Below are 57671 nucleotides of genomic sequence, written 5' to 3'. Positions count from 1 at the left end.
GCCCACTTTTCGGAAATGCGGACCTTCCAGAGCATGAACACGAAGCGCAAAACGGTCAAAAGGAGCATCAGGGCAATCCATTCCGTAAGCCCGACAACCGGCTCGCCCGACAGAATCCGCATAAAGGCGCGGATTCCCCAAAGCAGGGCCGCATCCGATGCACTCGCCAAAAGAGCAACGGGAATAAACCGGAACAGACCGCCGAAAATGGATTTTTTGAGCCGCTTTTGCAATATCACGATAAAAAATTAAAAAAAAAACACTGGGAGCCCTTGACTAAAACACATATTTTCCTATATTTGGCCCTACGCAAGACGCCCCTATCGTCTAGTGGCCTAGGACTCGGGATTTTCATTCCCGCAACAGCGGTTCAAACCCGCTTGGGGGTATAAAAAAGAACCTACCGAAAGGTGGGTTCTTTTTTTGTACCATGCCCAATACGTACAAATGTACGTTTGCAAGCGATTCTGTATATATTTATGGCATGACGAGCCTTGGTTATTCAGCGTAGAAATATATATGCTAAAAATACTGCTGTACATATTGGGTATTTTATTTTTATTGACGGCTTGTACTAGTGAGCAAATCCGGTTTATAAACAAATCTTTTGGGTATTTCAAAGTTATGAGAGTAATTCCGATTGATTTGTCCAATACGGAAAAGCATGTATTTCACATAAAGGAACATGATAGCAGAAGGACGGTTAATATAAATTTGTGCTTTGACTTCATTTCGAATGCGGGAAACCTGAAAGTTGTTGAAGGCTTGAAGATTAAAGCTCGAATTTCTATGGGTAGATTTTCTCATGAGATAATGACGGACAGTGCGGTATGGGCGGAGAATGGGGCCTGTTGGTTTTATAATGATAGCCATGGACTGCAACTTCTTAATAGTGATTTACCTGCCGACATTGATTTCGACAACCCTTTAACTATTGAGTTCCAGATAATGGAAAGCGACTGCGTTAAATGGACATTTTACAGCAATCCACATGATTTGGATGAATGGGGACGATTGCCTCCACCTGTTAAAATTAACGTTGTGAAAGGCGATACCGTTGCGCTACGTAAAATTGCAAACCCACGTCTTGTTGTTGTAACTGGCAATTATTCTGTGGGTGAGAAATAGAATCCCTAATTATATAGACGTTCCAAACGAAATTTTTGTCCACCTATTTTTTGCAAAATTAATTTGTCTTGACTTGTGCTTCTTGCCGGTTTATATTGTCGGTGTTTGAAATATTCATCGACAATATCGACAGGGGAATGTACAATGGCCAAGCGCAAGCCGCTTAAGGACTGTATAGTAAAACCGGGTGAGAAAAGCCCGTTTGCAAATTTACTGGTGGATCTCGCTTTCAAGAAGGCCTTCGACCCGGACAAACCTTCAAGCCGTGAAAACCTTGTGAACCTGCTGAACGACCTGCTGGAACCTCAGCTCAAGCGGCCCATCAAGAACGTGTGGACTCGCAACGTGGCGAAAAACCTGAGCGGGAGCAGGGAATCCCGCACGGCGATTTTTGACTTGCATTGCGAAGACGACATGGGCAACCTCATTGAGATAGAGGTGCAAATTCGCAGGCAAGACCACTTCCTGAAAAGGCTAGCTTTCTACGCCAGCGAGATAATCGCGAATCAGGCAGAACCCGGCGATGATTGGAATTACGATATAAAACCCACGTACGTGATTGCATTCGCGCGACATAAGGTGTTTGATGACAACCGGATTGTGCACCGTGCTGCCGTTACCGATCTTGAAACGGGTGCACAATTTGTGGATGCCTACAATTTTACGACTGTTGAACTTTCGAAGGTTCCCTTCTTTATCAAAAAGAAATCCGACGACTTGAGCAAGTGGCTGTTTTTCTTTCGTTTTCTGAACCGGCTTAAGGAACTGCCCGCCGAGTTGGACGAGAAAAAGTTCGAACACTTGACAGAAAGTTCAAAAGTATCTAACTTCAGCAAGGAAGAATTCGAGGTATACCAAAAAATGTATCACGAAAAATGGGACCACAATGTTATGGTCGACGGCGTCTTTGAGGAATTCGCGAAAGAAATTGACGCGAAGGTTGCCGAAAGCGTTTCTGAAAAAACTCGCGAAATGGCGAAGGCCATGCGTGATTACGGGGATCCTGCCGAAAAAATTGCCGCTATATCCGGTCTCTCCATAGAAGAAATCGCCAGACTATAGTCCCCAATACGTACAAACGTACGTTTGCAAGCGATTGTGTATATATTTATGGCATGATGGGCATTAGTCATTCTCTACAGAGATTCGTATGGCAAAGTTGAGTTCCCTTTTGGCGATAATCTTGTGTCTTGTCGGGTGTTACCATTATAGGCATGGCTACAAAGTTAAGACTGGCTGGACTTCTTATCATGTCCTCTGGGAACATCCTGTAAATCTTGATTCTGACGAGGAACAGGTTATAGATGTTCCTTTTATTAAGTATGGTGATTATTTTTCGCTCTGTTTTGACAAGAATTGGAAAAAATCGGCAACTTTACCCGATAGCGCATACTATCTTCCGAACGATTTCATGAATATCTCTTTTCACATTGATGATACCGTTCTTGTTGGAGAAGTGTCGCATGATGATGAAAGTTGTCCCAATGGGCACCATTTGTTGTGGATTAATGTTCCAGAAGACTTCAATCGTGAACAAGGGGGGCAACTCCACATTCGAGTTCGCAAGAGACTTCATTTTAAGAATAATTCGACTGCAAGGATTGTCCTAGCAACAGGATATTCGTGGTAGTAAATCGAAGCGTATAACGGATCTCAGGATAGAGATGTCGACCCTCTTTTTCAGGTGAGAGAGGGATAAGACAACAATCTCACTTCGTTCTTTTGTCATCCCTCTCTCTCAGGAGAGAGAGGGATGGACTGCGCGGTCACTACGTTCCCGCGCAGCCTTATGAAAGTATAGCCTTTGTTTCAGGAGAGAGAGGGATAAGACAACAATCTCACTTCGTTCTTTAGTCTTCCCTCTCTCTGGAGAGAGAGGGATGGACTGCGCGGTCACTACGTTCCCGCGCAGCCCTTCGGGTTCTGGCCTTCGGCCAAAATCTCAGACGTCTGCGCTTCACTTCGTTCCGCAGACGTCTGTCGAACCCTCTTCGAGGGTTCGGAGTATCCCTTATGAAAAAATATGGAGCCCACAAGGGGCTCCATATTTTTTCAGGAGAGAGAGGGATTCGAACCCTCGGTCCTGTGACAGACTCCGGATTTCGAGACCGGCCCAATCGACCACTCTGGCATCTCTCCGAGGTTCGCACAATGTAGAAAAAAAACATCCCTTTGTCTATCCCCCTAACAAAAACCCTTTGATTCCGTTTTTTTATTTCTACATTTGGCCTCAAATCCAATAAAATCGGATCCAAAAAGACTTCAGGTTTATAAGCGCGAGTGCGCTTCGGGGCTTTTCTAGGTTCTTTTTCCCGAAACTTTCAGGAATTTTCGAACCTTTTGATAGTGCGGCATGGGCCGCAGATGAAGTTTACGGGTCCTGAAGGTGCATTATGACGAAGAATACCGAAGAACGTATTCCTGAAGAATCTATTGACCCCAAATCCAAAATCGCTCGCGAGGCCAACGCCTTTCTGGACGCAATTGCCGGCGGTGCCGACGAGGACGAGGCTGACGAAGCCGCCTTCCTCGCGCTGAACCCGAACGGTGTCGTCGTGGACGAAGAAGGCGACGTGCTCAAGAAAGGGGCAAAATCCGCCATCGAAGTCGGCGAAAAGGTCGAATTCGAAGAAGGCGAGGTCGAACAGCCCGAAATTACCGAAGCGACAGATGGTTCGGCAAGCTCACCATCCTTAAACGCCGAAGACGAAGAACCGGCTGAAGAATCCGATTCTGACGACGATCTGGGCGACGAAGCCCTCGTAACTTTCGAAGACCTCGGACTTGCGGACGAAGTTCTTGAAGCCATCAAGGCCCTGAACTACGAGACTCCCTCCCCCATCCAGGCGAAGGCGATCCCGGCACTTTTGCAGGGAGCAAACCTGCTCGGCACGGCACAGACCGGCACCGGAAAGACAGCAGCATTCTCGCTCCCGCTGCTTTCGAGGCTCAGTTTCAACGGGCACGAGACCTCGATGCTCGTACTCACCCCGACCCGCGAACTCGCTATCCAGGTGGCCGAAGCGATCCAGCAGTACGCGGTCAAGATGCCGAAGGTCCACGTGGTCCCCGTCTACGGTGGGCAGGATATCGCCGTGCAGCTCCGCGCCCTCAAGCGCCAGGCGAACATCGTGGTCGCCACCCCGGGCCGCCTCATTGACCATATCAAGCGCGGTTCCATCGTGCTTTCGGGCGTGAAGGCCATCGTGCTCGACGAAGCCGACGAAATGCTCGACATGGGATTCATGGAAGACGTGGAGACCATCCTCAAGGAAATCCCCAACGATGCCCAGCGCGCGCTTTTCAGCGCCACCATGCCCAAGGAAGTCAAGAAGATTATCGACCAGCACCTGGGCGAATACGAAGAAGCCCGCATCGAAGGCAAGACGACCACTGTCGAGAACATCCGACAGCGCTACCTGCTGGTGAAAAACGAGCACAAGCTCGAAGCGCTCGCCCGCGTGCTCGAAGGCGAAGACTTTGACGGCGTGCTGATTTTCGTGCGCACCAAGCAGAACACCACCGAACTTGCCGAAAAGCTCGAAAGCCGCGGCTTCAACGTGGCCCCGCTGAACGGCGACCTCGCCCAGTCCATGCGCGAACGCACCATCAACCGCCTCAAGATGGGCAAGCTTGATATCGTTGTCGCGACTGACGTGGCCGCCCGCGGTATCGACGTGGACCGCATCACGCACGTGGTGAACTACGATATTCCTTTCGACACTGAATCTTACGTGCACCGCATCGGACGCACGGGCCGCGCAGGCCGCAGCGGAAACGCCATTCTCTTCATCACGCCACGCGAAAAGAGAATGCTCAAGATTATCGAGAAGGCGACTCGCCAGCCTATCGAAGCGATGGAAACGCCCACGGCCGACGTCATCAGCGCCAAGCGCGTCAATGCGTTCAAGGAAAAGATCAAGAGCGTCCTCAGCTACGGTGAACTCGACAAGTTCAAGGAACTCGTGCAGAGCATGGTCAATGAAGGCTCGGCTCTTCAACCAGCTCAGGAACCTGAGTCTACAACCGAAGCAAGCAAGGTCACTGAGCCTGCCGAAGTGACCGAACAACGCACCACAGAGCCATTGACCGCCATCGACATCGCCGCCGCCGTCATCAAGGTGTGGCAAAAGAAGCAGCCGCTCTTCCCGGAACTCAAGCCGCTCGACACCCCGCGCGAACGCGGTGGCCGCGATAGAGGCGACAGGGGCGACAACTTCGGGCTCGACCGCGAAGAAAAGAGCCGTCTCCGCAAGGAACGTAAAGAAGGCACCAACGGTGTCGAAGAAGGCTACCTGCGCTATTACCTGGGCGTCGGCCGCAAAGATCACGTGACCCCCAAGGACATCGTGGGCGCCATCGCCGGCGAAGGCAACATCAGCAGTTCCAACATCGGGCGCATCAAGCTGTTCGACAAGTTCAGCACCGTGGAACTCCCCGAGACCATGCCGCAGGAAGTCCTCGACATTCTGTCGGGAATGACCATCCGCGGGAACGAAGCCCGCTTCCGCCTGATGACCGACGAGCCGCCCAGCGGCCCCGCGCCGGGCACAAGGCCCCGCGCCAGCCGCAGTTTCCACCGCGACGGTGAACGCCGTGGCCGTAAGTTCGACGGGGACAAGCCTTTCGAAAACCGCAAGGCCCGCCGCGAAAAGGCGTTCGGCGACCGCAAATTCCACAAGGACCACGACGAGCGCAGCTTCGGCGACAAGCCCTTCCGCAAGACGCGCCGCTTCGGCAGAGTGTAAGACAATTTCTATACTTACGGCATGTCCTTTTCGCTAACGACTCTTCTCGGTTTAATCCTGCTGCTCGCTCTTATCTTTTTCAAGATCAAGAGCAAGGCTCCCAAGAAAAACCCGAAGATGTACCATGGCGACGGCCGCCGCAAGACATTCCGCGATTTTGAGCACGAACGGCACCAAGGCAGCAACCTGCACGAATTCGGACGCCCTTACGAACTGGGCGGTTTCGGCGTGACGCAGGCGCCCACCCGCAGCGAAACCTTTTTCAAGCCCGACCCGAAATTCAACGACGAACGCATCGTAAACGACCCGCGAGGCATTTTCGGCGAAGCGGCGATGGCCGCCCTCGTGGCCCGCGTCTGCGACACCGACAAGCGCAAGTACGTACTGCTTCGCAACCTCTACGTGCCGGCACGCACCGGTTACACCGAAGTGGACGCATTGCTGTTACACCAGTCGGGAATCTACGTGCTCGAAAGCAAGAACCTCTCCGGCGAGATTTCCGGAGATTTTGAAAGCGAGCGCTGGAACCAGTACCTGAACGCAAATACCGAACACACGTTCTACAACCCGGTACGGCAAAACATCGGCCACATCCTTTCGCTGCAACGTTTCTTGAAAATCCGCCGCGAGCAAGCGCACTTTATCTCGATCATCGTATTCAGCGATCGCTGCACACTCCGCAAGGTTCCCAAGAACAACGAATTCTGGAGCATCGTCCATTGCAGCGAACTCCAAGAAACCCTGCTCAAGCGCATATCGGGCCGCAAGACGATTTACACTCCGAAGCAAATCGAAGACTTTTACTACAAACTCCAAGAATGCACAAATGTCAGCGAAGAAATCAAAGCAAAGCATCGCGAGTACGCCAATAAGAGAGGAGATCTACCCCCTAGATCCTAGCCCCTAGATCCTAGCCTCTAGATTCTAGCCCCTAATACCCTATGAAGCAAATTGTTAAAAAGACTGTTCTCGATAACGGAATTACAATTCTCACAGACTACATGCCTCACGCCTATTCCGCCGCCATCGGCGCATGGGTGCCGCGCGGAAGCCGCCACGAAGCAAAAGATGAATTTGGACTGAGCCACTTTTACGAGCACCTCGTGTTCAAGGGAACCGAGAACCGCTCCGCACTTGAAATCGCCCGAGCCATCGAAGACCACGGCGGAAATCTCGAAGCATACACCACCCGCCAAGAGACTGGCTTTTACGCACAAATTGAACGCAGCCACCTTCCCACCGCTGTTGACGTCATCGCCGACATGCTCATGCACCCGCGCATGGACAAGAAGGAAATGGAAAAGGAACGCCGCGTCATCATCGAGGAAATCCACAGCTACGACGACATTCCCGAAGAAATCGTGGGCGACGTATTCAACGCCATTCACTTCAAGGGCTGCGGCATCGCACATTCCATCACGGGCAATATCAAGCAGGTCAAGGCCCTCACGCACAAGCAGATGCTCAAGTACAGGGAACAGGTGATTAGCGAAATTCCGTTACTTATCTGCGCCTCGGGCAAGGTAGACCACGAAGAACTTGTTAAACTTTGTACTGAAAAATTCGCACAAAAGAAAACAATCAGTGCAGCACCGGCAGACACCTACAAGGCGCACAACAGCGTGAAGGTCGTGCAAAAGCAAGACATCGCACAGTCCAACCTCTTCTGGGGGTTGAGTTTTGACCGCAGCATGATGGACGACCGTGCCCGCTGCGCGCTCTCGCTTTTCAACGTGGCAATGGGAGCAGGCATGGCAAGCCGCCTGTTCCAGCGAATCCGCGAAGACAAGGGTCTCGCCTACTCCGTGTATTCCACCGCCGACATCTACTGCGACTGCGTGGACTGGGGAGTGTCGTTGGCCACCGATCCGCACCAGCTCAAGACTGCGCTTGACCTCTCGCTCGTGGAGACCCGCAACTTTTTGAAGCACGGATTCAAGAAGGGAGAATTCGAGCGCACCAAGGCGAACATCCTGGGCAGCATGTACCTCGGCGCCGACAGTCCCGAAAAGCGCGTCATCCGCATGGCCGAGCAGACGCTCCATCTCGGCGAATTCCGCACCATGGAACAATCCGAGAAGACCATCCTCTCCATGACCGAAGACGAAGTCGTCGCGACAACGAGCAACCTGTTCAAGGCCGCGAAGTTCTCCGCCGCCGTCATCGAGCCGGCCGGCCGCAAGAAGACAGAACTGTCCACGGACTTTTTCTAATCCCCTGTAAGGGAGATCCCCGCCCGGAGGCGGGGATGACAACAAAAAAGCACCCTGCAAAGCAGGGTGCAATTTCTCGCGTTTAAGATGCAGTTACAGCTAATCTGAACTTTCGTCCAAATTAGGCAGCCTTCACAACTTCCACGACCTTGGCGAAAGCCTCGGGGTCGGCGACGGCCATATCGGCGAGAACCTTGCGGTTCATCTTGATACCAGCCTTGGAGAGCTTGTAAATGAACTGGCTGTAGCTGATGCCGAATTCACGAACAGCGGCATTGAGGCGGACAATCCACAGAGAGCGGAAGTCACCCTTCTTGTCGCGGCGGTGAGCGTAGGCATACTGACCGGCGTGGGCAACGGCGTCAATGGCAAGGCGAAGGTTCGACTTGCGACGGCCATAGAAACCCTTGGCGGCCTTGAGGATTTTTTTGCGGCGTTCGCGGGAAGGAACTCTGGTTTTAGCGCGTGGCATTCTTACACTCCTTATGCTTGGACAAGCAGACGCTTGACGTGGAACATGTCGACCTTCTTGACGAGGGCACCCTTACGGAGGGTACGCTTACGCTTGGTGGTCATCTTGGCAAGAATGTGGCGCATACCAGCGCGCTTGAACTTGACGTGGCCGGAACCCGTCACGCGGAAGCGCTTCTTAGCACCGCTATGTGTTTTCATCTTAGGCATTTTTACCTCTTCGGTTATTAAGTTGAAGCCTCACCTGCTGCCTTTGGCTCGGTTACGGGCTTTGGTGCCTGGTCCTGCTTTTTAGCAGCACCTGCACCGCGTTTCGGACCGTAGATAGAAAGCATCGTGTTGCCTTCCACCCGCGAATCCATTTCCAAATCGCCATACGGAGCGAGGTCGATCTTGGCCTGTTCCATGAGGCGCTTGCCGTAGTCCATGTGCGCCATCTCGCGCCCACGGAACTGCATAATAAGCTTGACCTTCATGCCATCTTGCAGGAACTCCCCGGCCTGCTTGATGCGGTACTGGTAGTCGTTGGTCGCAGTCTTCGGGTGCATCTTGATTTCTTTGAGCTTCACCACGTGCTGCTTGGCCTTGGCGGCCTTGGCCTTCTTCAGCTGCTCGAACTTGTACTTGCCGTAGTTGATGATACGGCATACAGGAGGCTTGGCGTTGGGAGAGACTTCCACCAGGTCCAGTCCGGCGTCTTTCGCCATCTGCAGAGCCTTGCTGGTCTCCATGATGACAGCTTCGCCGTCTTCCTTCACGAGACGGATCGGGGAAATACGGATATCTTCGTTGATACGGGTCCCGTCACTCTGCCTGTTCGGCATGCGGCGGTCGCGGGGGTTTTGTATCGCCAAGTTGAGCTACCTCTGAAAAATGATTAACGTGGGCCAAAAGATAGCATTTTTTCGAAAAAACTCCAATAGCTTTCAAGGCACCCCTTTAAAATCGGGCATATTTTTGTATAATTGGTCATGCTCGCGGCGGTAGCTCAATGGTAGAGCCTTAGCCTTCCAAGCTAATGGTTGCCGGTTCGATCCCGGTCCGCCGCTCTTGGACCTCCCATTCGGGGGGTCCTTTTTTGTGCCGAAATTTCTAAATTTGGGGCTATGCTCTTCGAACAAGCCATCGCACACCAGATTCCGAACTACACCCGCGAAGCCGATTCCGCCCACGGCGAATCGCTCGCCATGCTCGACTACAAGGACGAGCTCCACGTCAAAGACCTCGCCATCCAGGAATTCTGGGACGTGAACCGCCTCGCGGGCAACCCGCAGAAAGTAATCGCAAGCCCGCTCTCCCGCGGGTACCGCACCACGAGCAAGCGCCGCGTGTTCATGGAGCCGGGCAACCTCCAGTTCGACCGCCAGGAATCGATGCTCGAACCCGAAGAGCACAACAAGATTTACGATTTCCTTTTTGAAAAATTGATTTCGCCTGCGTACAAGCCGCTCGCCTACGCGCTCAACTGGATTATCATCCGCGGCACGTACAAGTACCGCATCGTCATTTTCAACATCAAGAAGATTGACGCGAGCATCGTGCGCAAGCTCAAGTTGATTTCGGACGCGCTGAAGGATTCCCCCTTCCACGTGACGGCGGCGCATGCCTACGTGGACACCACCGAATCCGCGTACTACCTGGAAGCGAAGCGCCCGGCAGACGGTCTCAACTTCAAACAGCTCTACGGCCCGCGCGAACTGAGCCTCAACCTCGGGAAATTCAGCCTCAAGTACCCCGTCACGGGATTCAGCCAGATTAACGAGAGCCAGATCCACAACCTCATCAAGGCGGCAAGCCGCATGCTTTCGCTCACCAAGGAAGACCATTTCCTGGATTTGTACTGCGGTTACGGCCTCTTCAGTTTTGCACTCGGCGAAGCGGCCAAGTCCGTACTCGGCGTGGAATGGGAAGGCCTCTCCATCGAAAGCGCGAAGGCGTCGGCCAAGTACCTCAAGAAAAACTACCGCTTTGTCGCAGGCAAGATCGACGAGGACTTTGTCCAAACCAGGCTCCCGCGCCCCATCCCGAACGAACCGGAAAAAATCCTGCTGGACCCGCCGCGCAAGGGCTGCGAACCCGGCGTGATTCATGCGCTCGCCATGCGCAAACCCGTCCGCGTGGCCCACGTGTTCTGCGGCACCGACGAGATTCCCGCCTCGCTCAAGGAATGGGAACGCTACGGCTACCGCGTGCGCGAAGTGCAGCCGCTCGACCTGTTCCCAGGAACCCCGCACCTCGAAACCATCGTGATGCTGGAGAAAAAGTAGACAGTAGACAGTAGACGGTAGGTAGTTATTGTCTAGCGGGGGATCGGCAAGGTCTTCAGCAGGGAATCCAGCCGTTCAGTGAACTGCGCTGCTCCAAGGTAACTCACATGATACTCGTTGGCGGCCATTTCTTCTGTGTAATCATGTAAGCCATCTTTGTTCTCGTCAAAAATCAGAATTCCCATATCGGCAACAGCCTGTATCAATTCATGGGCAACATCCCATTTAGGCCCAAAAATATCAAAGGCCTCCGTTTCGCGGTATGCCGGGTTACGCGGAGTTATCGCAGCAACAAGGGCAAGGCCACAAGAATCAGCCATCCGTTTTATAGATTTGATAGCATCCAAACTGCTTTGGACATTCTGCATATCAGCATGCATCTCCGACACGTTCACGGATATATTGGGCGCTAACCAACCCGCTGGCGGCAACAGGAACGTATTTGGGAGATATTGCTGAGCAAACAAATCTTTTGGATATTCCTGATCCAAACTGAAATCGGCAATTTCCTGCTTTGTTTCTTTGGACAAATGATTCAAATCGTACATGAGTCCCGGCGAGTGGTTAATTAGCCAGCCAGCACTTTCTTCAAAAAATCTGAAAAGCAAGCCTGGCGTGAGTTCCAAAACAACAACCTTAAGGTTAGGGGCGTACGGCAAGAAATAGTTTTTCAGCAAATATTCCGCAAGATGAACATCGCTTAATGACGTTCCCATGTTCATAAGGAAGAAGGATTCCGTAGTCGTTTCAATAACGGCATTCAAAATCATGGAACTTCCAAACGCAACAGCCTCGACTTTATCACAGTACTTCCAAAACGACTTCATGTGCATCGCCAATTCTACCGAAGAGAATATCAGCGGATTCGACGCATCGTACTCGAAATAGGCTCCGGCACTGTCCTTGTCAACAACCGGCTTCGGATGGCTGGCGTTTTCTTGGCGCACCCACAGACACGGATGCCAAAGGTCGCCCCCCTGAACAAGGGGATGGACGCTATTGTCCTTCAAGTCCACTAACGCAATGTATTCATGGGCCTCGCTGATATTGGTCAGCGAAACGACAACCAGGTTGCTGGCAGAATCCTTCAATATGCCACCGGCCCATTCGCTATGATCAAAACGGAATCCTGCAAGGGTCGGAACAGCTTGGATTAGATTGCCCGTGCTATCAACAATCAACAGTTCTTCGTGTACCTTATAATCGGTTCCAACAAAGCTCCGGCCAACGCTTCCGCCAAAATCCAAGAACAACGTCCGTTTGGTTCCATCCTTCGACAAAGATACATTGCACGCCTGTTCTCTGTTATACCAAATATCATGATTCTCTACAATAAATGTTCCATTGAAAGTCGCTTCACGAGCACGGAGTCTCGGCGAGCCCGAAACAGCCAATTGGTCGTCATCTGAAACACCTCCATGATACGCCCCATCAAAAAGTTTTCTAGGGGTTCCAAATTTACGATTGACAAACGGGACCTCCCAAGTACTTTCCTGCAAGAACTGGTCGCCATCGTTATTATAGGGCGATGTCACATAGACAATGACCGTGTCTCCATTTGGCTTCACTCTCCACCTGGGGATAGCAGCACCTCCCGGCACATCCAACTTAACCAAGTTGTTCCCAAGATCATCCAAATCACGAACGTAAACAGACGATGGACCAGCCTCGCCTTCTGCAGCCGTACAGAATGCGACTCGATGCCCGTCGGGAGAAATTTCTGGATGGTAAACATCAATGGTATCTTGAATTTCAACCACCTTGGCCTCTTTCGAAGCATAACTTATATAGACAAGGTTACCCGTTTCCTCGTTTCTAAAGGCCAACTTGACTTTATAGGATTCCGTCAGATTCCTTATCTCGGCGTCATTAACCAAGGCGACTATCGGAGTCAGCGAAACATTACCACCTTCAGAAAGATACACTGCGTTAGGAATCGCACCATACACTAGGCGGAAGCCAACATAATCTGCCCTACTTGAATAAAAAATCGGATAATCATCCCCTCTTTTGTACAAGTGCATTTCGTTAGGGGCTTTACGGAAACTCCCGCCCTTGACAATTCCCGCAGCAGAATTGCTATTGAATACACCTCCAACAAAATTCTTCAAGGAATCACCGTTATACAAAGCACGGACATCATTTACCCACTCCAGCATGTTCCCCGCCATGTCGCAAAGGTACTGCGTATTTTCACCGGATGTACATACCTTGTGAGGCGCTAGGCCCGAATTCACAAAATTCCAACCAAGGTCAGGATTCCAGGCCTGTTCCGCAGCAAAGACCCATTCTGCCTCTGTCGGCAACCGAAAGCCGCCCGCTGCGGGCATAAATGCAAAGTCCTTCAAATCCATGCAATGTTTTCCGGCATCCAATTCTACCGCCGTATAAGCATAAGCAGAATCTAGCCCCATCTTTCTACTTAGAGCATTCGCATAAAGAACGGCATCAAAGAACGTCACATTCGAAACGGGCAAGGAATCCTGAGCACATTCCAACTGCAATCCAGAAACATCCTTCATTACACCGTTAAAATCGGCACAAATAACTTCATGGCGAGAAATGGAATAATCATAAGTAAATTCGACACGAGTCTGTGGGCGTTCATCTACTTTTGCAGTAGGTTCATTTGTCCCTAAAAAAATGCCCTTACCACTGGCACGGACATGAACCATACCAGGAATTTGATCGTTTTCCAATATTACATCAGAACTAGGAGATAATCCGCCAGAATTCTCATCGAAAAAACACGATGCCATCAAAAAAGCAGCAGAAAAAAGGAGGAAACTTTTCGGGAAAAATCTCATGAAATGTAATATAAAAATTTTTCCTCACCAACGATACAAATGTCGAAAATACGTGATTAGAGCGATTTGCCATTTATTATGAAGCCTGCGCTATACATCGGGCCTTAATAATTGTTAAATTTTGTTTATCAATTTTAGGTGTATGATGGATAATTCGATAATTTCTGACAAAGCGCAACTTCCGAGACTTTGGACAGCGACTTTCGTAAAGGTCGCTGCCGCGAATTTTTTACTGTTCTTCAGTTTTTACCAGCTGTTGCCGATCCTCCCGCTCTACATCATCGAAAAATTCCAAACAGACAACGCAACAGCAGGCATCGTCATCTCGCTCTACACCATCGGCGCACTTGCTTGCAGGCCCTTCGCCGGATTCCTAGTCGACACGCTCAGCCGCAAGCCGCTTTACTTCTGGACGTTCTTCGCTTTTACCGCATGCTTTGTCGGGTACAAGGCCGTAAGCATCATCGCTATCCTTGCCGCAGTACGTTTCGCGCACGGGCTCTTCTTCGGGATTTCCACCACGGCAAGTAACACGGTCGCCATTGACTCGCTACCCGCAAGCCGCCGTGGCGAAGGCATCGGTTACTTCGGCATCAGCGTGAACCTCGCGTTTGCGACAGGCCCCATGACAGGCATGTTCCTGTACGAAGCCTTCGGCGACACCATCGTATTCGTGATTTCGCTTGCCCTGTGTATCATCGGACTCATTCTGGTGCAGACATTGAAAATTGCCCCCAAGGAGAAAAAGCCACATCCACCGCTTTCGCTTGACCGATTCTTCCTCACCCGTGCCGTTCCGCAGTTCATCAACTTCATCTTCGTTGGATTCGCCTATGGTCCCGTCACGAACTACATTGCGCTTTACGCCAAGGAACTCGGCATCGGGGGTTCCGGCTGGTTCTATGCACTGATTGCCGCAGGACTGATTCTCAACCGCATCATGACCGGTAGGCTCATCGACAAAGGCTACCTGATCCATTTGGTCGGCACCGGAATGACCTTGAACATCGTCGCTTACGTCCTGCTCGCATTCTGCCACTCACCCGTAACCTTCTTTGTTGCGGCATTCCTTATCGGCACAAGCCTTGGACTTATCTTCCCAGGTTACCAGACCATGTGCGTGAACCTCGCCCGCCACGACCAGCGCGGTACAGCGAACAGCACCTATTTGAGCGGCTGGGATATCGGTATCGGTGCCGGTATTTTAGCGGGAGGTTCCATGGCAGGGCATTTCGGCATGCACCAGCCCGTATTCTTGGCTTGCGCCATCGCGCTCGTCATTGCAGACATTCTGTACTTCACGTGGACCGCAAGGCACTATCTGAGAAATAAATTAGAGGGATAGGGTTTTAGAGGCTAGGGGCTGGAGCCTAAACGCTCGAACGTTTGTCTTCGTACATTTTCTGGTCGGCAGCGACAATGCTATCCCTAAAGGTTGCAGCACGGCCATCCCAGTTGGCATAGCCCATGCTCACCTCGATTGTATAGGTCAGCGAACTTTTCCGATTCTCGATTTCTTCTTGCAGGCATCCCCGGACCACCTTGAGCACCTCTTTGGGAGTTTTCGTCTGCGCAATCATTAAAAACTCATCGCCGCCATAACGGCACAGGAAAATAGACATTCTCAACCGCCCACACGCTTTCTTGAGCGCCCGCGAAACAAGCACTAGCGCCCGGTCGCCTTCCATGTGCCCGTACGTATCGTTAATTTGCTTGAAATGGTCCACATCCACCATAATCACAAAGGAGGTTTTCGCCTCCCGCTGCAAGAGCAGATACCGCTGCAATTGGTTACGGTTGTTGAGCGAAGTCAGGGGATCCGTCGAAATCAGTTGGTTCTGCGAATTCAGATAGACAAACAAGATTATCATGGTACACCAGAAGCAGAATACCGGCGTCGTCAGCGATAAGAATATCTGTAACCCGGCTGCGACAATGCAACCCGGAGTGTAGCTCGCTATAACCAGGTATGTCTTTAGGTTCTGCCGATTCTGCGGTTTAAGCCCACGGACAATGCAGCGGACCGTCACCGTCATGATGTAGACAAACGGCAAGAACGACAAGATAAAGTAATAAAGGTCGCATGGTTCTAGATTTTCATCGAGCCAAAAATCCGGAGCAACTAAAAATGCGACGAGCAACAACACAATTTCCACGTAAATCGGAATCCGCAACCTTGACTGGAGATGGCGAATTTGTACGCGAGTCATCTCAGGACGCGTACTCATTTCTGCATAAATGAAGCAACTATAGAACAGAATCGCTGCAATAATCGCATTCGAGTAATTCACAGCCAGAACGCTGAACGTATTTTTCGGAAGGACGCTATCATTCACCAGCGCCCAAAGCGCATCGCTAAAGAAATAAAGAATATGCCACAGCACCAACCTGTGGAATAGCGTGAATCGCAATTGCGGAGTGGGAAGCCGCTTAATACTATACAAGAGAAGCATCAGGACACATGCGCATCCGATACTCACTTCCGTATAAAATACAAAAACGCTCATAACGAATAAAATACATTCATTTCAATAAAATGTTCATAAACCGCACTTTGTTCTCTCAGCAGTGTGTCTGAAGTCACTCTTGCGCATTGCCGTCAATAAAACACTGTAATACACATCAAATTCTGCATGACTTCCTTTCTTATAAAAAAATTAAAACTGCTCCCGAAGCAAATTTTTTTTATATAAAAACTGCGTTCTCTCCCTATTTGAAACACACTCCAATCGCCTTGATGCTCCATCCATAAAAAGCTTTTTAGGGGAAATCGTACGCCATTTGCACCAAAAAACAGCAAACATATTCCAATTTGGAATATGTTTTTCGGCTTTTTATTCGCCATTTGTTGTTTTTTGCGCAAGAATCAAATAGTTTATTTCTAGAACATTCAAATCAGAGAGGTTCTAGTGTCTAACGCAAAATCGAATTTCGGGCATATCATGTTGATCACCCTGTCCGCGGCTATCGGCGGATTTCTCTTCGGCTTCGACTCCTCCGTGATTAATGGAGCAAACGGTGCCCTCAAAATTCACTTCAATGCAACAGATTACCAGCTCGCCTGGGCTGTTTCGCTTGCGCTGATCGGTGCCGCGGTCGGTGCCTACTTTGCTGGACGCCTGGCCGATTCGTTCGGTCGCGTGCGCTGCATGCTCGCCGCCTCGGCGCTGTTCCTTGTGAGCGCCATCGGTTCAGGCGTCCCGTTTGGCATCCCTGACTTTATCGTATGGCGCGTCATCGGTGGCGTGGGCATCGGTGTCGCAAGTATCATCGCGCCTATCTATATTGCCGAAACGGCACCGGCCCACCTGCGCGGCCGTCTCGGCTCCATGCAGCAGTTCGCCATCGTGATTGGCATTTTCGTGGCGCTGCTCTCGAACTACCTCATCGTGCGCATCGCAGGTTCTGCGAACAACATGTGCTTTGGAGGCTTCAGGGCTTGGCAAATCATGTTCTGGGTCGAAATCATCCCGGCAGCGCTTTATGGAATTGCCGCCTGGAGGCTCCCGGAATCCCCCCGTTATCTTGTGCAAAAGGGCCGCCTGGACGAAGCCAAGGAAGTCCTCTCCAAGATTGACTCCGACGGCGTAGACAAAGAAATTGAATCCATCCACGAAACGTTCAAGAACGAAAAGCCCGCAAAGCTCACCGACCTGCTCGAAATCGTCGGCGGCAAGAAGCGCATCGCCCCGATTGTATGGGCGGGCCTCGGCCTCGCCATCTTGCAGCAGCTCGTGGGCATCAACGTGATTTTCTACTACGGCACAATGCTCTGGCAGAGCGTGGGATTCGGCGAAAGCGACGCCTTCTTTACGAGCGTCATTTCGAGCGGAATCAACCTGGTCATGACGATTGCCGCCATTATGCTCATCGACAAGATTGGCCGCAAGCCGCTCCTGCTTATCGGTAGCGTGGGCATGGCCATCACCCTAAGCACCCTGACACTCTGCTTCATGAGCGCAAATGCCGACGGAAGCCTCCCGAGCGCAGCAGGCGTCACCGCCCTCATCGCTGCAAACCTCTACATCACCTTCTTCGCGGTGTCTTGGGGCCCGGTCATGTGGGTGATGCTCGGCGAAATGTTCAACAACCGTATCCGCGCTGTGGCTATCGCTATATGCGGTCTCGCCCAGTGGGGTGCGAACTTCGTCGTGACCTGGAGTTTCCCGGTACTCACGGGCAAGGACGGCATCGGTGTCGGCCCGACATACGCCATTTATTCATTCTTCGCCATTTTCAGCATCTTCTTTGTTGCAAAGTTCATCAAGGAGACAAAGGGCAAAGAACTCGAAGAAATGTAATTCCCCCACCAACACACACGAGAAAACGCCCTTCGGGGCGTTTTCTTGTATATAAAGGTATTGATTTTAGCACTGCGTCACCAGAATCCAGTACGAACTAGCAAACAAAGCGGCAAACGCAGCATGTCGTTATGACAAAGAGCAGAGCCTTGAAAAATTACTTTGCCCTGAGATCGGCGATTTCTTGCTCCAACTTCTTGTTGTAGCCATCCTGCATAGCGCAGGCGTTTTTCAGATTTTCGATTTCTCCAGCCTGCTGCCCGACCTTGGACTTCAGCTCTTCGCATTCGGCAGCGAGCGTCTGCTCGGTTTCAATGTGCTTCTTGAGCTGGCCCATCAGGTCTTCGTTAGCGGCACGGGATTGTTCCGCGACGCCTTCCGCAGTCTTGATGGCAGTATCATCGGCATTTTTCTGTACCTTTTTTTGGACTTCCCTTGCGGCAATAAAGGCAAAGCAGGCACCTACGGCAACACCAGCAAAAAAACTTTCAGGTTTCATTATTTACCTCGCTTTTTCAGGTTCTTTTTGAACAATATAAACAAAAAAAAGCGAAAAAGCCACACTTAGAACAAAAGTGCGGCACCGTCCACGCCCAAAACGGTCAAGCACGCCACAATGGCCACCACGACCAGCCCCCGGCCAAACAAGCTGGCGACAACGGCCGTGATTAAGGCAGCCACCCCAGCCAACCGGCTATCCGTCGCATAGAAGATTGCAGGCACCGTCATGGCGCTCAAAACCGTATAAGGGACATAGTTCAAGAAGGACTTCCAAAAACGGCTTTCCAGCTCTCCCTTAAGCAAAATAAACGGCACCGTGCGCAACAGGTAGGTGACGCCGGCCATCACGAGCAGGTATTCAAAATACGTCTTCAGGTCCATCAGCGAGCCTCCTGGGGTGGCTTATTGGCCGAAGTATCGTCTATGGGGAACAGTGCGGCACATACAAGCGACGCGACAACCGCACAGATGATGATGGCAAAACCGGCACCTACACCGCTCAACACCGGCACAAACTTGAAGGCAAAACTAAGCGCGATCGCAATCAGCACGGCAACAAGTGTAGGACGGTGTGACTTCATTGCTGGCACGACAATAGCGACGAACATGCCATACAGAGCGACCCCGAGCGCATTCACCACCATATCGGGCAGAATTTGCCCACAAACGGCCCCTGTAAGCGTCCCGCCGCTCCAACCGAGGTAAGGCAGCACCATCAGTCCCAAGAAGTACTTCGCGTTCACCTTGCCCGGCTTGGACATGGCTACGGCGTAGATTTCATCGGTAATCCCCGTACTCAAGAGGATGCGCTTGAGCGTCCCGAAATTAGAATCCACCTTCTGCGAAAGAGAAATAGCCATCAGCGAATAACGCAAGTTGATGAACAGGCTCGCTACAGCCATCTCGAGAAGCGTTCCTGTCGCCGAAGCCATGATGTTGAGCCCAGCAAACTGGCCAGCCGAGGTCAAGTTCGTCATAGAAATGAAGGTTGCCAAAATCCACGAATGCAGAACGGCTCCCGCATTGATGCCAAAGGCAAAGGACACCGCGAAATACCCGATTCCGATAGGCAACCCGTCTTTTACACCTTTCGTAAATTTCATGGCCCAAATATAGCAAAAATCCACAGGAAAACTATGCAAATATGCAAATAAACGCAAAGCACTGTCGGGATGCAAAAAAAAGGGCCCGCCGAGGCGGAACCCTTTAATTTCTTTTTTTTAGAAGGATTAGCGAATCGTGACGCGAGCAGCCTTGGCTTCGCTACCGCGGATGACGCGGACGATGTAGCTACCCTTGCTCATCTTTTCGAGAGAAACGGTGTTGGAACCGGCGTGCATAGATTCAATGGAGTTCGAAACAGCATGACCCATCAAGTCGAAGATCTGGACGCGGACAGAGCTGGCCTTGTCGATGTTGATGGAGAGGTTGTTGCCCTGGACACCGAGCACGATGCTGTTAGAGGCAATACGGACAGCCTTGATAGCGTCCTTAGTAACCTTCACGCACTTCAGATCGTCAACGTAGAGGAAGTTAGGCTTCGGCTGATCCATAGAGGCCTTCCAACCGAGAACTTCCCAAGCCATCTTCTTGATGTGGGTAAAGTCCAAATCCTTGGCTTCACCCCAGCCCATCTGGAGAAGATCTTCAAAGGCGAGAGTAGCAGTCTTCCATTCTTCGGCAGAAGCAGGAACCTTGCTCAGATGGTAGTCATAGTCCGTCACGGAGCCGTCCTGAATCTTGAAGTCATGAGCGGCACCCTTGTAGCGGTAGCTGATAGCATTGCACTGGCTCAGGTCAACACCCTTCGTCGTATCGGCGTTCATGTTAAGGCCGAGAGCAACGAAAGGCCTTTCTTCGTAAGTACCCGGATTCACAACGATGCCCTTCAGGCCGACAAAGCCAGCCGTACCATTCGTCGGATCTTCCGTACCCGGGAACACCACAACATAACCCGGAAGAGCCGGATCATAAGTGTTCGTGATAGTGGAGAGACCACCCGGAACGCTGTCGTTATAGGCATACCACGTACCCGTCGTCTTGAGAACTTCATTGCCATCTTCAACATCGTCGATATCAACAACAGTCACAACCTGAATGGCCGGACCAGTACCACTGCTGGAGGTCGGACCAACGCTACTGCTGGAAGAAGCCGGAGAAGAGGTCGGACCAGCAGAAGAGCTGGACGGAGTTTCCAAAGCGGAAATAGCAGTGATAGAAGCGCCATTGCAGCGAATGTCATCCACATAGAGGTAATCGTAGAGCGGCTGGATTTCGGAAGCCGGGCGGTCAACAACGCCGTTCACTTCCCAAGCCAAACGGTTGGCTTTGCCCAAGTTTGCCTTCAAATCGGTAATCTGCGGATCAGCCCAAGTGGTATGCTGCTGGAACATATCCGGAGTCAATTCAACAGTCTTCCATTCACCCGATGCTTCGGCATCGACAAAGTGGAAGTTGTAGTTGGTGATCGTGGAGAGTTCGACGCGGAAGTTATGAGCAGCGCCCTTGTACTTGTAAGAAATGGAGGTGCACTTTGCAAATTCAGTAAAGTTGGCGGTATCCTTCGTCAGGTTCAAGCCCATGGCGACATACGGAGCCCACTTGTAGGAACCCTGATCGATATAGATGCCTTCCATACCGGCCATGAACTTGGAATCATCGCCACCCTTAGCGGGAATAAGCACGTCGTAAGTTTCCTTGCCGAAGTCGTTGGTGAATTTCGGGTTCGAAATCTTCGTCGAACCACGACCATCCTTGTCGTCATCGGAGTCGGCCCAAGCAGACCAGAAGCCTCCCGTGTAGGTGTAGCGGTCGCCGTCTTCCATGTCGTCGATGAGGTCCGTCGTGGCACCATCGGCAACACCGGTGGAGAATCCGTCATCACCCGTATCGGAACCAAGGTGGTTGCCAAGGCCGCAATCGGAATAGGACGGGCTCTTGTTCATCCAACCCTTCACCATGTTACCAGACTGAGTATATTTCAATCCCTGGTTCAAGGTCAAAGTCGAAAACGCAGCGGACTGTTCGGCAATAGCGGAGGCAGACCAGTTCGCCCAGGAGACGCCGTTCTGGTTCATCCAGTTCACCCAAGCCTGGCTGGCAGACTGGTTCGGAGAGCCGTTACCATCGGAACTAACAGTACCCCATTCCGTAGCGAACACGGGAACGCCCTTGCTCATAGCTTCAGAGGCACGTCCATCATATCCACTACCCACCTGGTGGGCACCTGTTGCAGCATAAAAGTGGAGAGTACAGCCGTAGTTGTTATCGCTGATGCCGGCTTTGGCGCATTCTTCCGGATGGCTGGACCAATCGGGGCTACCCACGAGGATGAGGTTGTCGGAATGAGCACGAATAGCAGGAATCACCTGATCCGCATGACTCTTCACATTGGACATGGAAGCGCCATTCGCCGGTTCGTTCCAAATTTCGAAGATAACGTTGTTGGTCTGACCGAATTCCTGAGCAGCCCAGCTAAAGAATTCCTTCGCATCGTTAGTGTACGATGAAGTACCTTCGGTATGCCAGTCAAGGATAATGTAAATGTCGTTTTCAACGGCAGCACGAACAAGCTTGCTAACCATTGCCTTCTGGTCGTTGGCACCACCCGTGGTGTAAGAACGACCATGGCTATCGAACTTTTCGTCACCGGCACCCAAAGCAAAACGAAGAACTTCGATCCCCATGTCCTTCACCATGAGGCCCATAGCCTGGGCTGTATAGTAAACAAGGGAGCTATCTGCACCCGAGCTCCAGAAAAGGCTCATACCTCTGACCTGGACTGTCTTATCTTTATAAGCAGGGCAAGAACCGGACAGTTTTCCGCCGTTTGCCTTAAGTTCGCCGTAAGTGCTCACAGGACCGACCCTGTTGGGCTTTACAGCGAAAGCCGCCAAAGCGGCAAGCATAATCGTTATAAAAATTTTTTTCATAACATCCTTTCCTTCTAAAAAAAGTGGATTCACCTATCCCAACATAAAAATAGATATTATTTGTGAATCTTCCTTGTAATTTATTTTGATACAATTCAACGGGTTACGTACAAATCCGCGAAATACGTTCAAAAACAGGGAAATTCTGTTTTTTTCAACACATTATCACCCAAAATCCGTGATTTATGTCACCGGAGGCATGTGAGCGTGCACATAAGAAAAAAACATTTTACACGCGGCAAGGATAGAAACAACAAAAACTCCGCCGGAGCGGAGTTCCAAAAACGTTTCAAAAGGCCAACAACGATTAGTTTTCGTTGTTGTGCATTTCGATCTGTTCGCGGTCCATCGTGTGCTGCAAGTATTCCTTGAAGTCACGGTCGATGTTCACGCCATCGAAGTCGATGTCGTCGTTTTCCAACACGAACACGGCGCTCGGGTTATCGAGCCAGCCAACCACGTCCACGCCTTCCAATTTCATGGACTTGTCGCCAGCAGCCTGTGCAACGTATTCGATCTTGGATTTTTCGACCCAACCCTGGCCGCAATTACCTTTCACAAGCACGTCCGTATCGGCTTCCTTCACGATGGTCAGTTCGTCATTGAAGCCTGCGGTACAGACCACGGATCCACCACCCTTTTCCTTGGTGAGATCAACATCGCCGAGCTTGGATTTAACCTTCTTGGCAGCGAAAGAATTGGCAACCAAGAGGGCAAGAGCAATAAACAACACCTTTTTCATAACTTTCCTCAGTTTCATGAAAACATTCAACAATGCTATACGAATATACCTTTTATTTTTCGATTCGGTTGTTTTTCTTTTAAATTTTTACTTAATGAAGAAGATTTTTTTTATTTCGACGGTAATTTTAATCATTTTGGCGATTTTTGCCTGTTTTCAGGCAAAAAATAGGCTAAATGCACTCTCCGGCAACGAAAAAATGGTCCTTTTGGAAATCCCGAAGGGCAGTTCTCCCGCCAAAGTATCGCAAATTTTACATGAAAACGGTATCTGGACCGACGATTTGGCGTTCCAACTGTGGTGTCGTTTGTACAAACCGAACCTGAAAGCGGGCTGGTACGAAGTCCCCGCGAACAGCAAACTCGACGAAATCATCGCCCTTTTCGAAAGCGGAAAGAACGCCGTGAAGAAGGTGACCATCCCCGAAGGCCGCGCCTCGTGGGAAATCCCGTCGTACCTCACGAAAGCTTTCCCGAACCTCGACACGAATCGCTGGAACGCATTGATCCACGACCCGAAGTTCACCCAATCGCTCGGAGTCAGCGCCAAATCACTGGAAGGCTACCTGCTGCCCGAAACCTACCCATTCGCCGTAGACGCCGACGAAGAAGCCATCATCAAGCAGATGGTCGCAGCCAACCTGAAACTCCGCGAACAGTACAAAGACATGGAAGGGACGATGTGGGACACCCTCGGCAGTTGGCACAAAGTGCTCACACTGGCAAGCGTGGTCGAAGAAGAAACAGGCAAGCCCGACGAGCGTCCGCTCATCGCGGGAGTGTTCCATAACAGGCTGCGCATAGGTATGCCGCTCGGGGCAGACCCGACAGTCCGGTTCATCTTCAAGAACCTCACTGGCCCCATCTACAAGAGCCAGCTCAACAGCAACAGTCCCTACAATACGCGCAAATTCAAAGGGCTCATGCCCGGCCCCATATCGAATCCGGGCCGCAAAGCAATCGAAGCCGCTCTCAAGCCCGCCAAGACAGATGCGCTCTACTTTGTTGCAAAAGACGACGGATCGGGAACACATTTCTTCAGCAGCAACTTAAAAGACCACAACAAATACAAGAACATCGCCGCGAAGAACCGCGGAGAATAGTTCTATCAATGGTTAAAACAAATCTGAATTAGAACAGATTGTAATTGCCAATTCGGACAAAGTACTTGTAGTCGCCAAACTTATTCAAGTCGCTGGCCGTCTTGAAATCAACCGTTCTCGTCATGCCGAAAAGCGCATTGATAGACCGGTATGTCAACCTAAACGTGGGTTCCAAAACAACTTTGTTGTTGCCGAGTTCCACCGACGGATTGTCCTCAAAATCACGAACATAAGCACCAAAGAGCCACAGGCCATTCCCTTTGTAATGCAAGGCAGCGCTCATTCTGAGCAGTCCGTAATGATGCGAAGCCAACGTGGCGTTGTACCACTCCGTACTCCACGGAGTTGCCTCCGGATGGAACCTATAGCAGTTGCTCAAGACCTCGTAATCAAAAGCTTTCGGGTAAACATAGCCATAGCCTTCTTCGTGATACTGTTCAAACCCTCCCGCAGCACCAAAGATGAACGTCGCATACTTTCTGGGAGACACCGCATAGTACGCATCCATTTCACCCTTCCAATAAATGGGAATCAAATCGGCACGGCCCAGTTCAAAACCAATGGACTGCAGCCCCAGGTCGGCATTGAGGGCATATCCCTCCGTGGCGAACCACTTGTCCTGCCTGCCAGAACGCAGTTCGTAATGCAAACTCGGCGAAACAGGATAGGTATTGAAGAAGTGTTCATCGTATGCAAGCGTATCCATCTCAAATTCTCTGTTGCCGAATATGAATCCAAGCGAGACATCCTGCGTTTCGCTCAACGAATACGTCGCCTTTGCCGAGAGGTCGCTACGGCGTTCTGAATAAATACGGTCCTCATGAGGGATATCGTTGTTGAAGGATGTGAGTGGGCGAACCTTCTGCCATTCGTAAGCAAACGAAATGCTCCAGTTCTTATTCCATAAACGGTCTATATTGAAATGCGGACGTAAGCCATAACTGTTATAACCCCAGAACCCTGCGACATTCAGGTCAAATTCCATCTGGTCAATAAAGCGGACGCCCATCTCGCCATAGAAGTTCGGGCCAAATGCGTTGGAACCAAAACCACCCGCGGCAATATCGAATACAGGCGAAGATTTAGCCCCAACAATCATGTCGCCATTCGGTTGCATATTGAACGAAAGCGAATCATAGACAGGATTTTGCGTGAGAGCATACGCGAAGCGACGCGGAGCGACTGCCCCTGTATCCGTTTCATCCCAATACGATTTTGCAGAGACATGCTTTTCTGCAGACAAACTATCAAATGTCGGATTATAGCGGAACCACGGATACGTTTCAGACTTCATTGTCTCATAAGCTTTTTTCCGTTCTGGCCCAAACGACAGCGTGTTTACCCGTTTTTCCATAGCAGAAAAACCAGCCTGGATACGAGTATTGTGGAGAGAATCTTGGATTGAATGAGCACGAACAATCAAGCCCGGGCGGTTATTCAAGCCCTCTGCGGCGTATTTTTTCAAAACACGTTGCCACGGATTCCCCGTAACCTCAGCACGCACAGGGTCCGCAATGACAATGATAGGGAATTCGTCGGGAGAATCCTCTGCCGGCAAAGCCAAGTAGGGGCAAATCTCTCCCGATTCCCCATTACCCGGCAAAGGAAGCGATTTCAAGACATCTACGCTCGTATTGCCGACAACTCCATCGCAACCCAACACTGAAAAAGGAATCTTGGCTTTGGCCGATTGACGGAACAAGCTCTCCTGGAATCGGAGTGTCGCCAAAGTTCGTTCCACACCCGCCGAATCTACAACAAGAGATTTAGCTACGCGACGTGGGGCACCAATAGAATCCTGCCGCAAAGCAAACCGGTACCTGAGACTCGGAACTCCATCCAAAGAAATTGGCCATTCAAAAGGATTCGGTTCCGTCTTTGCTGCAATGTTGTCACGGCCGATAAACGGTTCAAAGTCTTCTTCCAAGAAAAGCCTCTGCATATCGTCCAAGCGCATTCCCCTGGACCACAAGAACCCGACCCAAGCCCCCCACGACGTGCCTACAATAGAATCAACCGGAACATGATATTCCTCGATAGCGTAAAGCACACCCAGGTAGAACCAGGGAGAATCCTCGCCGCCGCTCAAGTAAAGCACCGACTTCATATTCTTCAAAGACAAGTCCGCTACTGTAGAATCGGCAGGCACAATCGAATCCGTTTTCACGACGGAATCCACCTTCACCACCGTATCAACGGTCCCGACTGAATCAAAAGCAGCCAAGACAGAATCCGCAGAAGGTTGTTCCACGGGAGGGACAGGCAAAGAATCAACAGGAGCAGGTTCACCCGCCGCGAAGGCAAGCGACACAAACGAAACAGCCAAGGCACACTGAATGCGCACAAGATTTTTCCCAAACAAATTAAGCAAGGCGGGCCGGATTAGAAACATATTTCCCCGCATCTTCACGATTTACATAACCTGAACGAACAAGCTCCGCCAGGCAATCATCCATCAACAACATGCCTTCCGAAGCCGACGACGCAATAATTGAAGGCAACTTGAAATGTTCACCATTACGAATGTGCGTCGCCACATTCTGCGTATTGTACAAGACTTCCCAGGCAGGGACAATCCCCTTCTCGTCGGCAGTGGGCAACAGGCGCTGCACCACGACAGCCTTGAGCACGGCCGCAAGCATCGTACGCACAAGAGAACGCATTTCGGGAGCCGAAGCAGACAGCAAAGCTTCGAGCACACCGACAGAGTTACCCGCCGTCACGTTCACAACGACAAGCGCCCCTGCATTGGCCGCTTCGAGCATCGGGAGCAAGTTATCGCGTTCAAAATCTCCCATCCAGAAGAGGTCCGTCCCGCTGCGGAGCGCCTGATCCATTCTCTTTTCAATTTTCGTTGTAGAGTCCTGGAGGACAAGGCTTTCGCCAGAATTGATATGCAATTCCTCTTTCCCGACAAAACTCGCACGCAACATCCTGCTCGAACACAGCGTGCCCACGTATGCCGATGCCGTCGTCGTCTTGCCGCTGCATGCCGGTCCACCGAACACGACAAGGCCCGAACTGAACCCGAGAAGGTTGTTCATATTCTCTGTAATTCCCAAAGCAGAGAAATCGGGACACTGTTCCAAAATCGGACGGAACACAGCCGCATTACCGCGCGCTTCGCGGAAATAACGGACACGCCAATGAGTGTTCACCCACGGGCCGCCTACCAACGAACCACTTTCTGTTTCGAGTTCGCCCAAAAATTCAACAATCGAGCCCCGTTCAACAACCGGAGCATCGGGAATCGTACACACACGGCCAGCCAAGCGCACCGAAGGAGAAAGGCCTTCCGAGACAATCACTTCGCTAGCACCAATATTCAGCGCATAATCCAAAAGAGCTTCTATTTCTGTAGCCATAGTACACCTCGTCATTTAGCCGGGCGGTAAGACGCAAAACGCCTGTTGTCGTAAGCGCGCTTCCAAGCCTCGAAGCCATCGATGTAGCCAGATTCCACGCACTTCTGCAGGGAGTCATCCAACGTAATGCCCTGATCGTGCTGGCTGCTTATTGCCGCCGCAATCTGCGAGAAATCGTTCTTGCGAATCATGTTCGCGACTGTGGACGATACCTTCATCGCCTCGCACGCAAGGATAAGCCCCTGGTTCTGCACAACCGGCACCAACTGCTGCACAATCACGCCCTTCAACTGTTCGGCGAGCGTATAGGCAAAATTAGTCCGCGAGACTTCGGGCACGGAGGCCAAAAGGCGAGAAAGCAACGCATGGATATTGTTACCAGTCGTCACAGCGAACACGAGCGCACCAGCGTTGGAGGCTTGCAACAACAGCGAAAGTTCATCCATGTTTTCGAGGTGGTCGAACAGGATGACATCGGCACCGTTGTTCATGGCAAGTTCAATTCCCTCGACTCCCGAATGCACATGCAGCCCGACTTCGCGCTGGGCCACTGCACCCGCCGTATTACGGAGAAGGCGCTCTATAGGCTTCTCGACGGTTTGGATGTAGGTTTCCCTGTTCCGCATGATTGTCTCGGCATAAGTAAGCATCGTCGTCGTGCGACCACTGAACGACGGGCCCGCAATGAGCACGAGACCGCTGGTCAGTTCAGCAAAACTCTCACAGAACGGCGGCAGGTAAAGGCTTTCGAGCGAAGCCGATTCCGCCTGGATAATGCGGATCGATACGCTCGGGACACCTTCGAACCAAGTCACCGAAAGGCGAATTCGACCAACGCCCGGAACACCGGCCGTCTTGCTGAAGTTCTCGCCTTGAACAATCTTGTATCCGTCGTCAAAACAGTCCGCGACATCGTCCAAGCGGTTCGACAGTTCCGAAACGCTCATCGCTTCTTCGGTAACAGGGACAATGTTGCCCGACTGGCGCATGGCCACCTGGCGGTCCGGATAGAGATAAATGTCTGTCGCGTTGAACTTGCGGGCAAAGGCAATCATCTCGGCAAGCGACGTCGTCGGCGAGAGCGATTCGGGAGCCTGGACCGGAGCACCTTCACCACTTTCAACTGCAAAGTGGGTGGGCAAAGCCTTGGCCGGTTCCTCCGCCACTGCAGGGGCCGCAGGAGCCTCCGGTTCGCTTTCCTGCATCGTGGGCTTGAACTCGGCAAGCTGGGTCGATTCAAGACCGGCAACCGCCTTGACTTCCTTCGCCGAAATAGAAGACTTACCGTAAATGTCGTTCCCTTCGATCTGGAGTTCGCCCTGGCTGGAGGACGCGGGCGCCGAAGGCGCCTCATTCGCCGCGGCCTTCTTCGCAGGAGGAGTCGCTTGGGCCTTCGCCTGTTCCTTAGCCTGTTCCTTCGCCTTCGCGGCTTCCCTTTCCTTGGCCGCGGCAATGGCCGCCGCATTCGCGGCGGCTGCGGTCTCCGCTTGAGCATTCTTCGCCTCAAGGTCGCGGACATACGCAAGGACCTTCTGGTAAAGAGCGGGCTTCAAGAGCCCCACCTCGACAAGCACCTGCCCAATATCCTTGGAATCGGAGACTTTGTCTTTGTAAGCGTTAATCTGATCCTCGGTCACAAGTTTATTGTAGACAAGGACCTTCGCCATGTACTGGTTTCTCATAAGAAATCCCTCCGGCTAAACCACCAGCTGGCCACTCCGAGGAACACGCATACATAGCCCAGCGCATACAGGGAATTCCACAGCAGATAAAGGTCCGGCAAAGCAAGCCCGTGGACCACGTAAGTAGAGACATTGAACCGGTACAGCCCAGGGAACACAGCATGCAAGACCACCGCGACCTTTTCGAGAACCGCCGTCGAGGCATCTCCCATCTCTCCCATACGGCTTGCGAAACGCACCTGTTCCAAAAGTTCCTCGCTCAAGTGCCCGGCAAGGTAAACGCCCAGCGTGAATAGCGCACTAAGGACAGTGCTGCTGAAACTGCTGAAAAGGAGCGCAACAGCGATAACGACCGCCATCTCACAGAAAATCAGGTATATCGCAACAAGGAGGTACAACGTCGGTTCTGCACTCGTGAGGAACAAGATGGCATAGTAGATTCCCGTGAGCAAAACCAAGTGAACCGCCACCACGGCAAGCAAGCCAAAATACTTGCCGATGACAAACGACGCCCGGCTAATAGGCTTGGACAAAAGCGTCAGCACCGTCCGCCGTTGGATCTCCTTCTGCACCAGGCTTATCCCCACAAAAATGGAAATCAGGAGGCAAGAAAGGTTCATCACGGTAAGCGTGGTAGACTTAATCACGTAGGCACGGTCGAACACGGACCATTCGCCCAGCACAATGCTGAACAAAGCAAGCCCAATAGCGAGCAAAATAATGTTATAAAGAATCTTGTCGCGAATCGATTCGCGGAACGTATTGAGGGCAATAATGCCAATATGCTTAAGCGTCTGCACGGGCAATCTCCTCCGTCAAAATATCTTCGAGGCTCGGCCGTTTGTGGTCCATCTTCTCAACAGCAATCCCGTTCGAGAGGCAGAAGGCAAGCAGGCGGTCGCGGGCGGCATCGTCAACGCACACCCACTCCTGCGGGTGCCCCGTCGGGGCGACGCCCTCGGGGAGGTCGTTCTGGAGTATCGCCGCGCGCGTGCGCACGTGATACTCCACCCCGCAGGATTCGGTAATCTCGTCGACACTGCCTTCGCGGACAATTTTTCCGTCGACAATCATCGCCACGCGGTGGCTGATCGATTCCACATCGCTGAGAAGGTGGCTGGAATAGAAAATCGTGACCCCATCACGGTTGAGCTCCTGGATGGCCTCACGCACATCGCGGCGGCCCATCGGGTCAAGCCCGCTCATCGGTTCGTCCAAAATCAGGAGTTTCGGCTTGGCAAGGACGGCCTGGGCAATGCCCACGCGTTGCATCATTCCCTTGGAATACGAGCGCAGGCGCCTGTCAATCCAGTCCTTGTCGGCATGCAAAAGCTCGAGCGCCCAATGAATGCGGGAATCGAGTAAGGAACCTTCGAGCCCCACGAGCCTGCCATAGAACTTGAGCAGTTCACGCCCAGTCAGGTAGTCGTAAAAGTAGGGCTGCTCCGGGGAATAGCCGATAAAGCGGCGGCTTTTCACGTCGCGCGGCGAAATCCCGTTCACCAAAACCTTTCCCGAATCAAAATTCAACAGGCCAGTCAGCACCTTTATTGTCGTTGACTTGCCCGCTCCGTTAGGGCCGATAAATCCGTAAACCTGCCCCGACTCCACATTAAAACTCACATCCTTGAGCGCAAGCTTCGGTTTCATCAAAAAACCGCTGCGATACGTCTTGTGCAAATGCTCTATCTGTATCATGTAATCGCCCATATTTTCCTTCACCTATGCGTCTTTCTGCTCGTCATCAGTTTTCGGAGCGTTTTCAGAAGCGCTCCCCTGGAACACACGTTCCTCGGCTTCCTGAATCTGGCGTTTTCTACGTTCGGCAATACGCTTCTTGTTCAATACGAAATAAATTGCCGCACCCACGAGATAGACCGCAATACCCGAATAGAAAATGGGATTGATGGAAGTTCCTTCCAGTCCCGGAAACACATTTAAAATCAAATTATGGCCAAAAAGGCTCAGGAGTACGAGCACAAAACCAAGCGCCCGGAGCACGTAAGTCACAACAACCAATTTCTGCATAGCGATACCTCAAAAACAGCACCTTTCGGGTGCGTCCTCTTTTTCAAGAAAAATACACAATTATTGGGTGGAAAGACGAAGAACAAAAGAAAAATGCCAAAAAATACGCAAAACAGGCCGCATCGCGGCCTGTTCCCATGGCATGACGGATAAGTTAGGCCATTTGCAGAAGCAGAATGGCAAGGACCTGGCCACTCAGGATACGCAGCAACATGGTCAGCGGGTAGACCGAGGCGTATCCGATATTCACCGCCTCACTGTCGGCTTGGCCATTCGCGAAGGCAAGCGCGGGCGGATCGGTTGTGGCACCGGCAAGTACGCCGCACAGCGAAAGGTAGTTCACCTTGAAAACCAGGTGACCGATAGCGGCCATAATGGCAAGCGGCAAGAAGGTAATCAGCGCGGCAAGCGCCATATAGTGGAAACCGTCCCCATTCAAAAGCACATCGAAGAACTTGATTCCCGCATTCAAACCCACACAGCTGAGGAAGAGCGTGAGTCCGAATTCACGGAGCATGAGATTCGCGCTACTTGCCATGAAGAAGTTGAGCGGGCCTATTTTGCGTTTACGGCTAAGCAGGATAGCGACAATCAGCGGACCACCGGCAAGCCCGAGCTTGAGCGGAGTCGGCATGCCCGGAATCGCGATCGGGATGCTCCCGACAACAACACCTAGGAAAATACCCAAGAACGCAGGCAATATTTCGGGATGGTCTAGTGCCGTAAGCGAGTTGCCCAGTTCCTTCGCAGCAGCCTCGATTCCCTCGGCAGGTCCAACGACCATTAACTTATCTGCAAACTTGATGCGCAAATCCAGACGCCCCGTAAACTTGAACCCGCTGCGGACCACGCGACTCACGTTCACGCCATAGCGTTCCGCAAGGGCGAGCGAACCGATTGTCCGGCCCAAAACCTTCTTGTTCGTTACGAGGATGGTTTTGACCTGGATAGGTTTCGCCGTGTCAGATGCGAACTGGGTTATAGGCTTTTCAAGACGTTTGCCAATGATTTTTTCCATGACGGCAACCGCATCGGGCATGCCCACGATATGCACCTTGTCGCCCTCTTCTATCACCGTCTTTCCGTTCGGGGTGAAAATATCGCTGCCGCGCATGAGGCGCGTGATGACCACCCCGCTCGAAATCAAATCCGGGATTTCCTTGAGCTGGATTCCATACAGGTTCCGGTTCTCGACCATCAGGCTACACGACTCGATCTCGCTCGTATTGGCCGCGATGTCGGCCGCATAGTCCTTCGCCGCCTGGTTCGGGTTTTGCCGGAAAACAAGGCGAGCCAAAATCATTACGAGGATAATCCCTATGACACCGAAAGGATATGCAACAGCGTACCCGATACCCGTCAACGACGCATCCACCCCGGCCGCGGCAAAGGCAGAATTCGCGGCACCCAGAGAAGGTGTGTTTGTAACAGCGCCGCAAAGCATACCGACGAGCACGGGTACGTTGTTATGCATATCCGTAAAGAAATAAAGGCAAAGCGTCACCATGACACCCAGCAAGACAACACCCGTCGAAAGCACGTTGAGCACCAGGCCGTGACGCCGGATGGAATCCATGAACCCAGGCCCTACCTGCATACCGATCGTGTAGACAAAGAGGATGAGGCCGAACTCCTGAATAAAGTGGAGCACATTCCCCTCAACCCGAAGCCCCAGATGCCCAAACAGGATGCCCACGAAAAGCGCACCCGCCCCGCCAAGGCTGATTCCCTTGACCTTGATTTTGCCCAACATCAGGCCAATGGCCGCAGTGAATGCTATCGCGACAACTTGTTGCCCGACCGAGGGCTTGGTAAATAAGTCGATGAGCCAAGTCATAGAGGATTTGAGGTCGGCACTTCGTGCCTTTGAGGTGTGAGGTCGCGGCAAAGCCGCTTTGAGGATTGTTGAAAGTGATCAGTGGTTGGTGATTGGTGGTTAGGAAGAAGGTAGGAAAAATTACTCTTTTACGCAGCGGACGGAGGCGGCGATGCTCTTGTTAAAGTGCTCATAAGCAATGGATGAATCGGTCACGCGGACGAGATAGGCGCGCGCATCGTCGTAGCTGTCCCTTGTCCAGAAACTTGCGCTAGCATCCTTGTCTACGAACTTTCCGTCGAAATAGCGGAATCCGGCAAACTGCATTTTGAACGCATCGTTCTTCTTGATTTCGGCCGCAGTGGCGCTACCGAAGGCGGCCTTGAAATCCTCCTGAGTGGGAAGCGTCCAACCATTGGGGCAAAGGCCATTGTCCGCGGCATTCCAAGTGTAGAGACGGCCCATCGTTTTGCAGTTAGCATGATCGTTGCCGTAGCAGATGCTGGAATCGGGAACGTAAACTTCCATATTTTCAGCCATCCAGACCTTACCCGCAAGAGTCACTGTCTTGTAAGTTTTTTCAGGGCAAGAAAGCGTATTCGCCGATTCATCGTAATTGCAAGAATAGCCCTGTTCGCAGGCAGCAAAAAACATAGCGGCACACACGACAACAGGCAAAGTGACAGTCTTGAAAAACTGATTCATAACAACTCCTTTAATGCAGAAGAAAACAATTATTTCGTTTTCGTGGCCAAATTTAAATATGCCAATTCATAATGTCTAATAGATTGTTTATATTGAATTAATCAATATTTGTTATAGATTAAACTTTGCGTTGCAGAAAAAGCGTGTACGGAACAAGGTGTAATTTTACCAAAATCATACTTATTCTATATTAAAACATATAACTTGTTTCTGAATTGAACGTTACGATTCATAAGCACATGGAGTTATCATCAGGAGAAACTTAATGCACATTCTTGAAAAAATCAGTGAGTTCGTTGGCAAGTGGATGGCTGTAGTCGTTTTGGCCATCGCGGCGCTCTCGCTGTTTGTCCCGAAATCAACGCTCTGGATAGAGCTTTCGTGGGTGAATTACCTACTGATGGTCGTGATGTTCGGCATGGGGCTTACGCTCAAGCTGAGCGATTTTAAGCTCGTTTTTACGCGGCCGAAAGAAATCACCATCGGGTGTGCGGCACAGTTTATCGTGATGCCGGCGCTCGCGTTTGCGCTCTCCAAGATTTTCGGGCTCGATGCTGCTCTGATGGCAGGTGTTGTGCTTGTGGGCACGTGCCCGGGCGGAACCTCCAGCAATGTTATCACCTACCTTTCGAAAGGCGACGTGGCGCTTTCCGTAGGCATGACGAGTGTGAATACGCTGCTCGCGCCCGTACTGACTCCGGCAATTACATATTTGCTCTTGCGCACCACCGTGAACGTAGATGTTATGGCGATGTTCCTTTCCATCGTGAAGGTCGTCATCGTGCCGATTGCGCTCGGGTTTGTCATCAATAAGTTTTTCGGTAAATGGACTGCGCGCGCCGTCAAAGTGCTTCCACTTGTTTCCGTGATCGCGATTGCGATGATTGTAGCCGCAGTCGTCTCGCACAATGCCGCGAAAATTCTTTCCACGGGCGCTATCGTGTTTGCCGTGGTGATTCTCCATAACTTGCTCGGCTACGGCTGCGGTTTTGGCCTCGGAAAGCTGCTGAAATTCTCGACGCCCAAGACGAAGGCGCTTTCCATCGAAATCGGCATGCAGAATTCCGGACTTGCGACAAGCCTTGCAGCAACTGCATTCTCGTCACTTGCCATGGCGACCGTCCCCGGCGCCATCTTCTCCGTATGGCACAATATCTCCGGCGCGATACTGGCGAATGTTTACCGCCGAAAGGAATAACCCCGTTTTGTCATGCCCGCCTCACTACTTATCATCCCCGCTTTTTTGTCATCCCCGCCAACCCATTGTTATTACGAGTTCCCTTTTTGACACCCACACTTCTTCATTTGTCATTGCGAGTTCCCCTTTTTGTCAAACCCAATTCTTCATTTGTCATTGCGAGTTCCCTGTAAGGGAACGAAGCAATCTCCAGCATAATTATGACCATTGAATACAAAAACACCCACGAATTTTCTGAACAAGATTTAAAAGACCTCTTCCTCTCCGTCGAATGGTCCTCGGGGCATTTCCCCGACAAGCTCGTCGTCGCGATGAAGAACTTCAAGACCGTCATCTCGGCCTGGGACGGCGACAAACTCGTCGGCATGATTTGCGCGATGGACGACGGCATCATGAACGCCTACGTACATTACCTGCTCGTGCGCCCCGAATATCAGGGCAAAGGCATCGGCAAAGTCCTCGTCGACAAGGTCCATGAAATATACAAGGATTACCTCCGCATCGTCGTGGTCGCCTACAACGAAGAAATCGCCTTCTACGAGCATTGCGGCTTCAAGAAGGCCGACGACGCAAGCCCTATGTTCATTACCAGCTTGTGGACGTAGGTTCCTTTTTTACCCAATAGCCGCCAGTCTTTTTAGAACCACGACGTTCAATAATCTTCTTTTCAAACAAAGAGCGAATGATTTTATTGAAGGTATCTCTTGGCATGTCAAGGGCTCCTGTGATTTCCTTTCCCATACAGCCAGGATTTCTCATAATAAAATCAAAGACCTTTGATTGAGATGCGTTAAGCGATTCTTTTATATTCTTGATTAATGTGCCATTTAATGTGCCATTTAATGTGCCGTTTAATGTGCCACTTAATCCGCCACTCTTTTCTCCTTCTGGCACATGATCTGTCAACGGAATCTCCGCTATAAAAATATCATTATCCACAAATTTGGGTTTTAGCCCAGAATAAATTTCGCACAGGTCACTAATTTTACGGATGCCCGTACCAAGGTATTCCGCAAACCCCATCTGGGCAAACATTGTGGCGATATGCGGATTCTTAGGATAAGAACAAAGTTGAGATGCTATTTTCTCGTACGCAAAGGGCTTATTCGCGTTATTCGTCACAAGCTTATCTTTATAAATAACGAGCGTTGTTGGAATCGGATTCATGTATTCACGATGAATCAGCATATTCGCAATCACCTCTCTGAAAATCTTGTCACGCAAAGAGAGTCTTGTTTTCCCATCCAAATAGAATTTGTCTGGGAGATGCTTTTCGATAAACTCGTTCAGCAATTCGTAACCATCAATCAGGTTGCATGTAACAGTCAAGCGATCATCGTAACGCATCAGGTCTTGTTTGCGGACTATTGCTTCAATTTTATAATATGGCAAATAACTTGAAATCGCTTCGTCCGTACCGAACAGCATAAGTGCAGCAAGTGTATAGCCCGACTTTCCAATGGTAGAATCATAGCGAATCAAACCCGCCGCTTTGAAAAATTCTTCCTTATTCAACTTAAGCCATGGGTGATTAGACCTGATGGAACGAATCAAATCCTTGGTCTTTTTTAGCATTCCGCGCTTAATGTCTATTTCGCGAAGCCCCGGATAAACCGTATTTTCCGTATAGCTGTTGCTTTTGCGCAAATACATCGCACTAATTGCGCTTTGCGTCTTTACCACAAAATCGCCATCGACGCTACGGTCAAAAACCTTCTTGTTCGTCTTGTGGACCTGCGAACTGGCGGGAACAAAGAAATAAATCAATTTTTTGTCTTTGTAGTCAACAACTTGCGGGTCAATCAAGTTCTGAGGATCCAACTTTTCAGGGTTGTTGCTTAAATTCGCTATTTGCTTACAAATCTTTTCAATGCAATTGGGGTCAACACCCTCAATTTTTTTGTCGTCTGTGACTCCAAGGACAATATGGCCCCCATTGCGGTTTAAGAACGCCGCAACGGATTCGAAAAGATTGTCGGGCAATGCAGTCTTTGCCCTCTTGAATTCGACAGTCAAGCCTTCGCCCTGACGAATGATTTTCCTCAATTCTTTTTCATCCATATCGGCACCCCTTTCATCCTCTCGGATAGCGTAGTTTAGCGCCGCATTTAGGGCAACGCAGAATCAGTTCCTTAAGCCGTTTGATTTCGGCATCTTTTTCTTCTAGTACCTTGGCAAAATCCCCGATTGCATTGTTAGCACTGCGATTCGGGCCTCCGTTGAATTTTCCGAAAATTTCATCGAACATGATTACTCCTTATAAATTTTAGTTGAACGTCGCTATTGGGCGGCATTTTGACAGGCTGTTGCAATTATGCTGAAAAACAGCGCACAACATGCCCTTGCTTATTTGTTATGTATTGAGATTTTCCACGCCTTGCGCGGAATGGGATGATCTTGCAATCCTGTTGGCGGGGGCTTTCCCCGGCGTTACTTGCCACTCTTTCGAGTGAACTCGAGTAGGTCGTGTTCCTACCAGCTATCCAACAGAACCATCAAGAAGGTTGATGGGCCCCGCCGCGAATGCACGTACGGACCCGAAGGTCTATGTCGACTGTCACGAGGATTATCGAATATCGGCTATAATATATACAAATAAGCAGTTTGCGTCAAGGCATTTCAAATTCTTTAAATGACTTGTAATGATCGCTCGTAAAATAGATAACGCAACCCGAAGCATAAACAAGTCGTTTATTTCCTCGGCTCGAATCAAAATATTCTACGTCCGCTTCGTGGTAACTTCCGTTCGGCAACAGGCCTTCGCGATTTTCAAAAACATCGCCGCCGATCATCACACCGATTGTTGTCCACGGATTAAAATTCCATTTCTCGAAAGTTTTCCCTGTTTTAGATTCGTACAAGGACTTGCCTTCGTTTTTACCAACATAGTTGCCCGGCAACTTATCGAACTTGCAGAGGTAAGCGGCAACGGAATCTTTGGTCGTGTACAAACCAGATTCTTCCACTGCCTCGTAAATTGATTTCAATGCAATGCTGGACGAAGTTTCTATTTGTTCGCTGCTTGAAGAAACTTTTTTGCTGCTGGACGATGACGCTTCTTTTTTTGACGAAGATGATTTTTCTTTCTTGCTAGATGAAGACGACTTGCTTGACGAAGATGACTTGCTTGACGATGTCAGCTCAACTTCATCAGATTCGTCGTCTGAAACCGTCGGCGTGGAGCATGCGACGAGGAACGCGGCGAACAGAAAGGCAAGGGAAATCTTCAAGGTTTTCATATTTCTAAATATAATAAATAGGCGGAACTCTTCAACTTTACTTCTCTTCTACAAAGCACGGCGGAATTTTGAGTTTTACGACTTGCGATATCGGGAGATTATACCGATCATCATATACGTCATGACGCTTGTTAAAATACTCATTGATATAGGTAGGAGCAACGCTTTCACTAGCCCCCACTTTTTTATTGTGTTCTATGCATTCATAGCGAACAACACCGCCGGTCGCAAGATCTTTAGAGAATTTAATCTCGCTGCAAAGTTTTTTCTCTGCAGACGGCGTTCCGACAATATCGACTGAATCTTTGGCTTCCAGCCCATTCTGTTTGCAGACCATGTGGTAATCTCTTGTAAAAGTAAGATGTATCTTGATGAAATCTACAATTCCTTGAGCAATTTCGTCATTGCCGACATCCGTATGAACTTTCGGAGGCATATAACCGTAATGTAGCACATCCCTCAATTCCATTTTAAAATTTCTATTGGAATCAGGCGTCAAAGACAAAGCAACATAATCATCCACACGCCCTTTTTCTTTATAGCCCATCCCTGCATCTGCGGATAAATTAAAATCATCTTTATAATAGCGATACAACAATCTCTTGAGTCGCCAACCCATGGAATTATTCAAGGCTCGGATTATCCCAGTTTTAAATTCACTCATTTCTAGACCAATCCTAAGAGTTGTTCCTTCTTTAAGGACAACCGTATCCACAAGAATTTCAATATCCAATTTCGGGAGGGATTTTTCATTTTCAAATTCCTTGACCTCGCCATCAATAGCGACATTTCGTTCTTTAAAGAACGATTCAATACGCTTTTTGTTTTTTATTACAGCCACCCCCTGAAGGGTAAGAATTCCACCGGCATTCATTTCAGGAAAAACGAAGTACTGCAAGTGGTCCAACAACTTCCCATCTTTAAACAAATTGACTGACAAAAGCGATTTATATCTTTTATCAAAATCAGACCAAGAGTGATCCATATATTCTTCATCGTAGTTTGATGACTTTATAAATTTTTCAATTTCATTGGGATCATGTGTCGCAAACGCCAAACCGTTCTTGTCATAGATATTCATTGAATCCGAAATGGCCAACATCTCTAGCAAACGATGCGGTTTTCCGGGGATGTATGTCAATGTATCCGCAACATTCTTTATATCGCACCAGCCACACTGCGAACGCAATGCGTATCCCCTCGCAGCCTTCAGCATTTTCGAAGCCGTATCCACCTGAATTCCGATAAATCCCGTATAAAGTTTCAATGGGATATCCTGGCCTAGATATTTCCATTCAACATCAACAGAAGTAACAACATTTGGCAATTCTTCGAAATCAACATCACTCTCCCAATCCGTACGTTTTTTAAATTCCATTTTATCAGAAAATCCCATCAAGTACGGATAGAACTTGGAAAACCATCCATTGAACTCGGGATTTCCACAGCCTTCAGGATCATATAGTTTATAGATGCCTTTCCAAAAAGCGATAGAACTTTGTCCGTCAAAAACTTTGACAAATTCATCAAGAATGGGGTTTAATTGTTGTGACCACCATTCCATATCAAGGCGAGTTGCAAGCTTGTTAAAGGAATCCCTCAACAAGCTCCAGTCCTCTTTAGTGCCATTTATCTTTATTTTCGGAATCCCGCATAAAGTATAGGAAGAATACGTATAATATTCAGACGCTATCGCCATAACCATGGAACGGGAAATATTATAATCGACAGGACTTGTAGTCGAAAATTTCGTCCGCAACGGAGCGCCCGTTTCTGCAGGTAATTTTTCTTGAAGCTTGTCGAAAAAATCAGAAATGACACCAAACCATTCTTCGTGCGTAGATTCCTGTGTCAGCCAATCCGCCTGAACTTTAATATGCGTATCAACATCAGGCCCAACAAACCGGTCTTTCAAAGCATCGCTATTACTCTTCACATGCAAACGAAATCCATCCAGAATCAAAAGCCAGATATCATCAGGACTGATTTCCATATCATAATGTTTGGCATAGGCCAAAGCGACCAAATCTATAAAAGTCGGCTTTTGGGAATGGCCCTTTACAAATGGGCTTATAGAATCAGAATAGGCATAGAAAATTTTAGTTTCACGAGACTTCTCTTGGTGCCAACTTGCAAAATATTCCGCAAAGCCCCCGCGCACTACAGGAACAGTTTCTTCGCGGAACGCGCTGTCGTGCACGGTTGTATCGACAATCATTGCGTAAGCGCTCGTGTCACGGACAAAACCATAAATTTGATGCGAAAAATTCATCGGTTTATTCGCTTGCTTACTATCGCAAGAGAGCAGGACGCTTGCGACAAGGAATGTCGAGAGCAGTAACGTGAGGCTGCAAAGAATTTTCTTATGATTCAACATACTTTAAATATATGAAATCTCTCAATTGTTTTTGCAATGGTGTCTTTCAAATCAAGTAAGGTTGGTTGCTGCGAATTAGGTCAAGTTTGTCAAAATGGCGGGAAAAAAAGACAAATCCACATAACCGTCTATAAGAATGATTTCTTTTTTCGCCGTCTTGATGATGTCTTGGAAGAATGCATAGGCATCAAAGATTTGCCCTTTGAAGAACACCCCCTCCTTTGCCTTTTTAGGATTAGAATCCAATTCATTGAATATTTTAGAAAAATTCTCGTCAATCTTCTTGAATTTCTGATCATGTTCAACAAGTTTTGTATCAACCTTGGATTCAAAAGCATTTAAACGCCCGACAAGACCCATATTGTGACGCAGATAATGGCGCATCTGAACAAACGCGTTCATGATCTCGATGCTGACCTTAATAGCCCTTTCGCTACGAAGAACCGCCGAAAGCATCGCAACGCCCTGCTCGGTAAAAGCATAAGGGAGGTATTTGGTATGTCGTCCACGTTGGTCCCCGACATTTTCTATGGTCACAAGTTGTGACCATAAAGATTTCTTTACATTCTGATATTCATCCGACGACAATTGAAACATAAACTGATCTGGGAAACGTTCGGGATTTCTCTTCACAGCCTGATTCAGCGCCTTTATTTCTACACCATATATTTCCGCCAAATCACGGTCAAGCAAAACCTGAACATCGCGAATGACCACGATTTTATTCGCTATTTTGGAAGCGGCCAACGGATTTGAAACGATGATTTCTTGTTTCTTCATTTTCACCTCCTTTTAACCTCTCGGGTAACGTAGTTTCGCACCGCATTTTGGGCAACGCAGAATCAGTTCCTTAAGCCGCTTGATTTCAGCATCTTTTTCTTCTAGCACCTTGGCAAAATCCCCGATGGCGTTGTTAGCACCGCGATTCGGGCCTCCGTTGAATTTTCCAAAAATTTCATCGAACATGATATCTCCTTATAAATTTTAGTTGAACGTCGCTATTGGGCGGCATTTTGACAGGCTGTTGCAATTATGCTGAAAAACAGCGCACAACATGCCCTTGCTTATTTGTTATGTATTGAGATTTTCCACGCCTTGCGCGGAATGGGATGATCTTGCAATCCTGTTGGCTCTTGAAAAGCCGCGAATGCACGTACGGACCCGAAGGTCTATGTCGACTGTCACGGGGATTATCGAATATCAGCTACAATATATACAAATAGGTTGGCTGCGTCAAGGGAATTCGCTAATCTACAATTCCCAATTTTCTTAGCCGGGAACGAATCGCTCCATTTCCACGTCCCATTTTTTTAGAAAGCTCACTTGTTGTCAATCCTTGATTGTACAGCTGTTCCAGTTTTAAGTCATCTTCTTCGCTCCAAGGCTCATATGCTTTGGCATACAGCCGCTTCTGAAATTCCATATGGGACATGCCGTTATCCTGCTGAATAGTATCGTGCGATATTTGCAACGAACGCCCGGAGTTGCCAAGAAAATCCGTAATCGCGTCAACAAATCGTTGACCGAATTTTTCAATTTTCTTTTCTCCAAAACCGAATACGCCATACAAGTCTTCGATGGACAGCGGAGGCGTGCTAGACAGCTCTTTTAAAGTTTTGTCCGAAAGTACAACATAAGCAGGCCAGTTGTTCTCATCGGCAATTTCTCTGCGCAACTTTCGTAATGCTTCAAATAAGCCGTCATCAGCGGCAACACTTTCGTCAAAATCCGAATGAACGAATTCCTTCTTTTTTCGTTTCCGATCTTTTTCCGGTTCCGTCCTATCAGGAACAGCCAACTCAGCGATTTTCTTTCCCGAAAGGACTTCTTTACCGCTACCGGTGATTTTTAAATGATTGGATTCATTGTAGGCAATTTCGACAAATCCCAAATGCAACATTTGCAATAGATAATCATGCCAATCTTTCAAGGTGACATCGGCTCCCGCACCGAACGTCTTTATTTTATCATATCCATTCTGCACAATTTCTTCATCATTGAAGCCTTTGAGAATTTGCGCCGTCATCGAGAAACCGATTTGCTCGTTCGTACGCTTTATGGCAGAAAGAGCCTTCTGCACCAAGATGGTCCCGTCAAAGCGGCGTGGCGGATTTTTGCAGACATCGCAATTTCCACAGTTTTCGCTATCACTTTCACCGAAGTAATTCAGTAAAATTCGGCGACGGCAAATCAACGATTCCGCATATTCCTGCATTCTGTCAAGTTTTTCGGAGTTGATTTCCTTTTGTCCGCTTTCATTTACGAACCCACGAAGCGTCACGATATCTTGATAACTATAAAACAGAACCGTTTCTGAAGGCAAACCGTCTCGCCCTGCGCGGCCAATTTCCTGATAAAAACTTTCAATACTTTTAGGCAGATTGTAATGTATTACAAAACGGACGTTGCTTTTATCTATTCCCATGCCAAACGCGATGGTCGCGCAAACCACATCAATCTTGTCATTTATAAAATCTTCTTGTACAACATTTCGTTCTTCTGACGACATTCCTGCATGATACGCTCTCGCAGCAACACCTGCATCACACAAAATTTCAGCAACTTTTTCCGTATTCTTTCTGGAAAGGCAATAAATAATGCCCGATTCATTCGCATGCCTTTTGATAATGGAAAGAATTGCCTTCGTTTTCTCTTTACCCGTATATCCACGGCGTACATCTAAACTCAAGTTCGGCCTATCAAACGAGCTGATAAAAACTTTATATGAATTTAAGCGTAATTGTTTGACAATGTCTTCTTTAGTCAGTTTGTCTGCCGTGGCCGTCAACGCCATTATACATGCTTGCGGAAAATCATCGTGTAAATTTCCGAGCTGGGTGTATTCCGGACGGAAATCATGTCCCCATTGAGAGATACAATGCGCCTCATCAATCGCAAACAAGGGAACGTGTAAATTTTGCCGCATCCAAGGAATTTCTCTTTGCAGGCGTTCTGGTGAAATATACAGAATCTTTAGCCGCCCTGATTTTGCTTGCGTCCGGATTTTGAAATTCTCTTCTTCGTTGTTGTTGCTATTGAGAGCAGCTGCGGCAATGCCGCTAGCATTTAAGGCATCCACCTGGTCTTTCATCAAAGAAATAAGCGGAGATACAACCACCGTTGTCCCTTCAAGAATCAAAGCGGGAATCTGATAGCAAAGGGATTTTCCTCCGCCAGTCGGCATTAATACAAGTGAATCGCAATGTTCGAGAACATTCGCTATTATATCTTCTTGCATCGGGCGAAAGGAACTGTAGCCAAAGACTGTTTTCAGAATTTCAAGTGGAGTCATCTTTTTACCCCTGCAAGTTTTCCAGCTTCTGTTTCCGTTTTTCCCAGTCGGGCATACGGGTTTCCAGCAGACGATAGAACTTTTTATCGTGGTTCGGGTATTTCAGGTGACACAATTCATGCACCACAACATACTCGATACATTCCTTCGGAGCGGCAATCAGCTTTGTATTTAAGGTCAATATACCGCCTTTAGAGAGCGAACCCCAGCGGGTTTTCATGTCGCGGATTTGCAGGCGAGGAGACGTAGAAGAATGCGAAAAACGAGCCATACAAGCCAAAAAAACATTCTCGAACTGCACCTTGGCACGTTCACGCAACCATTCGTCAAGAATTTTCTTCACGATTGCGGGGCGAACATCCGCAGAAACAACCCTAATGAACCCGCCATCGATTTTCACCAAGCGTTCTTTACCTTTTTCGATTTTTAATCGATAACGGCGTCCCAAATACAAGTGCGTCTCGCCTCCAAGATATTGCCTTGGAGGAGGCGCTTTAGGAAATTTCGCAAACCAGTCCTGCTTTTCAACAATCCACGGAGCCTTTTTCTGCACCTTCTGCGCGATTGCTTCGAGCTTCGCCCCCTGCGGAGCCCGTATCTGCACAGCACTATCCGGCATTACAGAGATTTCCAGAGTCTTGCGGCGGCAGAATTCAACCGCGTACGCAATCTCTCGGTCTCCATATTTAACAACGCCCAACTCATTCATGCGAACGCCGCCTTGCCACATTCATAATTTTCTCTTCTAGAGAATCAATGTCCGCATTCGACCAGCCAAAGCGCTCCCGGACACAAATATTATCGAATAACAATGTATCCAAATCGTCTCGCACCCTGTTTTGTGCGTCCTGATCGTTCCAGAATTGCACCTTGTGATGTTTTTTCAATGATTCAACAACAAATAAGGCTGTTTCAACAGCAAGTTGTTTGGCTTTTGACGCTTCGCACTTTTTTCCATACAAGAATGCTGTCAACGCGACGCCATAATATGCGGCAGCATCTTCGTTTTCACTGATTTCTGCCGGAACGTCTTCGCGTTTCTTGCTTTTGAAATTTTCCTCCAATCCTTTCACCTTAGAGAAATACTCATCTTCCGACATCTTTCCCGTCTGGAAACTATCGATGACATCTTGAATCATCTTCGAGAACTTAGTGTAAAAAGCGGGATCTTCTTCCATTTTCTCGGTAATAGTCTTCTTAAGTGCATGGGCAATGGCATCGGCACTGGAAGCCTTGCTGCGGGTATCGTAACCGGCAACCTTATCGTGAACAGAGCTGAATCCTTTACTCAAAATATCCACGGGAGCCACAGTTTGCACCACGTTATCCGACTGGATGTGCGTATCGAGCAACTTCTTGATTTTCGGCTCATACTCACTGTAATCCACATCGTCGGCATAGCGGTGCTTTACAGACACGCGCATATCCGAGAACATCTTGAATTCCCTGCGGAGCCGCGTCATATCTTCGGCTGGGGTCTTTTCTAGGAACTTCTGCGATGACATTGCGATACTTAGGCACTTTCCAAAATCACGCAGCGCCTTGTAGAAATCGTTACGGCGTTTTTCATCGGCCAGGTGGCGCTCCATCTGTTCGGGGTCGGCCTTGTTCTTGACTCCCTTGAAAACATCCCACAGATTAGAACGCAGTTGCGGCAACTTGTCCACTTGTTCCGACACATCGGTCAGCAAGCCTTCCAAATCTTCTGGGTCAAAGCCTTCCAGCGCCTTGTACATCACAAGGGCCGTATCCAGGTTGTCGCGCACGTTGGCGTAGTCTACGATATAGCCGAAATCCTTCTTTTTGCCGTTTTCCTCGAACAAGCGGTTCACGCGGGCAATCGCCTGCAAAAGCGTATGTTCCTTGAGCGTGCGGCAAAGGTACAGAACGGTGTTGCGTTCGGCATCAAAACCCGTCAGCAACTTGTCACAGACAATCAGGATTTCCGGCTTACCTGGGCCCTTGAAACCATCAATAATCGACTTATTATACGAATCCTCGTCGCCATAGCGATCCATCATCTTTGTCCAGAATTTCGTCACTCGGCTAGTCGGTTCTTCGCCCACTTCCGAATAGCCTTCGCGCTCATCGGGGCCCGAAATGACAACTTCAGAACTCACGAAACCAATTTCATCCAAGAATTCATGGTACAGAATAGCCGTTTCCTTGCTCGGTGCGACAAGTTGTGCCTTGAACGGAGTCCCCTGCCAGTTTGTACGGAAATGCTCGCTGATATCAAACGCACGCATATACACGACGCGTTCTGCCTTGTTCAGCATCTCGGCCCGTGCATATTTCTTCTTAAGGTCGGCCTTCTGCTTCTCATTCAGCCCCGCTGTAAAACGGTCAAACCAAAGGTCTATTGCAGCCTTGTCTTGCTTGAGTTCTGCGTGGCGACCCTCGTAAAGCAAAGGCACCACGGCGCCATCTTCGTTCGCCTGCTGGATAGTGTAACTCGGCTTGAGCATCCCGCCGAACTTGCCGAAACTGTTCTTTTCCTTCTTCATCAGCGGCGTGCCCGTAAAGCCGATATAGCAGGCATTCGGGAGCATCTGCTTCATACGCGCATGCAAGCTCTTGTATTGCGTACGGTGCGCTTCGTCCACTAGCAAAAAGATGTTATTTGATTTTTCAACATATTGGCGTTTGTTCAGCGCCTTGTCAAACTTGTTGATAACGGTCGTTATCACGGCAGAATTGTCCGACGCCATAAGGTTGAGCAAATTCTCACCCGATGTAGCCTTGATGACCTCCGCACCACAATTTTTGAAGGTGTCGCATATTTGCGAATCCAATTCCTTGCGGTCGGTAACTAGTACAACTCGCGGATTCTTGATATTACAATCGGGATCATATGTCGAATCCAGCACGATTCCGCGAGCAAGCATCACCATCGAAAGTGACTTGCCCGACCCCTGCGTATGCCACACCAGACCGCCCTTGCGCTTATTTTCGTTATCAATATTCCGAATACGTTTTAACGCCGAATGGACCACAAAGAACTGTTGGTAGCGGGCAATCTTCTTTATCCCCTCATCGAACAGGGTAAAGCGATAGGCGATTTCGAGCAAGCGTTCCGGCTTGCACAGGCAATAAATCAACCTGTCCTGTTCCGTCACCACGCGCTTTGTCTGCGGATTATTCTTGCGGAATGGCGCCAGTTTCGGCACCGAGAAAATCCTATCTTCATCTTCAGCAGAGACCTTTTTGTTAATCGCAGCTTCGATTTCCTTATCCTTGATTTCAAGTTCATGCCAAAGGTTCCAGAACTTTTCGGGAGTCCCCACGGTGGAATAAGTCGCAGCGTTCATGCTCACCGACAAAAGTGTTTGGCAAAAAACAAACAACCCCGGAATATATTCATCGCCCTGGTTGCGAATCATCTGGGAAATGCCCTGCTTGATTCCTTCTTCGGGCGACTTGTTCTCGATGACAGCAAACGGGATTCCGTTCACAAAAAGCACGATATCAGGGATAACACGGGCATTGGATTTCGAACACTCCACATCGAATTCGGCAACCATATGGAACACATTGTTCGCCGGTTCCTGCCAGTCGATATAGCGAATGTCGTAACTGCGCTTGTCGCCCTCGACAGATTCTTCTTCGGATTGCGGGAGCGTTAACAGGTCATATATCTTTGCATTCGTACGCACCAAGCCATCGTACTGCATGTTCTTGAGCTTCAGGATGGCGTTACGCAAATTCTCTTCGCTAAAGTCGCGACGGACTCCCTTGTGCGTAAACGAATTCAACTTGCGCAACTGCGAGAGCAGAATATCTTCGAGCAACACATTGGCAAGTTTACCCTTGCGCTCCAGCATCACCTCTTCGGGCGTAAGCGGCTTGAACCCGAGATTCGCCAACAACCGCATCGCCGGAATCTGCGAAGTCGGAATCTCTCTATAATCAGGCTGTTGTTGCATAAACGATTTCCTTTCACTAAATTCTAGAGAGTCTGCGGAATATCAGCAAAATACTTATCCCTAAGGATGTTTAAAACATCAGTATTAGTATCCAACAACTTGAATATGCGCTTAGTGTATTCTTTTTCAATAAATAAGGAAACAATAGATATTAACTTCTTATTGTTATATCGTCTAACGCCTTCTTCATAGTCTTTTTTAACAAGAATATTTTGCAAACGTTTTTGTTGCTCAGTAAAAAGGATATCAATTTTTCTATCTAATCGCTCACTTAGATTCCTTAAAGAGGACTTTAATTCGTCTATACATTTGTTCCTTTTCAACATATTTTCTTTAAACTGATTATTTATTGACTGCTCAGCAAATTCAACACATTGATTATCTATTTCCTGCTCTAGATTTATAAAGAACCGTTCTTTTATTTTAGCTACAGCATCTTCATCTGCATGGAAAAAATCCACAGCAGCGGTCAACAAATCCTCATCGCACAAAATATTCTCTACCTCTTGTACATCCAAGCAATATATTTTATCTTCTTTCCACGCTTCTTTTTGCTCATCTTTATGAAAATCACCATCAATTATTCCAATCGCATTATTATGATGTACATCGTTGGAACTATTAAACGCCTTGGTGTAACTTATCACTTGAATATGTCCATCAACTGGGATAACCGTATAATTCGGGAATAGCCTTGTATATAGTTTGTAATCCAAACTTGCTTTTGTCCCCTCACAGAACAAAATCGGTTTACGGCTACCGAGAAGTTCCATATACAGGATTTCAGGTATATTTTTATCCGTTGGTAATTTTTCCATTTCCCATTTGTCAGGAGCGATGAATCGCTTCATCCATATTTTTTCAGCATTATTACGTGATGCGGCAAATTCAAGATTATGCGTCAGATATATAAACTGACAATCAGGTCTTGCTTTTTCTAATTCGTCCCATAATTTTGCAATCAAAGCCAAGTGCAAATGATTCTCCGGCTCGTCAACAATGATATAGCTGTTTTCTTTTGCAGATAAAATATAAGCGATATAATAAAATACGGCTTTTTCACCATCGCTTAATTGCATAAATGGATATTCAGTTCCATCTTTTGTTAGAACGTAAATATATCCATCTTTCGTTTTTAAGCTTCGATGTTTCAGTATTTTTCCCCATAATGCGACGACTCGCTCAAGAGTTGATTCTTTCCGCTCCGTTGATTCTCCATGATAAAACTCATGAGCAAATTGATTTTCTTCTTCAAAAAGGGCATTTGTCACAACAGTTAGTTCGTTTACAATTTGATCGTCACGATCTTCTCCCTTATGTAGTTTATCTCTTCCTTGATAATTTTTTAATTCGTTCCGCCATTTATATCCAAAAGGTAGATTTTCTATTGGCCTATATAAAAAGACTTTTTGCGAAGATATGATTATCACACTACTATCTAAAACTTGTCTTGTTCTACGTGAAAATGAACTTTTCCCAGAACCATTTGCGCCAACAATTACAAAATTTTTGTCCAAATATCTAAATATTGAAAAATTATCCAAATAGCTAATAGCATGTTCTTTTTCCTTAAAATCAATCCCCAAACTTTCATCACGCAAACGGAGAATTTTATTCACAATATCATATTTTATCCTTGGATAATTTAAAGCATTTTTTAATAAATTTGCATCGAAAAGATATTGAATCAAAAATGATAAAGAACATCGGGATATTGTATTATAGAGCAAATTCAAATAATTTTTTGACCAATTACATTTCTCATCCATTTCAACATTGATGGCTAAAATTTGATCATGAATACCATTCATTTGATTTAAACGTAATGCCAAATCATCAATTTCTTTTTCGGGATTCAAAAAATCGGATCTAAAATTTTTCATCCAAGAAACAATCGTTTCTTTATTAGGTTCTAAAATAGAAGCTAACCAAACTTTTATTTGATTATATTCATTGTCGAATTTTGAAATATAATCTTTTATTTTTTTTATTAAATCTTCATTTGCCATAGTATTCCTCTCCTTATTTCACTCGCCATTGTCCGGTGAGGAGTTTTTGCATCAAGCCTTGTTTCTGCTTTTTGTAGTTTTCGAGTTGCTGTTTGAGAAGAGAAATTTCTTCATCAAGCGATTTAAAATAGACTGCATGTTTCTTTTGCTCTTCAAGACTAGGACAAAGAATGCTTTTTAGCATTAACGCAGAGAAATGTCTTTTATACCCTTCCGGAATAACAGGATTCGCTTTTATTGCATAATATATATAAGTGGGATCATAACCATCTTTCGCAGATAATATTTTTATTCCGTCCGCACCTTGCGCAAACGGCATATGCATTATTTTCAACGCACAAGTGTGATCTCCAAAAATTATTAAAGGTCTGTTTATTTTCAGCACGCTAGATTCATCATTTGTCCACCCTGCAATTAAATCCTTAGATTGGTCAACTATTGGATATTTACCACTATTCAAATAAGAATCTTGATGGATTTTAGATGGTGGCGTTACACTCTTTAATATTTCTGTCAAAGGGATTTCTTTCCATTTTAACGCAATCCCTTTTTCAAGTAAGTTCTGTCTTAAAACGATGTTAAGCTCATTTTCCTTCGCTTCGATGAGCTTTTCCATTTTTTCGATGGCGGAGTCCCAGACCGAAAGCGTCGCCGCAATCTTCTTCTGTTCTTCAACCGGTGGCAACGAAAAATCGTATGTTTGCAACACTTGGGCATTAATATTTGACTGTCCAATAGCATCTGTTCTTACTGATTTACAGAATTCAGCGAATCTCTTTGAATTCATACAATAATTCACATAATAGGGATCGCATTCGTTATTTACCTTCAAACGAATTAAATAACCCGCAAAAATGGAAGGACGTTCACCACGATAAATTGAAGTCTTTCCAACTTTATCTCGTGAATTAGTTCTATTAAAAAGAATATCGCCCTTTTTCAGTTCATATTTAGCGTATTCTTCTTCTGATGAGGAATATACAAGATCATCCCATACCAAATAGCCATTTTCAAGATTGCCCATTCTAAGGACAGGGTATTTTCCAATAGCATCAGATTTTGCAGCCGTGCCATAATCAACAGCCGTCAAAATATCTCCTAGCTTCACTTTTTTCCATCCATTAGGCAGCATCATTAGCCCTTCTCCTCTTTTTCGAATAAGCCTTGAATATTTTCTATTTCTTCTACTTTCTTGACCATCTGTTTTAACGCAAAAGTACTCGGCAAAGGGATTTCGCCTTTTTGATTAATTCGATTTAAACAAGCGTCCTTCAAATTGGCTAAAAATACTTTTTCTTTTTCCATATCATAGCCACTAGGCACATTAAAATAACGATGTCTCATTATTTTGAGAATTTCGCCTTTTTTATATCGCTCAAGTTTTGAGAAACCCTCAACAAATTTTTCAGCATCAACCATGCTCCATTGAAATTCTGTGACCTTATACGATATATTCCGGATTATGCTACACGCAGAATCAAATTCATATACATCATCAGATATCAGGTTCCTATAGAATTGTTCTTTTTCTTCCTGAAAGGGGTTCTCTCTTTCACTACAAATCTTTATCAATCTTTCTCTAAACGCTATTAACTTTTCAATGCAATCGTCTGATGGACTGTAATTTTGTTTTATATCTTCAACACTAAGAATTTCGCCAAATTCAATACTTTCCGAATATTTGTCCAAATATTCGTTCATTTCTTTCACTACGGACTGTTTGTTATTTGAGCTATAGTCTTCAGATATTGTGTATAGCACAACAAACACAACCATCAATGAGGCAGAATCATTCAAAGTGCCATTTTTTAGTGCGTTTTTTACCGCAACATAGGCTTCTTGAGCTTCTTTATCGCTCAAACTCCACCAATGATACAATTGGCGAATTAAATAAGCATCTCTTCCGCCAAACCAAGCTGACGAATTTATTTCAGCAACTATTTTCTCCCTATCAAAAAAAGAATCAACAAGCCATTTTTGCATAGGAAAGTTTTCAATCTTATCCATTTTATAACATACATTAGAAAAACAATCCCATGCAGTTAGCGAATTTTTTTCAGCAGGATATTCTCTTTCACCAAATTTCAATCCGACAAAAAAATAACGAGATACTTCTATTTGGTTGGGATCAAACAATCCAAGCCAGCAACCATAGCGCATTGCAAAGAAATATCGAATAAAATATTTATCAAAGCCTCTTTCTTTTGATTTTTTTGAAAAAATGAGATCTCCTAATTGAGGACAGAAATAGGCACACAGATGATTAAAGTCTTTTATAGTTTGTCTCAATGCCCGATAATTTCGGTTCGGCATTTTCTGTACATATTCCTTCATCTGTTCTTGATCAAATTTTTTCTGTTCAGAATCATTAAACGAGAAATCGTCTTTTTTCTCAAGATATTTTTGTTTTGCATTGTCAAAACAGGCAAATAAATCATAAATACATTCTCGATTTTCCCACCAAATTTTCTTCACATCGTCATTTACATCTAAGCACCCACATTCAGGAGACAGCCAAGCGTTAATGACATCCTCTACAGAAGTCTGTATTTGAAAAATTTTCCCAATAACTTTTTCTTGTGTACTAGATAAATTTTGCAGAGTCTTCTTATCATCCGGTTGTGATTGAGCTTCTTCCCACTTATCTTTGTCGGCGAGTAAAATGCATGGGACATGCAAATGCTCAATATATTCATTTAAATATCCAAACAATTCGCATGGTTTCATATCCGCGCGTTCTAAATCATCAAAAACTACGACCAAGCGCTTATACTCTTTTTCATTTACCTTTATATTCTCTAAAAACCTACTAGAAAAGAACTTTAAAGAATCCCCAACAGTCTTTCCCGTTGCAACACCAGTCGGAATAGCTAAAGGAGCGGCGGAACCGCCTGTAGCGAAAGTCGCTGTCGTAGCCACAATTGTTCCTACAGCAATCCCTGCCAAATTACTTACCAATGAAATTGCATCCGGCAAGTACTCAAGTTTTTTTGAGTTGATCTTTGGGCGAAAAATACGTTCTATTTTTTTATTGATATCTTCACGTGTTTTTACTCCAAACAGGCTAACATAAACAACCGTATATTTTTTAAAGCCCGTCAACCAATTGATTTTCTTGACAAAATTTTTTCTTACAGCACCCTGTTTTTCTAAAAAATGCCTAATAAAATATGTCTTGCCAGAGCCCCAACAGCCTGTAATCAACACAGCATAATCGGGAGACTGCTCTTTGTTCAGGTAGTAGTCCAGGAATTCTTCAATGTGCTTGTTGCTATTCTCCATCTCCGCCTCCGAACAAATCTAGCGTTTCAGTATCTTTTTTCTTTTTCGTGCTGTTAGTAACTTTCTTAACCGATGTCTTGTTGGCGTCAACAAAACGTCCTTTCTCGCGCACCCAGTGCCCATTCTTCGATGCACCTTCCCATACAAAGCCTAACTTTTGGAGGTCTCGCAGGATTGTCAATTTTGTTACGCCGAACATAGTCGCCAAAGCATCTTTTGATATCATAGAATTCACGCTAACAACCTGCAAAACCTTTTCGGTTCTTGATACATTCTTTTCGTTTTGAGTATCATTTAGGGCATCATTTTGACTATCACTTTGGGTATCATTTTGAGATACATTTTGGGTATCAAACCAATATCCCTTTTTAGGCGCACCTTTCCAAACATAGCCCATTTTCTTCAGATAGCGACGAACCGTAATTTCGCTTAATTCCAGTGTTTCTGCTATGGTTTTTACAGAAACACTGTTGCTTTGAACAACAAGTTCTTTTATACGGAACGCCCGCTTTTGACTATCATTTTGGCTATCACTTTGACTATCATTTTGAGGTGCATTTTGGGTAACAATTTTGCCATTTAACTTGTTCAGCGGGAAGGTCACGACCGTATACCCCGTCTGCTCGCTCCAGAAGGGTTGGGGTGAATTTTCCGCCCTGCAAGCATCCATTATGCGCTTGATACCCGAGCCCCATTTTTCCAAGTATGTAGTTTGGTATAAGACGTTCGCAAGAACTTCGTTTCGTGGGAACGACTGGTGCGACCGTTTGATCGTTTTCGGAGTCAGTTCATGTGGCAATAAACCGGGGCTTTCAATTTCTATGCGGTCATCGTAAATGGCGATGCCGATAGAGCACTGGTGAATGTCGTAATCCCTATGGCAAAGGGCATTTATTAGAGCCTCGCGCAAGGCAGCCACTGGAACATCGAGGTGTTCTTCCCTCTTGAGTCCCTTGATTTCACCGCTTAGGGACAGGTGCTTAAAGAAGAAACCCATGCCCGCATCCAACAAATCAAAAAAGTTGCCGTGGGCCTGTTGATTATCAATAAAGTAGTTCTTGTCGGTCCCCCGGAAGCGGGCCATCCGAAGTAAATATTCAAACGAGAACCTTTTTGAAAAAAGAAACACCGCAGCGTTCCTCACATTGTCGCCATCCAACAGGTTCCATTTTTTCAGTATTACTTTAATCGGCTCGTTGAGCGACCCCACGGGTATTCGTTTTTCTTCGACACCGAGGCGCACAACCCCGCGAATCGTGCCAGCGTTAAGATCCTTTATGCTATATCCTTCGGCAGTCCTCATTTCCCACGAATACTGGTGGGGCATGTTAATGCGAATCCGTTCATCAAACATGTCCCTGGGCATAGCCTTGGTGACGCTTTCTAACCTATAATACGGCTTCCCGTGGAATGTGTATGGTTTTTGCCCATAGACCCACGGATTGAACCTCAGCACGATTACCTGGAGGTTCGGCTTGCCGGGAATATCTACATATTCAATGACGGGCGTAACTGCGGGTTCGATCCCCGCCAAAGCCTGCGCGATATCGCGGCGGGTAGATTCTGAAACAATCTGCCCGACAATATTCAAGGAGGGTGTGACACCGAAAACGAGAACTCCGCCATCGGAATTCAAGAAGGCACATGCCGTATGCATACCTTCACGAAGTTCACCGGTAGATTTCTTCAACTCAACGTTCTTCGTCTCGTCTTTAGAAATCAGTTTTTTGAGTTCATCCAGTGTCATTGAATAGCCTTACCCCCGCTTTATCTCCTTCAGTTTCTGGGCCATTTGCTTGCGGACTTCGGCAAGTTCCTTTTCGAGGCGGTCGATATCCTTCTGCACGGCATCCACATCGATAGGAGCTTCTTCTTCGAAGGTATCCACATAGCGCGGGATGTTCAGGTTGAATTCGTTGCCTTCAATTTCGTCGAAAGAGGCGACATGGGCGTACTTGTCCACATTCTTGCGCTTCTTGTAGGTATTCACAATCTTTGAGATGTTTTCTTCGGAGAGTGAATTCTGTTTTTTGCCCTGCACGAATTCTCGGCTCGCGTCAATGAACAGTACGTCCTTGCGCTTTGCGTTCTTGCCGCCGATTTCACGGCTGCGGTCGAATACCAGAATCGCCACGGGAATGCTCGTGGTCGGGAAAAGGTTTTCGGGGAGGCCGATTACCGCATCCAGCAGGTTTTCGCGAATCATCGCTTCGCGGATTTTGCCTTCGGAAGAACCGCGGAACAGCACGCCGTGAGGCACCACGACAACAACACGGCCTTCGCCCGCAAGGCTCGTCTCGACCATATGCGTAATGAAGGCCCAGTCGCCCTTGCTCTTGGGCGGAACTCCACGGAAAAAACGCTTGTAGGGGTCACTTTCGGCGTTTTCTGCGCCCCATTTATCAAGGCTGAAAGGCGGATTAGCCACCACAACATTGAATTTCATCAACTTGTCCTTTTCGACAAGCATCGGACTGTTGAGCGTGTCGCCCCATTCAATGCGGGCGCTATCGGTGCTATGCAGGAACATGTTCATACGGCAAAGAGCCCACGTACTGCCGTTCGATTCCTGACCAAACAAAGCGTAGTTGCCGCTCGGCACCTGCTTTGCGCCCTGCAAAAGCAAGCCGCCCGCGCCGCACGTCGGGTCGCAAATCTTGTCGCCATCCTTCGGGGCCGCAAGTTTCGCCACGAGTTCGGTAACAACAAACGGCGTAAAAAATTCGCCCGCCTTCTTGCCCGCCTCGGCGCCAAAACGTTCCAACAGATACATATAGGTATTGCCGATGATGTCTTCGGAAACGCGGCTCGGCGACATGTCCAGCTCATCTTTGGCGAAATCCTCGAGTAACGTGCGCAGGCGACGATTGCGGTCCTTTGTCTTGCCGAGATTCGGCTCGGAATTGAAGTCGATATTGCGGAAAACACCTTCGAGCTTGAGCCTGTTCTGCGTTTCAATCTTGTCGAGAACAATGTTAATCAAGTCGCCGATATTATCTGCCGTGCGACGTTCGTAAAGGCTGTAATAGTCCGCGACAAACTTGTCGGTGACCTTGCCTTTCTCGTTCTTGATTTCCACCATCGGGAGCACAAAGCGCTCGCGTTCCAGCTTTCGGAGGATTCTCGCCTCGTCGCCGCCGTACTGTTTGCCATAAGCGTCGTAATGGTCGCGCCACACATCCGACATATACTTCAGGAACAGCATCACCAGAATGTAGTCCTTGTACTGCGCCGGATCAACCGCCCCGCGGAAGGTATCGCACGCAGCCCAAGCGGCAGCGTTGATGGCATCTTGCTTGATTTTTTCGCTTTTTACTTCACTCATAGCGACTCCAGATATTTTGAAATTTCCGTTTCTAAAATTAAGTTCTTTTGCTTGACAATTTCTGCCATAATCTCATGTTCACGACGGCCTAATTCAACGAGTTCAACGATGTTTTGTTGAGCCTGTAAACTAGGCAGTTTTATGGGCATCTGTTCCAAAACCGTCTTGCTGATGAGTGGCATGGCAGAACCCTTGGCAAATTCCTTGAAAAAAGCGGTTCCGTTAGCGCCGTTCATATACCAAACCAGATATTCGGGCAGCACCTTTTCACGGTTCACGCGGATGCGAATCATCGGGGCGACCACAAGCAAATCCTCGCCCAAGGCGGGCACAAGTGCCGAAACAAACGAGCCACCCCTTGACCTAAACACGATATCGCCCGCCACCGCAAGGTGCGAGCTGTTGTGCTTGGCGCCCTCTACACGCCGCAGCGAGCCCACATTCAACGAGCCATCCGAATCCACATCTCGCAAAAAACACGCCAACGTGCCGGATTCTCCCGGAACGCAGGTGTTGCGGAACGGATACCCCACCGAAAGCTGGGCAACATCGCGCAGCAATACCGTATGCGATTTCGACAAGCCAAGGGCGCTCTTTGACACATTTTCAAAGTCCATGCTCTAAATATAAGCAATTCTTTTTTTAAAGTCAAGATTTTTTGTAGTATTTTCAATACTAAATAAATCAAAATTATAGAAACGGCGATTTTTGAAGAAATTCAACATTTTTAAACAGGAAAAACTCATAAAATAATCGTTTTCACGTTTAAAACAGCGTAAATCAGGAGGATTCCCTTGCGAGGGGTTTTAGGGGCCGGGCCCCGGGCCCCTAGGCGAAGGGGTAGCGGAAAACGCCGAAGGCGGTTGAAGCGAGGGGAAGGCTTTCCCCCTTGTATTATCAGGACTGGATTCATCGACTTCGCTCAGAATGACACTTTTTAGTCGTTTTTCACTACCATTCTTTCGTCTTTCGTCTAAAAGCTATCTTGGCACGCTTCGCGTGCATTTAGCACGGCTCGGTCATGTCAAACCAAGCAAGCTTGGTTGCCGCGACGCTCGCCTTAAGCTAAATTTGGCCCTACCGCCAGATGTCGTATTTCTGGGGAACCGGGCGAGAACCGCCCATAAAAAGGATTATTTATGTCTCAAATCGAACTCACTTTCCCCGATGGCTCCGTACGTTCCGTAGCATCGGGCACCACCGGCCTCGAAATTG

46 protein-coding genes and 3 tRNA genes (1 of these 49 running past the window's edge) are annotated in these 57671 nt (G+C 48.1%); 14 read left to right on the top strand and 35 right to left on the bottom strand.

The window, feature by feature from the left end; translation table 11 throughout:
* Positions 1-239, bottom strand: partial view of an ABC transporter ATP-binding protein gene (locus Q0Y46_RS07590; RefSeq protein WP_297946316.1) — the 5' portion only. The gene continues 1312 nt to the left of window position 1, outside the view; 239 of the gene's 1551 nt are visible here — the first part of the coding sequence; the start codon lies at positions 237-239; its stop codon lies off the left edge, out of view.
* A 77-nt stretch (positions 240-316) separates the two neighbouring features.
* On the opposite strand from Q0Y46_RS07590, the gene Q0Y46_RS07585 reads away from it, so the two are divergent.
* The 4 genes from Q0Y46_RS07585 (at position 317) to Q0Y46_RS07570 (ending at position 2758) form a co-directional block, all read left to right on the top strand.
* A tRNA-Glu gene (locus tag Q0Y46_RS07585) sits at positions 317-389 on the top strand.
* A 130-nt stretch (positions 390-519) separates the two neighbouring features.
* Positions 520-1128 (top strand): hypothetical protein, encoded by a 609-nt coding sequence (locus Q0Y46_RS07580; RefSeq protein ID WP_297946314.1) that lies wholly within the window; start codon positions 520-522, stop codon positions 1126-1128.
* Between the two features lie 144 nt (positions 1129-1272).
* Entirely contained in the window at positions 1273-2190 is a 918-nt protein-coding gene (locus Q0Y46_RS07575) for an Rpn family recombination-promoting nuclease/putative transposase (RefSeq protein ID WP_297946312.1), read from the top strand.
* Positions 2191-2278: 88 nt separating this feature from the next.
* Positions 2279-2758 (top strand): hypothetical protein, encoded by a 480-nt coding sequence (locus tag Q0Y46_RS07570; RefSeq protein ID WP_297946309.1) that lies wholly within the window; start codon positions 2279-2281, stop codon positions 2756-2758.
* Between the two features lie 424 nt (positions 2759-3182).
* Here Q0Y46_RS07570 and Q0Y46_RS07565 read toward each other — a convergent pair.
* Positions 3183-3267, bottom strand: a tRNA-Ser gene (locus tag Q0Y46_RS07565).
* A 254-nt stretch (positions 3268-3521) separates the two neighbouring features.
* On the opposite strand from Q0Y46_RS07565, the gene Q0Y46_RS07560 reads away from it, so the two are divergent.
* Genes Q0Y46_RS07560 through Q0Y46_RS07550 form a run of 3 tightly spaced genes read left to right on the top strand, consistent with a single transcriptional unit; the run spans position 3522 to position 8089 of the window.
* On the top strand, positions 3522-5876 hold the full coding sequence (locus Q0Y46_RS07560) for a DEAD/DEAH box helicase (protein WP_297946306.1): 2355 nt from the start codon (positions 3522-3524) through the stop codon (positions 5874-5876).
* Positions 5877-5897: 21 nt separating this feature from the next.
* Positions 5898-6776 (top strand): nuclease-related domain-containing protein, encoded by an 879-nt coding sequence (locus Q0Y46_RS07555; protein WP_295682845.1) that lies wholly within the window; start codon positions 5898-5900, stop codon positions 6774-6776.
* A gap of 41 nt (positions 6777-6817) precedes the next feature.
* Entirely contained in the window at positions 6818-8089 is a 1272-nt protein-coding gene (locus Q0Y46_RS07550) for a pitrilysin family protein (protein WP_297946302.1), read from the top strand.
* 121 nt (positions 8090-8210) lie between these two features.
* On the opposite strand, the gene rplT is transcribed toward Q0Y46_RS07550, so the two are convergent.
* From rplT to infC, 3 genes are read right to left on the bottom strand one after another with little or no spacing between them, the layout of a single operon-like run.
* Positions 8211-8561 (bottom strand): 50S ribosomal protein L20, encoded by a 351-nt coding sequence (gene rplT, locus Q0Y46_RS07545; protein ID WP_290961296.1) that lies wholly within the window; start codon positions 8559-8561, stop codon positions 8211-8213.
* A gap of 11 nt (positions 8562-8572) precedes the next feature.
* Complete coding sequence (rpmI, locus tag Q0Y46_RS07540; protein ID WP_290961293.1) at positions 8573-8770, bottom strand: 50S ribosomal protein L35; 198 nt, start codon at positions 8768-8770, stop codon at positions 8573-8575.
* Between the two features lie 17 nt (positions 8771-8787).
* Positions 8788-9414 (bottom strand): translation initiation factor IF-3, encoded by a 627-nt coding sequence (infC, locus tag Q0Y46_RS07535; RefSeq protein WP_290961292.1) that lies wholly within the window; start codon positions 9412-9414, stop codon positions 8788-8790.
* A 123-nt stretch (positions 9415-9537) separates the two neighbouring features.
* Here infC and Q0Y46_RS07530 point away from each other — a divergent pair.
* Positions 9538-9609 (top strand) — tRNA-Gly (locus Q0Y46_RS07530).
* 57 nt (positions 9610-9666) lie between these two features.
* Entirely contained in the window at positions 9667-10827 is a 1161-nt protein-coding gene (locus Q0Y46_RS07525; RefSeq protein WP_297946297.1) for a class I SAM-dependent RNA methyltransferase, read from the top strand.
* A 32-nt stretch (positions 10828-10859) separates the two neighbouring features.
* On the opposite strand, the gene Q0Y46_RS07520 is transcribed toward Q0Y46_RS07525, so the two are convergent.
* The gene (locus tag Q0Y46_RS07520) at positions 10860-13634 is read right to left on the bottom strand and encodes a TIGR02171 family protein (protein WP_297946294.1); all 2775 of its coding nucleotides are present in this window, start codon (positions 13632-13634) and stop codon (positions 10860-10862) included.
* A 142-nt stretch (positions 13635-13776) separates the two neighbouring features.
* Between Q0Y46_RS07520 and Q0Y46_RS07515 the strand changes: the two genes are divergently transcribed.
* Positions 13777-14979 (top strand): MFS transporter, encoded by a 1203-nt coding sequence (locus Q0Y46_RS07515; RefSeq protein WP_297946291.1) that lies wholly within the window; start codon positions 13777-13779, stop codon positions 14977-14979.
* A 25-nt stretch (positions 14980-15004) separates the two neighbouring features.
* On the opposite strand, the gene Q0Y46_RS07510 is transcribed toward Q0Y46_RS07515, so the two are convergent.
* Positions 15005-16141 carry a GGDEF domain-containing protein gene (locus Q0Y46_RS07510; protein WP_295682820.1) on the bottom strand — a complete coding sequence of 379 codons (1137 nt, stop codon included), beginning with the start codon at positions 16139-16141 and terminating at the stop codon, positions 15005-15007.
* Between the two features lie 381 nt (positions 16142-16522).
* On the opposite strand from Q0Y46_RS07510, the gene Q0Y46_RS07505 reads away from it, so the two are divergent.
* A complete protein-coding gene (locus Q0Y46_RS07505; RefSeq protein ID WP_366522497.1) occupies positions 16523-17935 on the top strand; it encodes a sugar porter family MFS transporter in 1413 nt (470 codons plus the stop codon).
* A gap of 157 nt (positions 17936-18092) precedes the next feature.
* On the opposite strand, the gene Q0Y46_RS07500 is transcribed toward Q0Y46_RS07505, so the two are convergent.
* The 5 genes from Q0Y46_RS07500 to Q0Y46_RS07480 form a co-directional block, all read right to left on the bottom strand.
* A complete protein-coding gene (locus Q0Y46_RS07500) occupies positions 18093-18434 on the bottom strand; it encodes a hypothetical protein (RefSeq protein WP_295682816.1) in 342 nt (113 codons plus the stop codon).
* Positions 18435-18499: 65 nt separating this feature from the next.
* Positions 18500-18817: an AzlD domain-containing protein gene (locus Q0Y46_RS07495; protein WP_295682812.1), complete on the bottom strand. Its 318-nt coding sequence runs from the start codon at positions 18815-18817 to the stop codon at positions 18500-18502.
* Positions 18817-19539, bottom strand: coding sequence for an AzlC family ABC transporter permease (locus Q0Y46_RS07490; protein ID WP_297946283.1), 723 nt, complete (start codon positions 19537-19539; stop codon positions 18817-18819). The genes Q0Y46_RS07495 and Q0Y46_RS07490 overlap by 1 nt, the downstream gene beginning before the upstream one ends.
* 126 nt (positions 19540-19665) lie before the next feature.
* Positions 19666-22368: a CIA30 family protein gene (locus Q0Y46_RS07485; protein ID WP_297946278.1), complete on the bottom strand. Its 2703-nt coding sequence runs from the start codon at positions 22366-22368 to the stop codon at positions 19666-19668.
* Positions 22369-22675: 307 nt separating this feature from the next.
* Positions 22676-23110, bottom strand: coding sequence for a hypothetical protein (locus tag Q0Y46_RS07480; protein ID WP_295682804.1), 435 nt, complete (start codon positions 23108-23110; stop codon positions 22676-22678).
* Positions 23111-23204: 94 nt separating this feature from the next.
* Here Q0Y46_RS07480 and mltG point away from each other — a divergent pair, with 94 nt between their 5' ends.
* Complete coding sequence (gene mltG, locus Q0Y46_RS07475) at positions 23205-24212, top strand: endolytic transglycosylase MltG (RefSeq protein ID WP_295682801.1); 1008 nt, start codon at positions 23205-23207, stop codon at positions 24210-24212.
* Positions 24213-24240: 28 nt separating this feature from the next.
* On the opposite strand, the gene Q0Y46_RS07470 is transcribed toward mltG, so the two are convergent.
* The 8 genes from Q0Y46_RS07470 to Q0Y46_RS07435 form a co-directional block, all read right to left on the bottom strand.
* Entirely contained in the window at positions 24241-26556 is a 2316-nt protein-coding gene (locus Q0Y46_RS07470) for a patatin-like phospholipase family protein (protein WP_297946275.1), read from the bottom strand.
* A 19-nt stretch (positions 26557-26575) separates the two neighbouring features.
* Entirely contained in the window at positions 26576-27577 is a 1002-nt protein-coding gene (locus Q0Y46_RS07465; protein ID WP_295682796.1) for an ATPase, T2SS/T4P/T4SS family, read from the bottom strand.
* Between the two features lie 11 nt (positions 27578-27588).
* The gene (locus Q0Y46_RS07460) at positions 27589-29259 is read right to left on the bottom strand and encodes an ATPase, T2SS/T4P/T4SS family (RefSeq protein ID WP_297946273.1); all 1671 of its coding nucleotides are present in this window, start codon (positions 29257-29259) and stop codon (positions 27589-27591) included.
* Positions 29256-30059, bottom strand: a complete 804-nt coding sequence (locus tag Q0Y46_RS07455; protein WP_297946271.1) for an ABC transporter permease — start codon at positions 30057-30059, stop codon at positions 29256-29258. The genes Q0Y46_RS07460 and Q0Y46_RS07455 overlap by 4 nt, the downstream gene beginning before the upstream one ends.
* Entirely contained in the window at positions 30046-30969 is a 924-nt protein-coding gene (locus tag Q0Y46_RS07450; RefSeq protein ID WP_297946269.1) for an ABC transporter ATP-binding protein, read from the bottom strand. Before Q0Y46_RS07450 ends, Q0Y46_RS07455 begins: the two co-directional genes overlap by 14 nt.
* 12 nt (positions 30970-30981) lie before the next feature.
* Complete coding sequence (locus tag Q0Y46_RS07445) at positions 30982-31287, bottom strand: hypothetical protein (protein ID WP_295682786.1); 306 nt, start codon at positions 31285-31287, stop codon at positions 30982-30984.
* Positions 31288-31441: 154 nt separating this feature from the next.
* Positions 31442-33124, bottom strand: coding sequence for a putative transporter (locus Q0Y46_RS07440; RefSeq protein ID WP_295682783.1), 1683 nt, complete (start codon positions 33122-33124; stop codon positions 31442-31444).
* Positions 33125-33244: 120 nt separating this feature from the next.
* Complete coding sequence (locus Q0Y46_RS07435; RefSeq protein ID WP_295682780.1) at positions 33245-33808, bottom strand: FISUMP domain-containing protein; 564 nt, start codon at positions 33806-33808, stop codon at positions 33245-33247.
* Positions 33809-34073: 265 nt separating this feature from the next.
* Between Q0Y46_RS07435 and Q0Y46_RS07430 the strand changes: the two genes are divergently transcribed.
* Positions 34074-35006, top strand: a complete 933-nt coding sequence (locus Q0Y46_RS07430) for a bile acid:sodium symporter family protein (protein WP_297946267.1) — start codon at positions 34074-34076, stop codon at positions 35004-35006.
* 200 nt (positions 35007-35206) lie between these two features.
* Positions 35207-35611, top strand: coding sequence for a GNAT family N-acetyltransferase (locus Q0Y46_RS07425; protein WP_297946264.1), 405 nt, complete (start codon positions 35207-35209; stop codon positions 35609-35611).
* Here Q0Y46_RS07425 and Q0Y46_RS07420 read toward each other — a convergent pair.
* The 15 genes from Q0Y46_RS07420 to Q0Y46_RS07350 all read right to left on the bottom strand — a co-directional run bounded on the left by Q0Y46_RS07420 (position 35592) and on the right by Q0Y46_RS07350 (position 57073).
* On the bottom strand, positions 35592-37067 hold the full coding sequence (locus Q0Y46_RS07420) for an RNA-binding domain-containing protein (protein ID WP_297946261.1): 1476 nt from the start codon (positions 37065-37067) through the stop codon (positions 35592-35594). The genes Q0Y46_RS07425 and Q0Y46_RS07420 overlap by 20 nt on opposite strands.
* A 13-nt stretch (positions 37068-37080) precedes the next feature.
* Entirely contained in the window at positions 37081-37254 is a 174-nt protein-coding gene (locus tag Q0Y46_RS07415) for a hypothetical protein (RefSeq protein ID WP_173382104.1), read from the bottom strand.
* Positions 37255-37615: 361 nt separating this feature from the next.
* On the bottom strand, positions 37616-38245 hold the full coding sequence (locus Q0Y46_RS07410; protein WP_297946258.1) for a ribonuclease domain-containing protein: 630 nt from the start codon (positions 38243-38245) through the stop codon (positions 37616-37618).
* A 37-nt stretch (positions 38246-38282) separates the two neighbouring features.
* On the bottom strand, positions 38283-40622 hold the full coding sequence (locus Q0Y46_RS07405) for a DUF4419 domain-containing protein (RefSeq protein ID WP_297946255.1): 2340 nt from the start codon (positions 40620-40622) through the stop codon (positions 38283-38285).
* 75 nt (positions 40623-40697) lie between these two features.
* A complete protein-coding gene (locus Q0Y46_RS07400; RefSeq protein ID WP_295682765.1) occupies positions 40698-41402 on the bottom strand; it encodes an ORF6N domain-containing protein in 705 nt (234 codons plus the stop codon).
* A 12-nt stretch (positions 41403-41414) separates the two neighbouring features.
* On the bottom strand, positions 41415-41588 hold the full coding sequence (locus Q0Y46_RS07395; RefSeq protein ID WP_158213015.1) for a hypothetical protein: 174 nt from the start codon (positions 41586-41588) through the stop codon (positions 41415-41417).
* Positions 41589-41868: 280 nt separating this feature from the next.
* Complete coding sequence (recQ, locus tag Q0Y46_RS07390) at positions 41869-43914, bottom strand: DNA helicase RecQ (RefSeq protein ID WP_297946250.1); 2046 nt, start codon at positions 43912-43914, stop codon at positions 41869-41871.
* 4 nt (positions 43915-43918) lie between these two features.
* Positions 43919-44623 (bottom strand): SprT family zinc-dependent metalloprotease, encoded by a 705-nt coding sequence (locus tag Q0Y46_RS07385; protein ID WP_297946248.1) that lies wholly within the window; start codon positions 44621-44623, stop codon positions 43919-43921.
* On the bottom strand, positions 44616-47840 hold the full coding sequence (locus Q0Y46_RS07380) for an HsdR family type I site-specific deoxyribonuclease (RefSeq protein ID WP_297946245.1): 3225 nt from the start codon (positions 47838-47840) through the stop codon (positions 44616-44618). Before Q0Y46_RS07380 ends, Q0Y46_RS07385 begins: the two co-directional genes overlap by 8 nt.
* A 23-nt stretch (positions 47841-47863) precedes the next feature.
* On the bottom strand, positions 47864-49849 hold the full coding sequence (locus tag Q0Y46_RS07375) for an AAA family ATPase (RefSeq protein ID WP_297946242.1): 1986 nt from the start codon (positions 49847-49849) through the stop codon (positions 47864-47866).
* Positions 49850-49862: 13 nt separating this feature from the next.
* The gene (locus Q0Y46_RS07370; RefSeq protein WP_297946239.1) at positions 49863-50984 is read right to left on the bottom strand and encodes a restriction endonuclease subunit S; all 1122 of its coding nucleotides are present in this window, start codon (positions 50982-50984) and stop codon (positions 49863-49865) included.
* Positions 50984-53131, bottom strand: a complete 2148-nt coding sequence (locus Q0Y46_RS07365) for a P-loop NTPase fold protein (protein ID WP_297946236.1) — start codon at positions 53129-53131, stop codon at positions 50984-50986. Before Q0Y46_RS07365 ends, Q0Y46_RS07370 begins: the two co-directional genes overlap by 1 nt.
* On the bottom strand, positions 53121-54878 hold the full coding sequence (locus Q0Y46_RS07360) for an ATP-binding protein (RefSeq protein ID WP_297946233.1): 1758 nt from the start codon (positions 54876-54878) through the stop codon (positions 53121-53123). The genes Q0Y46_RS07365 and Q0Y46_RS07360 overlap by 11 nt, the downstream gene beginning before the upstream one ends.
* Positions 54879-54887: 9 nt before the next feature.
* The gene (locus Q0Y46_RS07355) at positions 54888-56456 is read right to left on the bottom strand and encodes a type I restriction-modification system subunit M (RefSeq protein ID WP_297946229.1); all 1569 of its coding nucleotides are present in this window, start codon (positions 56454-56456) and stop codon (positions 54888-54890) included.
* Positions 56453-57073 carry a restriction endonuclease subunit S gene (locus tag Q0Y46_RS07350; RefSeq protein ID WP_297946226.1) on the bottom strand — a complete coding sequence of 207 codons (621 nt, stop codon included), beginning with the start codon at positions 57071-57073 and terminating at the stop codon, positions 56453-56455. The genes Q0Y46_RS07355 and Q0Y46_RS07350 overlap by 4 nt, the downstream gene beginning before the upstream one ends.
* Between the last annotated feature and the right edge of the window lie 598 nt (positions 57074-57671).

The sequence above is a fragment of the uncultured Fibrobacter sp. genome, assembly GCF_947305105.1.
Taxonomy (GTDB): domain Bacteria; phylum Fibrobacterota; class Fibrobacteria; order Fibrobacterales; family Fibrobacteraceae; genus Fibrobacter.
This window is presented reverse-complemented; position numbering and strand designations above follow the sequence as displayed.

Bases quoted from the DNA above. Each gene is read 5' to 3' on its own strand.
- Q0Y46_RS07580 (WP_297946314.1), top strand. From the start codon at position 520: ATGCTAAAAATACTGCTGTACATATTGGGTATTTTATTTTTATTGACG.
- Q0Y46_RS07575 (WP_297946312.1), top strand. From the start codon at position 1,273: ATGGCCAAGCGCAAGCCGCTTAAGGACTGTATAGTAAAACCGGGTGAG.
- Q0Y46_RS07570 (WP_297946309.1), top strand. From the start codon at position 2,279: ATGGCAAAGTTGAGTTCCCTTTTGGCGATAATCTTGTGTCTTGTCGGG.
- Q0Y46_RS07560 (WP_297946306.1), top strand. From the start codon at position 3,522: ATGACGAAGAATACCGAAGAACGTATTCCTGAAGAATCTATTGACCCC.
- Q0Y46_RS07555 (WP_295682845.1), top strand. From the start codon at position 5,898: ATGTCCTTTTCGCTAACGACTCTTCTCGGTTTAATCCTGCTGCTCGCT.
- Q0Y46_RS07550 (WP_297946302.1), top strand. From the start codon at position 6,818: ATGAAGCAAATTGTTAAAAAGACTGTTCTCGATAACGGAATTACAATT.
- rplT (WP_290961296.1), bottom strand. From the start codon at position 8,561: ATGCCACGCGCTAAAACCAGAGTTCCTTCCCGCGAACGCCGCAAAAAA.
- rpmI (WP_290961293.1), bottom strand. From the start codon at position 8,770: ATGCCTAAGATGAAAACACATAGCGGTGCTAAGAAGCGCTTCCGCGTG.
- Q0Y46_RS07525 (WP_297946297.1), top strand. From the start codon at position 9,667: ATGCTCTTCGAACAAGCCATCGCACACCAGATTCCGAACTACACCCGC.
- Q0Y46_RS07520 (WP_297946294.1), bottom strand. From the start codon at position 13,634: ATGAGATTTTTCCCGAAAAGTTTCCTCCTTTTTTCTGCTGCTTTTTTG.
- Q0Y46_RS07515 (WP_297946291.1), top strand. From the start codon at position 13,777: ATGATGGATAATTCGATAATTTCTGACAAAGCGCAACTTCCGAGACTT.
- Q0Y46_RS07510 (WP_295682820.1), bottom strand. From the start codon at position 16,141: ATGAGCGTTTTTGTATTTTATACGGAAGTGAGTATCGGATGCGCATGT.
- Q0Y46_RS07500 (WP_295682816.1), bottom strand. From the start codon at position 18,434: ATGAAACCTGAAAGTTTTTTTGCTGGTGTTGCCGTAGGTGCCTGCTTT.
- Q0Y46_RS07495 (WP_295682812.1), bottom strand. From the start codon at position 18,817: ATGGACCTGAAGACGTATTTTGAATACCTGCTCGTGATGGCCGGCGTC.
- Q0Y46_RS07490 (WP_297946283.1), bottom strand. From the start codon at position 19,539: ATGAAATTTACGAAAGGTGTAAAAGACGGGTTGCCTATCGGAATCGGG.
- Q0Y46_RS07485 (WP_297946278.1), bottom strand. From the start codon at position 22,368: ATGAAAAAAATTTTTATAACGATTATGCTTGCCGCTTTGGCGGCTTTC.
- Q0Y46_RS07480 (WP_295682804.1), bottom strand. From the start codon at position 23,110: ATGAAAAAGGTGTTGTTTATTGCTCTTGCCCTCTTGGTTGCCAATTCT.
- mltG (WP_295682801.1), top strand. From the start codon at position 23,205: ATGAAGAAGATTTTTTTTATTTCGACGGTAATTTTAATCATTTTGGCG.
- Q0Y46_RS07465 (WP_295682796.1), bottom strand. From the start codon at position 27,577: ATGGCTACAGAAATAGAAGCTCTTTTGGATTATGCGCTGAATATTGGT.
- Q0Y46_RS07460 (WP_297946273.1), bottom strand. From the start codon at position 29,259: ATGAGAAACCAGTACATGGCGAAGGTCCTTGTCTACAATAAACTTGTG.
- Q0Y46_RS07450 (WP_297946269.1), bottom strand. From the start codon at position 30,969: ATGGGCGATTACATGATACAGATAGAGCATTTGCACAAGACGTATCGC.
- Q0Y46_RS07445 (WP_295682786.1), bottom strand. From the start codon at position 31,287: ATGCAGAAATTGGTTGTTGTGACTTACGTGCTCCGGGCGCTTGGTTTT.
- Q0Y46_RS07440 (WP_295682783.1), bottom strand. From the start codon at position 33,124: ATGACTTGGCTCATCGACTTATTTACCAAGCCCTCGGTCGGGCAACAA.
- Q0Y46_RS07435 (WP_295682780.1), bottom strand. From the start codon at position 33,808: ATGAATCAGTTTTTCAAGACTGTCACTTTGCCTGTTGTCGTGTGTGCC.
- Q0Y46_RS07430 (WP_297946267.1), top strand. From the start codon at position 34,074: ATGCACATTCTTGAAAAAATCAGTGAGTTCGTTGGCAAGTGGATGGCT.
- Q0Y46_RS07425 (WP_297946264.1), top strand. From the start codon at position 35,207: ATGACCATTGAATACAAAAACACCCACGAATTTTCTGAACAAGATTTA.
- Q0Y46_RS07420 (WP_297946261.1), bottom strand. From the start codon at position 37,067: ATGGATGAAAAAGAATTGAGGAAAATCATTCGTCAGGGCGAAGGCTTG.
- Q0Y46_RS07415 (WP_173382104.1), bottom strand. From the start codon at position 37,254: ATGTTCGATGAAATTTTCGGAAAATTCAACGGAGGCCCGAATCGCAGT.
- Q0Y46_RS07410 (WP_297946258.1), bottom strand. From the start codon at position 38,245: ATGAAAACCTTGAAGATTTCCCTTGCCTTTCTGTTCGCCGCGTTCCTC.
- Q0Y46_RS07405 (WP_297946255.1), bottom strand. From the start codon at position 40,622: ATGTTGAATCATAAGAAAATTCTTTGCAGCCTCACGTTACTGCTCTCG.
- Q0Y46_RS07400 (WP_295682765.1), bottom strand. From the start codon at position 41,402: ATGAAGAAACAAGAAATCATCGTTTCAAATCCGTTGGCCGCTTCCAAA.
- Q0Y46_RS07395 (WP_158213015.1), bottom strand. From the start codon at position 41,588: ATGTTCGATGAAATTTTTGGAAAATTCAACGGAGGCCCGAATCGCGGT.
- recQ (WP_297946250.1), bottom strand. From the start codon at position 43,914: ATGACTCCACTTGAAATTCTGAAAACAGTCTTTGGCTACAGTTCCTTT.
- Q0Y46_RS07385 (WP_297946248.1), bottom strand. From the start codon at position 44,623: ATGAATGAGTTGGGCGTTGTTAAATATGGAGACCGAGAGATTGCGTAC.
- Q0Y46_RS07380 (WP_297946245.1), bottom strand. From the start codon at position 47,840: ATGCAACAACAGCCTGATTATAGAGAGATTCCGACTTCGCAGATTCCG.
- Q0Y46_RS07375 (WP_297946242.1), bottom strand. From the start codon at position 49,849: ATGGCAAATGAAGATTTAATAAAAAAAATAAAAGATTATATTTCAAAA.
- Q0Y46_RS07370 (WP_297946239.1), bottom strand. From the start codon at position 50,984: ATGATGCTGCCTAATGGATGGAAAAAAGTGAAGCTAGGAGATATTTTG.
- Q0Y46_RS07365 (WP_297946236.1), bottom strand. From the start codon at position 53,131: ATGGAGAATAGCAACAAGCACATTGAAGAATTCCTGGACTACTACCTG.
- Q0Y46_RS07360 (WP_297946233.1), bottom strand. From the start codon at position 54,878: ATGACACTGGATGAACTCAAAAAACTGATTTCTAAAGACGAGACGAAG.
- Q0Y46_RS07355 (WP_297946229.1), bottom strand. From the start codon at position 56,456: ATGAGTGAAGTAAAAAGCGAAAAAATCAAGCAAGATGCCATCAACGCT.
- Q0Y46_RS07350 (WP_297946226.1), bottom strand. From the start codon at position 57,073: ATGGACTTTGAAAATGTGTCAAAGAGCGCCCTTGGCTTGTCGAAATCG.